The sequence below is a fragment of the Salinibacter grassmerensis genome, assembly GCF_947077765.1.
Taxonomy (GTDB): domain Bacteria; phylum Bacteroidota; class Rhodothermia; order Rhodothermales; family Salinibacteraceae; genus Salinibacter; species Salinibacter grassmerensis.
Map to the genome: position 1 here is coordinate 287,865 of NZ_CAMTTF010000003.1, position 57,671 is coordinate 345,535.

Sequence of the window (57,671 nt, forward strand, 5' to 3'; positions counted from 1 at the left end):
GAGCGAACGCCCCCTGGCCACCTACGCCCGTCATCTTGGCCTCGGCCCCCACCTTCTGATGAGCGAGAACGCGGCCGAAGGAAATGGGCGCGATAACCCCAGCATCCTTGCCGATGCGTTCGAGGCCTTTGTGGGGGCGATCTATCTGGACCTGGGATACGCGGCAGCGCGGGGGTTCGTGCAGGACCAGGTGCTCGCCCCCATTGACCTGCAGGACGTGGCGACCCGGGACGAAAACTACAAGAGCCAGTTGCTCGAGCACCTCCAGGCACGGGGGCGCCCTCAGCCTACCTATCACGTCGTCCAGGAGAAGGGCCCGAGCCACGACAAAACCTTTACGGTGGAGGTGCGAATCGGCGACACGGCCCACGAACAGGGAACCGCCGGCAGCAAGCAGGACGCCGAGCAACAGGCGGCCCGCCGGACGCTCAACGAAATCGCCGCGGATGCATCCGCATCGTAATTCCCTCGGGGTCGACCGCCCGAAGGGACTCACGACTCGCTTTCCGACAACACAACTTCGCCCTGATGCCCTCCCTCTCTTCTGAGCTCGACTTTGCCCTCGACCTGGCCCACATCGCCGAAGACGAAATCCTTCCCCGCTTCCGTACCGCCAGTGTCACCCACAAGCCGGACGGCACGGAGGTCACGGAGGCGGACCGTGAAGCCGAGCGGGTCATGCGTGAGCACTTGGCCGACGAGCGCCCCGACCACGCAGTCCTTGGGGAGGAGTTTGGCGAGAGCGGCCCCGATGATGCTCGGTACCAGTGGGTGCTCGACCCCGTGGACGGGACCGCCGGGTTTACGATTGGCGTACCCCTCTTCGGCACGCTGGTGGGGCTTCTGGAGAACGGCACGCCGGTCGCCGGAGTCATTCACTTTCCGGCGCTCGACGAAACCGTGTACGCCGCCCGGGGAGAAGGCTGCTGGTTTCGGACGGAGGAGGCCGAGCACGAAGTGACCACAGACTCGGTCGAGTCCCTCGATGCCGCCACCGTCACGACCACGGCCCTGCACAGCTCCGACGTCACGGCGGAGGCCGACCAGACGCCTTACCGCCTCACCGACCTGGTCCGGCAGGCCGGCAAGTTTCGGTTCGTCACGGACTGCATTCAGCACGCCCTTGTAGCCCGAGGGCGCACCCACGCGGCCGTGGACACGCTCATGAATCCATGGGACGTGGCCGCCCTCGTGCCCTGCGTGCGGGAGGCTGGCGGCGTTGCCCAACCGCTTGCCGCGGATGCAGACGACGTCGTATTTGGCGGTAGTCTGGTCACGGCCGGTAGTGAATCATTGCTCCACGAGGTGCGCCGTCTGCTGCGGCCGAGCGCCGACGGGGCAGGGTGTCCCAACTGATTGGGGCAACGTCTGATTAGGGCAACGTGAGTCCCGATTGGGTCATCGTCCTCAACGCCTCGTCCGCGGCGGCGAGAGATTGCCGGCCTTCATCCACTTCGTCCTCCCTGCCATGCTCGACCGGCTCGACACGCTCGACCTCCACTTTCAGGATCGACAGCACATCATCGCGGCGTACCTCTATCCTCACGCCGATGGGGTGGCCCTGATCGAGACGGGACCCGGCTCCACCTTTCCCACGCTGCAGGCCCGGTTGGCCGCCCGGGGCCTCACCCCGGCGGACATCTCGGAGGTGTTTCTGACCCACATCCACCTCGACCACGCCGGGGCGGCGGGCCACTTTGCCCGGCACGGCGCCACGATCTACGCCCATCACGTCGGGATCCCGCACCTGTCTGGCCCGGGACGCCTGCTGGCGAGCGCCCGGCGAATTTACGGAGACGACATGGACGCGCTCTGGGGGGAGATGCATCCGGTCCCCGACGACCAACTCGTCGCGCTGGACGACGGGGACACGGTGTCTCTGGGCGAGGAGGACCTGACTGCCCTCGACACCCCAGGACACGCCTCCCACCACATGAGCTACGTCGTCGGGGACGTCTGCTTCACCGGCGACGTGGGGGGCGTCCGCATTCCCGGGGAGCGCCACGTGGAGCTTCCTCTCGCGCCCCCCGAAATTGACCTCGATGCCTGGCGCGAGAGCCTAGCTGCACTTCGGGCCGCGGCCGACCGGCATGATCTTCGCCACCTCGCCCCCACTCACTTTGGGCTCTACGACGATCTCTCTGCCCACCTCGAACGATTGGACACAGCCATCGAGACCGCCGACGACTGGGCTGCGCGGACGCTGTCCGGGTGGGACGACAGCGAGGAGGCGCTCCAGGACGCCATGACAGAGTGGATGCGCGGCCAGGCCTCCGAACAGGGCGTCGGCCACGACGCCTGGGAACGCTACGAGCGGGCCAATCCGAGCTGGATGGCGGCGATGGGGCTGCAACGATACTGGACGACGCAGAAGGCGTAGGGAGGCCCCTACGATTCTTCGGCCCCTGACGCCGGCAGGTCGATCTCCGGGTCATCGGGGTGGGGGCGGTAAAACAGGGCTGTTCCCCCAATCGTGCGGACCACCTGCACGTCCTCCAGGGCGTCCGCCACCGCCTCCGAGACCTCTCGGACGGGGCGGGGGGCGTTGTCGAGCACGCGGATGGTGACGAGTTCGCGGGTGTTGAAGGCTTCCTCAACCGACTGCATGACGGCGTCGGTCACCCCCTCTTTGCCGATGTGCACGAGGGGATCCTGCCCGTGAGCTTCACTGCGAAGGTGAGCGCGCTGGCGAGACGTCAGGCGGTCCGACATGGAATCTGGAGACCGAATGAGATGGAAATTGATGGCTCGTCCCTCCACGATCTCGGCGCGGGGGCGTTCCTGTGTGAGCTCTCAGATCGTGAGGGACGGACGCCGGGCCTCCGGGGAGGGGTCGGCCGGGGCAAATTGAATGACGGCCCACTCCCCATTCACCGCCCAGTCCGGGTCCTTGTCGCTGATCCGATCGATCCGGGCCGACGGCAACCCGGCGGCCACCTCCGACTTATGCGTTCGGAGCGCCAACACCGACACTGGCAATGGCGCAATGGCCTCGGCAAACGGGGTCGTGACGTCCCACTGCCGATCTCCCAGGAGGCGTCGGTAGTTGGCGTCCCCCTTGCTGATCAGGAGGTCGGCCCGGGCAATCTCCGCACGAGTGTGAGCGGGGAGCTCCCGGGCCCGGAGCGGCGAGGTCCAGATCCATCCGTCCCGCAGGCGAAGGCGTCCGGTCGCGAGGGCTGTGTGCAGCCGCCCCACCAAGGCCCGAACAGACGCCTCGTCGGCGTTGGCCAGGGTGGCGAGTGTGTCGTGCACATCGTCGACGGTCGCGTCGGAGACGAAGGTTGGGTGCCCCTTCAGGTGCACAGTCACCTGCCCGACAGCCTCAGCGGCGAGCAAGCCATCGATCAGGGCGAGGTCGGACACGAGTTCGAACCCCGCATTGTCGGCCAGAATGTCGATTCGGGCCGGGCGATCACATCTCTTGAGCTGCGCAAGCGCTTCGGGGGTGTCGTCGACCAGAAGGTGCTCCTCGGCCTGCCCGGAATTCTTGTGGTCCGGGCCTTCCTCCTCGGCCGTCCACATGCTCAAGTCTGCCTGGTTGCCCCAGAGCGATGAACGAAGCAACCGTGTCAGTACGGAGCGTGTCTCTTCTTCCTCGTCGCGGGCCCGGCTCCGTCGCTGGGCCAGCGCCTCGATCCGGTCCTCAGTGTGGGTGAGGCCTTGCTCTTTCTGGTTGGTAAATGGGTCGGACTGACGCCCGGCCCCGGCCCGGAAGAACCCGGTCGCCTCCAGAAGGCGACGATAGAAATAGGTCTCGCCGAAGAACCATGGGACCTCCAACCAGGTCTTCCCGAGGTGGGGCGCCGTGTACTCCGCCCAGAGGGCGGCGTCGGGCGCCTCATCGTCGCGAAGCGGCCGGATCGACCCGTCGGGGAGGTCGTCGCGGAGGGCCTGAATGCGAGCATTGATCGCGTCGGGAAAGTCGTTTTCCGCGATGACGCGACCGGCGATCCGGGGCCACCGAGTGGTAATCGTGCGGCGCGTAAATGCCCCTGAGTCCATGCCTCGAAGGGGCGGGGGGAGCGATGCAGACGGATTCGTAGACTCCACAATAGAAAGCAAGTTTTCGGCAAAAAGCGGAGGGGGATTCGTCGTGGTCCGCACTGCGTTAGCGCACGGAATGGTCGAGCCCTGCTCCCTTTTCCCCGAACCCAGGGATGTGGGGGCAGGCCCCTGGTCTCTCGGGAACGACCAAGCGCGGCCCAGCGGCCGAACGAAAACGAACAGCGGCCCGAACCCATCAGGACGGCAGCAGTTTGCAGCAGTCGGTCTGCCAAAGCCCACTCCGCGTCTCATGGCCCCCGACTCTTCCTCGCCCGAATCTTCGGAGTCGTCCGATTCGGTCGTGTCCCTCGACCCGTCGGACTCGTCCTCCTCCGAATCGTCATCGTTCGCGGGGTCTCGCCTGGAGCGGCTCCGCAGGGTGGCGTTTGAAGCGGTTCTCGTCGCGGGTGGCGTCGTGCTCTTTCTCGTGATGCTGTACGAGATGCACACGCCCCCACCAGAGAACGGATTTCTGTCCCCGGCCCTCGTGGGCCTTGCGGGAATCGTTCTCCTCTGGCCCTTGCGCGGCCACAAGGCCGTCCGGGCCCTGCTGCTCTCCGGCGGACTGCTACTGCTGCTCTGGACACTGGACAAGGTAAGTCGTGTCCTCGTTCCGTTTGCGGCCGTCTACCTCCTGGCCTACCTCCTGAATCCGCTCGTCGAGCGGCTCAGAGAACGCTATCAGGTGCCCCGATGGCTGCCCTCACTCGTGATCACGAGCCTAGTGGTGGGCGTCTTCGTCTTGTTCATTCTCATTCTCGCCCCGAACATCGCCAATCAGGCACAGGCCCTCTCCGATCGGGTGCTCGGCACCGTCCAGACCCTGCGCACGTGGCTGGAGGCCTCGACGGTTCTGGACACCCTCGAAGGGGCCGGGCTCCTCCAGAAGCAGGAGGTGATTGCCCAGCTCCAGGCCCTGATCAAGGAACAGGCCGGCCGTCTGCCCAGCGCCGCCGAGGACCTGGTCGCCTCCCTGGGATCGTTTTTGGGCGTTGTCACGCTTTTGGCCCTGGTGCCCGTCATTCTCTTCTACACCCTCAAGGACTACCCAACGGTCCAGTCGGGCCTAGTCGACCTCTTTCCCACGGCGGGCGGGCGGCGCGACTACCTCGTAGAAGCCGGAAGCATTGTGGGCCGGTATTTTCGCGGACAGCTCCTCATCAGCACCATCGCCACGATCAATGTGTCGGCGCTCCTGTTTCTGTTCGACATCCCGTTCTGGCTTCTGATCGGTCTGCTCGCCGGCCTCCTCAACCTCATCCCGCAGATTGGTGCCCTCATCACGATGGTCGTAGGGGCTCTGGTGGCGCTCATCCTTGGGAGCTGGGTCAAGGCCGTGACCGTGATCGCCGTCCTCCTCGGCGAGAGCCTGCTTGAGCAGAGCGTGTTGACCCCAAACATCCTCAGCTATCAGGTCGGTCTGCACCCGCTTCTCGTGCTGTTCTCCCTGCTGGTCTTCGGAACGCTACTCGGTGTCTTTGGCCTCCTGATTGCCGTGCCCGTGACCGCAATCTTGATGACGGGCTACCGGGCCTTCCGGGAGGAGTTGACGCTCGACCTCAGCGAATATGGCGCCCCATGAAATATGTTTGCCCTGGGTCGGGGCCTGCGCAACCCACCCGCGTTCGCGCTGTTAGTGGATGGGTCTCAACGACTAACAGACTGACGTGACCCCGTCGGCCGTCGAGTGCCCTTCTACGAGGGCTTCTTTCCCATCGACTTCCAATGAGCATCGTGACACGGACGTTCGAGGCCCCCCGGACCTATTGCCCCAGCGCCTCCGCCCTCGGACGCATGGTTCGGGCCTGGACGGACGACCGTCTGCGGGGCGAAGCGCTCTACCTCGTGGCCATGGCGGGCCTCACCGTCGTTCTGCTGATGGCGCACTACTTGGGCTGGGCGCTCTTGACCTCAACCCTTTCCGCGTCTCAGACGTGGGAACCCCTGTTTTGGCAGACACAGGTGGGGTCGGTTCTGGTGTTGGCTGGGGCCGGCCTCGTGGGCTTCCGGCCAGCGGTTCGCGTGACGTGCCAGCCGAATGCGGTCACCCTTCAGCAAGGAGACAAGACCCGCGCGCTCTCGCCGCCCGACATTCAGGACGTACGTCTCATCTCGGCCCAGCGCTACCACCGTCACTACCGCCGTTACGCCGCCACGCAGGTGTTTGCCAGTGCGGTTCCGGAGCAGGTCCTTTGTGTCCGGACGAACGACGCCCCCGTGATCGTGGCACTTCCGGAGTCGGAGGCGCAGGCGGCCCTGTTGGACCACGTGGACGCCCTCGCGGCGCCGACGTCGGAGACGGTGGCCCGCCCGTGACGGACGGCTACACCAAACGAGATCGCTTGTTGAGGTACGCCAGGAGCGCCGTGTCGTAGGCCTCGTTCGTGTCGAGTTCTGCGAAGTCGATGTCGTGCTCCAGGCAGTTGCGGCGGAAGGTTTCGGTGAAGTGCTCCACGGCCTCGGTGTAGTGGTCGCGGAGTTGAGCGGGCCGGAGCGACACCTCTTCGCCGGTCTCCACGTCTCGAAACAGCATGGGCCGATCCGGAAACTGAAATTGCCGCTCGGTCTGGCCCTCCAGGACGTGGAAAACGATGAGTTCGTGCCCCCGGTGCCGGAGGTGCCGGAGGGCCCGCAGCAGATCGTCGTGGGCCGCGACGTTTTCGAAGAGATCCGTGATCACAATGATGAGGGATCGGCGCTTGACCCGCTCAGCCACTTCTTCGAGCGCGGCGGCCGCGTTCGTGCGCTGCTCCGCGGCCTCCTGCTGGTGAAACTGCTCGAGGGCAACGAGCAGCTGCCGAAGGTACCCCTGGGTCGCCTTCGGGGGCCGAAAGGTATGCACGGACTCGTCAAACCCAATGAGCCCCGTGGCGTCCCGCTGCCTGAGCATGAGGTTATGCAGCCCCGCGGCGAGGTACGACCCGTAGTCGAGCTTCGAGAGCTCGCCGTCGCCCGCGTAGCGCATGGAGGCGGAGGTATCGAGGACGACGTAGTTGCGGAGGTTGGTCTCCTCCTCGTACTGCTTGATGTAGTAGCGGTCGGTCTTCGCGTAGACCTTCCAGTCGACGTGCCGGAGCTCGTCGCCCGGGTTGTAGGGGCGGTGCTCGGCAAACTCGACTGAGAAGCCGTGGTAGGGGCTCTGGTGAAGGCCCGTGATGAACCCCTCCACGATCAGTCGCGCCCGCAGCTCCATGGTCTCGAGCTGCGACACGGCAACGGGGTCGAGGTAGCGGCGCGCGGTGTTCGATTCGGCCATAAAGAAAATGGCAAATTCCGAAATGCACCGGACCCGTTAGAAAGTTTGCCTGCTGTTCGGTTCCTTGGGGGTGACGAGTTGCCCAAATGGCGGCTCCGCCCTCTCCCCAGCACCTCCCCGCTCTCACCGTGCCCGACGCCTCCATGTCGTCCGACGATCGCATCAAAGCGCACCTCATGACGGCCCAGGACCTCGGGCGGACGCTGGACCGCATGGCCCAGCAAATCATCGAGCGCTTCGACCCCGAGACGGCGGCGTCCCCCACCGACACGTTTGCCCTCGTGGGCATGCAGACGCGAGGGGTGCACCTCGCGCGCCGCCTCCAACGACGCATTGAAACCCAGACGGGACTGGAGCTGCCCCTGGGGCTTCTCGACGTGACCATGTACCGGGACGACGTCCGCCTGCGGCTGGAGCAGCCCGACATTCAGACCACACGCATTCCGTTCGACGTGACGGACCGGGAGCTCGTGCTCGTCGACGACGTGGTGTTCACCGGCCGGACCGGGCGCGCCGCCCTCGATGCCCTGATGGATCGGGGCCGCCCCGCCACCATTCAGTTCCTCACCATCATCGACCGCCGGCATCGCGAGCTCCCCATCTCAGTGGACATCGTGGGGCGCGAGGTGCCCACCCTGCCCGGCGAGGAAGTGCGGGTTCGCGTCGAAGAGGTCGACGCGAAGGACGGGGTGTGGCTGGTCAACACCCCTGCATCCCGCCCGTCCGCCGACGATGAGCGTTGAGCGGACCTTTCCTCGCCACGATTTTTCGAATCCCTGTATTTCTTCTCCTCCGCCCCTCCTATGGCCGCCCCCGAATCGTCTGCCGCACTGGATCGTCCGGACGAGCTACGCCATCAGCACCTTCTGGATCTCTCCACCTACGAAGCCGACGAGATTCAATATCTGCTCGACACCGCCCAGGAGTTCCGGGAGGTGCTGGACCGCCCCATCCGACAGGTGCCCACGCTGCAGGGCACCTCGGTCGCCAGCCTCTTCTTTGAGCCCTCCACCCGGACAAAGCTCTCGTTCGGCCTGGCCGCCGGCCGCCTCTCCGCCGAGACCCTGAGCCTCTCGAAGTCCAGCTCGTCGGTCACGAAGGGGGAGACGCTGAAGGATACGGCCCGAAACGTGGAGGCGATGAAGGTGGACGTAGTGGTGCTCCGACATCCCTCGCCTGGGGCCCCTCACTTTCTCGCCCGCTGTACCGACAGCGTCATCCTAAACGCCGGCGACGGGGCCCACGCCCATCCAACTCAGGCACTGCTCGACGTGCTCACGATGCGGGCCCACGTCGACTCGTTCGAGGACCTGAATGTCTCCATCGTCGGCGACATCACCCACAGCCGCGTCGCCCGCTCCAACATACAGGCCCTTACCACGCTCGGGGCCACCGTCACGCTCTGCGGGCCGGAGACCATGTTGCCGGTAGAGATGGAGGCGGCGATGGACGTCCGCACCACGACCCGACTCGAGGAGGCGCTGGACGGGTGCGACATTGCCATGGCCCTTCGCATCCAGATGGAGCGGCAGGACGAGGGCCTCTTTCCCAGCACGCGGGAGTACCACCGCCAGTTCGGCATCACGGCCGATCACCTGCGCCGCCACCCCGACCTTTTGATCATGCATCCGGGGCCGGTCAATCGGGGCATTGAATTGACCGACGCCGTCGTGGACCATGAGCGGTCCATCATCCTGAGCCAGGTCACGAACGGGGTCGCCCTGCGGATGGCGGTGCTCTACGTGCTGGCCCCGCGTCGGGAAGACGCGTAGACCCATCGGCTCTTGTATTGGACCGCTGCGTCGGGGAATGCGGCGGGTATCGGCGTTCTGGTCGGCCATTACAATGGCTTCGAGTATGCCCAGCAGCCTGGGGGGACTCACATCGCCGCAGAGGCATACCCGCACATCGCCGAAAGACGTCCGGAACGGACGGGGCCGTCTCTGCCACGGCTGAAGACTCCGGGGCCCACTGGTGTTCTGATCCAGGGGCTTCTTGCGAGAAGGAAGGACGCAGGACCAGTCTGAAGGGCCCGCTTCCTCAACGGGTTTGCTGACGGGGTCATCGAAGACGGAAAACTACACCAAGTTCAACAGGGACTTCGGCACGGTCTGATCTGACTCAGTCGACCGCAACCCATCCCTGCGACGGTTTTCCCACCTGGCCTACGCAGTAGCGACGGGCGGTGGGGCCGTGCCGGACGGTCTATCAGTTCCGGTTGTCTCAGGCCCTGCCGGCGGCGAGTGCCAGGCGCTGTCTAGCGCGACCAACCAGGTTCTTTCTACATACGGTCCTTCGTTCTGCTTGGGGCAGGCTGGACGTCGGTTCAGCCTGTCTCTGGTGGACCCGACCGCTGGCAAGAACGAGCGGGAGGGTCGCTTCAATGCCGTCGGCAGCATCTGAATGAGCCCGCGGTGCATGTGGCCTTGTGTCTGAGCCGGCGTGTGTCTGAGCCAGTGTGAACCGAGTGATTGCACCCCGAGGAGTAAAGAAACTACAGGTCGGCCATGGATGTCAGCGACCTCAAGAATCCAGGCCTTAGAACATGGGCGGGAATCCAACATGGCGCGATTCTTGACCAAAGTACAATATCAGTCGTGCACCCGGGCAACCGCCGCAGGGTTTGCTACGCCCCAAGTTTGACTTTAGGGATGGGCACAAGCGAGCCGGATTGAGTGTGGAGGCGGAATGCCCACTGGTTAGGGAGCCGACAGTCCCTCTCTTCTCGATCGCTGGCTTTTCGAGGACAGCGTCCTCGTCTCTCCGGTGAGCGACGGCCGGTCTCTTGAACATCGCCATTTCTAGTCTCAACCGTGTTTCCTTTTCGAAACCCGTTTCGCGCCATGTCCGCTTCTCAACCCAACTGGTGGCCCGCCACACTGTCCGCGCTTGTTCTTGCGATGCTGGTGGGGTGCGACGTGCCCACGGGGGATCCTTCGCCGTCCATCAACACCGACACGGAAATTAGCACGCCCCTCGTGCAGGAAAAGACCTTCTCGTTTCTCGGCGGGCCGGCCAGTGAATTCGACCCTCTGATCGACACCACGTCGTCGGACTTCGATTCCCTCTTCACGGTTGATGGGGAGGGCGACATCTCAGTCGTACAGGACATTGACGACTTCGAAATCGGAGATCTGAACGGGGCCCTGGACAACGCCACCGGCGGCCTCACCTTCGACCAGGAGAGTTTCGAAAAGGAGCTCATTAATCTGCAAGAGGAAGAGGAAGTAAGTGCGTTCCCGGGTGAGCAACGGATCGGGGACCTCAACGTGAAACTGCAGAGATCTGCGACGGCCGATATTCCGGTGCGCGGAGATAACAGAGTCGCCTTCGACACGACGCAAAACGATTATGTAGAGCTCGGCAATACAAAGATTGGGGTGCAGAACGTCACGATTTCCCCGAACGCCACAGAGGCTGTTTTCGACAGCCTTCGGTTCACATACCCCGACATCCGCGTCGAGCCGTACGGCGAGGGCAACCAGCTCGTCGTCGAATTTGTCGAGGATCCCTGCGGAGAAGACCCCTGCGGCAGTAATGGAGAGTACGAGCGGGACATAAGCAAGTTAGGGGCAGGTTTTGACATCGACCTTGACGGCGCGCGAGTATACCCAAACAAGCCGAAAATTACTGAAAGTGGGACAGTAACCTTTCGTATAGGCGGCCAAGTAAACCCCGATCTTCAAATAGAAGACGACGATAAGATCTCCTTCGGGGCATCGACGTCACTCGACGATTTTAAGATCCGAGAGATCGATGTCGGTGCGGCGAAGCCGTTCACGGTGGCGGTCACACCGAATCCAAACGGCGGAGACATCAACATCGCCAACGACAGCGAAGTGCGCACGGCGGCCTTCGACGGGTTCGAGGGCATTACTGGTCGGGTAGACGGCCTCAATCTGGCGGACGTAGGCCTTAACTTTCAGGTCGAGACCAAAAATCTCGCGTCGACCGACGCTCAGTTGTACGCGGCGATTCAGGGGGCAAACGAGACGGATCAGATTTTTCTTGGCGGCACAGAGGACCGGGACGTCTCCTCCCTACCCTTTTCAGCTGACTTTACGGAAAACGGCTCCCTCATTCGAAATGAGTCGCTCATCAAACTGGGCATCGAGCGGGAGGATGACCCTTTGGACGAAACGGCGCAAACGTCACTCGTGGTGGACGGGGACAATTCGAATGTAGCGGACTTCGTCAATGCACTCCCGACGGAGGTCCGCCTGGCCGGACAGGCCGAGATCAACACGGATGAGGGCGACCTGCAGGTTCGAAAGCCCATCTCGCTCGATGCGACCTTTTCGCTCAACATCCCCCTCCGCATCAAGGACCGGTTCGTCGTGCGGGACACCATCGATGCGGACCTGTCCGACCTCGACGACCTGACCGACCCGGAGGAAGACGTGAACATTTCCACGGCGGAGCTGCAGTTCAGCTACACGAACGGCCTTCCCCTTGGGGCAGACGTGAAGATGGTTATTGTCGACGCCGCGGGCTCGGTGATTGAAACGTTCAACGACGGGTTCGAAAACGACGACTTTCGAATCGAGCCGGCCGCGAAGAACGAAGACGGAGCGGCGGCGAGTTCATCGTCGGGCACCTTTGTTTTCACCCTCGGCAACAGCCAGGAGGACCTGCAGGCACTGTCCGACGGCGACAAGATCCGGCTCGCCCTCAACATGGATCAGGAGGGATCGGGAGGGGGCACGGCGGCCGTGGCGCGCCTCCGGGCCGACGATCAGCTGATCCTCGATCGCGTCCGCCTCGAGGCCGACGCTTCCGTTCAAACCGGCAACTAAGCCTCAGAGGCCTCTACCCCCGCTGCACCGCCACCTCCCTTTCCCGACAAATCAGGCTGGACAGATGACGCCCCACACCTTTGTTCTCCGCCCGGCTTTTCTTGCTCTTTTTCTCTCGGGCCTTCTGGCCCTCACGCCCGGAGCTGTCCACGGCCAGTCCGGCATGCGCAGCGTGCAAGCCGTGAGCACGGGCGGGGGCACGTCCGTTTTTGACACGGGCCCGGCCGCCCTCTACTCCAATCCCGCCAACCTCACGGTTGGGCCGGAGGACCATTCCCTCGAAATTCAACTGTTTCGCGTCGGGGCCTACCACGGAGGGGACTTCTACCAGTTTGAGCACATTGACCCCCTCTTCTACAACAACGAGACCGCCCTCTCCAACGACGAGCAAAAGGCCGTCCTCGATGACTGGTTCGGAAGTGATCAGCGGACGGCAAGTACGTACCTGGAAGTGATCCCGCTGTCGATTACCCATCGCCCCAGCGACGCCCCCTGGGCGGTCGGCTTCGGCATTCGGGGACGCGCTTTTCAGACCTCCGCCGTCAACAAGGGAATTTTTGACGTGCTACTCCGGGGGACGGGTGAGGACCGAACCGTCCCTGTCGACGGGCGCAGCCGAGCATACGCTACCGTGGACGTTGCCGGGGCCTTTAGTTACCGGTTCTCGTCGGTTCCCTTGTCGGTGGGCGTCTCTCCCCGCGTTATTTTCGGAACGGCCTTCTCGGACGCTGCGCTCAACTCGCAGGCGACCGTGAGTGGCGACTCCCTGGTTCATCGGTTCGACTACACGGCCCGTGCGGCAGGCCCGCTGAGCACCGGCCTGTTCGACACGTTCAACGCCTTCAACGACGATCCGGTGGATGACGTCGTGGGCGGATCGTCCGGCATTGCGGGGATCGGGGGCGGCCTCGACCTTGGGGCGACCTACACGGTGCGGCCGGGCCTGCTCGTTTCGGCGAGCATCACGGACCTGGGCCGAATTACCTGGACCCAAGATGCCCAGACGGTCACGCCCTCCAAGGATGTCTTTCGGTTTGAGGGCGTGTCGCTGGACTTTGACCGGATCGATGAGGAGTACGACGGCGCAACGGGGGAGTACATCGAGGATCAGGTCGATAGTCTTGCTCAAGACGCCTACGAGGACGTGGACCGCGACCGCTCGTCATTCTCGACCGGCCTCCCCACCACGCTGCACCTGAACAGTACGTGGGACAAAGGCATCGTTACCCTGAATGGGGGAGCGTCGATCGGGCTCAATAAGGACGCTGGGGCCGTGCCGAGCCCGGCGGCCGTTCACGTAGGGGGGACGCTCAACCTGGGTCCCGTCCCCATCCGTGCTGGCGCCCGTTTCTTTGGCACACAGGCCGTCGCCCTGTCCGGGGGCTTCGGGCTAGACCTCGGGTTTTACCGGTTCGACCTGGGCATGAGCATCACGCCCTCCACCTCCACGCTCGGCAGCGGCGCGCGCTACGCAGTGAGTCTCTCGTTGGCGACGATCCGGTTTTAGAAGTTGGAGAGTGCCCCCCACAAGCGGAGCGCACACATTCCCCGTCCCCAGCACGGCCAAAACAGTCCTACGGGGCCGGTCGTAGACTCAACGCTGCTGCGTCGAAGATAGCCGGCAAGTTACCCCTACCCGCCGAGACGTCTGTTTGGCAAACGCAAACGGGAATCGTCCCTCCAGCCTGGACCGGCGGTCCAAAGCACCCACGGCCCGCTCGCGAACCGTCTTGACTCGTGGTGCGCTGTCCCCCGCCTGCGCCTGGCCGAGCTCGACTCAATGTCATCTCGTCAGGCCCGGACGCCCCCCACAAATGTCTTCGCATCGTCCCCGATGGCATCGGGAAGATGCCCCTCTCACGGGGAGACGTGGGGATCCCAAGTCCTTGGATTTCGTCTCTCTACCGGTGAGACGCAAAGATTTTGGAGAGAGGCCCTCACCTTGGAACGGCCCCCTCCATCCTCGGCGTTGAGGTTTTTGGTCCTGGGCCTCGTTGCCCCCGCCGAGTCTCGTCTCCGCTGCTGCTCAGCCGTCTGCCAACATGCCCGACGCCTCGTCGCCCCTCGTTCAGCTCGACGCCCTCACGAAGACCTACCGCGAGGGGGAGCAAGACCGTACGGTACTCCGAGAGGTCTCGTTGGGGCTGGAACGGGGGGACTTCTCGGTACTCATGGGACGGAGCGGGGCTGGGAAGAGCACGCTTCTCAACCTAATTAGCGGCATCGACCAGCCCACGTCCGGCCGCGTTCAGATTGGCGACACCGACCTCACGGGCAAGTCCGAGACGGAACGCACGCGCTTTCGTCGGTCCCACGTGGGGTTCGTGTTTCAGTCGTTCAACCTGATCTCGACCCTGACGGTCGGGGAGAACGTGCGCTTGCCCCTGGAGCTGGCCGGCAAAGCGCCCCGGACCACTAAGGACCGGGCCGGTGCGATGCTGGATCGGGTCGGGCTGGTGGACCGGGCCGATCAGTTTCCAGACCGCCTCTCCGGTGGGGAGCAACAGCGGGTGGCCGTCGCCCGGGCCCTGGCCCACGAGCCCCTCCTCGTCCTCGCCGACGAACCGACGGGCAACCTGGACTACGACACCGGGCAGGCGGTGCTCACCCTACTCAGCGATCTCGTGACCGATACCGATACCACCCTCCTCGTGGCCACGCACGACCCGGAGGTGCTCCCCCGTGCCGACCGGGTGTTGCACCTCCACGGAGGCACCCTGCACGAAGAGGTGCCCGAATACATCACATCGGGGCCGTAATTCGAACGCAGTCGGATCGTGGACGGAGGACATCGGCTCCGTTCAGAACCCCGCGGTTGTCCCTGTCTCTCTCACTTTTCTCTTTTGCCCGCCTCGATGACACTTCTTCGCCGCTCAAGCCGGCGCTACCTCACCCGCCACCCGTGGCTCATGGGCCTGTCGGTGCTGGGGGTCGCGATTGGGGTGGCGGTGGTGGTGGCGATCGACCTCGCCAATACGAGCGCGAGTCGGGCGTTCGAGCTGTCCGCCGAGACCGTCACCGGCGCCGCGACGCACCAGGTCGTGGGGGCCGGCGGGGCGCTCGACGACGATGTGTACCGGCGCCTCCGGGAGGCCGGCATTCGTCCGGCCGCCCCCGTCGTGGAGGGCTACGGCTCCCTCGAGCAAGGGGACCGCACGTTTCAGATCGTCGGGATCGATCCGCTCGCCGACGCGCCCTTCCGGCCCTATCTCGGAACCGGGGCCGGTAGCGACCTGGACCTGGGGACCTTCATGACGGAGGACGTGGCCCTTATGAGTGCCCCCACGGCCGAGGCGATTGGGCTCTCGTCCGGCGACACCCTACGCGTGGGGATCGAGGGCACGACCCAGCCGGTGGTCCTCAGCGGTCTTATCTCACCACAGAACGAACGGACCCGTCGGGCGGTGGCCAATTTGCTGGTCGTGGACGTATCGACCGCCCAACGGCTCTTCGACCAGTCCGGCCAGTTGAGTCGGATCGACCTGCTCACCCCCTCAGGCACGGCGGCCCAGCAGGCCTACCTCAGTCGGGTGCGCACCTCCCTCCCGGACGGGGTCCAACTGCGGCGCTCGGACACCCGGACGGAGACCGTAGCCCAGATGACGAAGGCGTTCGACCTCAACCTGACGGCGCTGAGCCTGCTGGCCCTCATCGTGGGCGCGTTCCTCATCTACAACACAATGACCTTTTCGGTCGTCCAGCGCCGCGCCCTGATTGGGCAGCTGCGGGCCTTGGGGGTGACGCGTGGAGAAGTCTTTCGGCTCGTACTGGGGGAGGCTGCCGTGCTGGGCGTGGTGGGCAGTGGGCTCGGCCTTCTGCTCGGCATCGTGCTGGCGTCCGGCCTGGTGCAGCTTCTGGCGCAAACGATCAATGACCTCTACTTCGTGGTGGAGGTGAGCGAGCTGTCGGTCTCAACGTGGACGCTGGCGAAGGGGGCGCTCTTGGGGATCGGCACCACGCTGGTCGCCGCCTTGGCCCCGGCCCAGGAGGCCACCGCCGCCTCGGTGAGTACTGTCCTGCGCCGCTCGACCCGGGAGAGCACCCTGCGTCGACGGGCGCCCTGGTGGGCCGGACTCGGTCTCCTTGTCGCCGCGGCCGGCAGCCTGCTGCTCTTGGTCACCGAACAGAGCATCTGGGCCGGGTACGGGGCACTGTTCTGCGTCCTCGTCGGCGCGGCATTCATGATTCCGTGGGCCGTGGTGGGGCTGTCGAATGGGGTGCGTCCCCTCCTCGGGCGAGCGGCCGGCGTCATCGGGCGCATGGCGTCCCGCGGCGTGGTGACGAACCTGAGCCGCACCGGCGTCGCGATTGCCGCCCTCACCATCGCCATCGCCTCCACCGTGGGCGTCGGCGTGATGATCGACAGCTTCCGCGGCACGGTCACCAGCTGGCTGGAGCAGTCGCTGCAGGCAGACGTCTACGTGCAGCCGCCAAGCCTCGTCTTTCGCCGCTCCACCGCCACGATCGACTCCACCGTCGCGCGCCGCCTGCGGAACGTGGAGGGCGTCAAGGGGGCCTACTCGGTCCGCCGCGTGACCGTGCGGGCCGACGTGGGGCGCACGGACCTCGTGGCCGTGGAGCCCGGCCCCCAGACCGCCGATGTTTACCAGCTCAAGGCCGGAAACGCCGACTCGGCGTGGGAGGCGGTCCGGTCGGGGCCCTCCGTGCTCGTCTCTGAGCCCTACAGCTACCGCCACGACGTGGGCGTGGGCGATACCTTGCGCCTCCAGACAGATCGGGGGCGACAGGCGTTCGCCATCGAAGGGGTGTATTACGACTACGGCTCCGACCTCGGGGTTACCCTCATGAGCCGATCGACCTACGAGCAGTTCTACGACGACCGCGGCGTGTCCGGCCTGGCGTTCGCGGCCGCCGACGATGTCTCCGTCGACGCACTCATCGCGGACATGCGTTCTTCCGTGTCGGGGCTTCAGGACGTGCTCATCCGGTCGAACCGGGCCCTGCGCGAGACGTCGATGCGCGTCTTTGACCGCACGTTTACCATTACGACGGTGCTGCGGCTGCTCGCCATTGCCGTGGCGTTCATTGGGGTGCTCACGGCCCTCATGGCCCTGGCCCTGGAACGGCGACGGGAGATGGGCGTGCTGCGGGCCACCGGGATGACGCCGCCCCAGGTGGGCGGCTACTTGACCCTTCAGTCGAGCCTGATGGGCGCGATCGCCGGCCTCCTGTCGCTCCCGCTGGGCTACGTCCTGGCCTACGTGCTGGTCTTCGTCATCAACAAGCGCTCCTTCGGGTGGACGCTCCAGCTCACGGTGCCGACCGACGTCCTGATCCAATCGCTCGTGCTGGCGGTCGTGGCCGCCTTCCTGGCGGGCCTCTACCCGACGTGGCGGATGGCGCGGTCGAGCCCCGCACTCGCGCTACAGGACGAGTAGCGGATTGGGCGGAGCAGAGAAGTTGCCAAACTGTCCGCCACGAAGAACTCCCGTTTGCCTTGGTCCCGCGCCGTTGCCACGGCGCCTCCCTCTCTCACCGTGCACGCTTGCCATGTCACGTTCCTTGTCGCTGATTTCGGGTCTGGTTGCACTGATCGCCCTCCTCGGCCTTGGGGCCTACTGGCTTACGGCTTCGCCCGGCGAGGCCGACCTCCAGACATCGGTCTCCGTGTCGGAGGCGATGGCCGGCGACACCACCGGCTACCGGCGGGCCACAGCGCCCCGGGCGTTCTCGTTTCCGGACGACTACGGCCCGCATCCGGGCTACAAGACGGAGTGGTGGTACGTGACCGGCACGCTGAACGGCCCGGACGCGCAGCCCTACGGCTACGAACTTACGATCTTCCGGACCGGGCTCACGCCCCCGGACGAGGCGCCTACTGCGCCCGCGGCCGGCTGGCGCACAAACCAGCTCTACCTGGCGCACTTCGCCGTCACCGACGGGGCGAACGAGACATTTCACGCCTTCGAACGGTTTCAGCGGGGCGGTGCCGGGCTCGCGGGGGCGCAATCGACTCCGTTTCGGGTCTGGCTCGACGACTGGTCGATGACCGGCCCCGACTCGTCAGCATTCCCGCTCCGACTGCGGGCTCAGCAGGCGGGCATCGGGGTCGATCTTGCCCTCCGCCCCACCAAGCCGCGCGTGCTCCAGGGCGACCGGGGCCTGAGCCAGAAGGGGCCGGGGAGCGGCAATGCGTCGTACTACTACTCGTACACGCGCCTGGCCACCGAGGGCACGCTCGTCCTGTCGGGCGACACGCTGTCCGTGACCGGCGACAGCTGGATGGACCGGGAGTGGAGCACCTCGGCCCTCGGCCCCGACCAGGAGGGCTGGGATTGGTTCTCGCTCCAGCTCGACGACGGGCGGGACCTTATGTATTACCAACTCCGTCGGACGGACGGCGCCCCGAGCCGCTTCAGCGAAGGGGTGATCGTGGGGCCGGACGGCGCAACCCAGAGGCTGGACCACTCGGAGGTCTCTGTGGAGGTCCTCGACACCTGGACGAGCCCGGACGGCACGCACACCTATCCTGTGGACTGGACCCTGCGCGTACCCGACGAGGACATCGACCTGCGGATTACGCCCCTGTTTCCGGACCAGGAGCTTGACGTGTCCGTCCGCTACTGGGAAGGATTTGTTCAGGTAAAGGGCTCCGCGACCGGCCGTGGGTACGTAGAGATGACGGGATACGGAGACAGCCCCGGGTCCCCCGTCTCGTAGCCCAGACAGGTCCAATCAACTCTCTTCCTTCGCACTGGCCAACACGGGTGGTGGACGCGCTGAATTTGCCCACGTACGAGTTTCGGACGCAGACCCGTGGAGACGCTCGGGTCATCTACGACCCGCTCCGGGGCCAATATGTACGCCTGACGCCCGAAGAGTGGGTTCGTCAGCACTTCGTGCAGTACCTGATCCAGGCGCTCGACGTGCCGGCGGGCCTGATCGCCATTGAGGCCGCGTTTCAGGTGCAGGGCCAGTCGCGCCGCGCCGACGTGATTGTGCACGACCGGCAGGGCGACCCGCTCCTGCTCGTTGAGTGCAAGGCCCCGCGCGTGTCGATCACCCAGGACGCCTTCGACCAGGGCGCCCGGTACAACATCGTCCTGCAGGCCCCGTATCTCGTGGTGACAAACGGCCAGACGCACTACGCCTGCGCCATTGACTTTGGCGATCAGAGCTATACCTTTCTCGACGACCTTCCGCCCTACGACGTCCTCCTGGACACGGTGGACCATTCGTAGGGACCGCTTCTCGCTCTCCCACACCTCTTGTTTCTCTTTGTATATGTCCGACTACGACCGCGAACGCACCGTCGCCTTCCGCGCCGTTCAGACCGCCGCCGAATTGTGCCAGTCCGTCCGCGCCGATCTCGACGGGGACGTGCTGGAAAAGGATGACCGCACGCCCGTGACCGTGGCCGACTTCGGCAGCCAGGCCGTCATTTGCCAGGCCCTTCGGGAGGCCTTTCCCGAGGATCCCGTGATCGGCGAGGAAGACAGCTCGGCCCTGCAGGCCGACGAAAACGCCGATGTACGGGCCCACCTCCTAGAGGAGGTGCGCGTCCACCACCCGGACGTCAACCCGGACCTGGTGTTCGACTGGATTGACCACGGCACCGACGAGGGCTACAGCGAGCGCTTTTGGACGCTCGATCCCATTGACGGAACCAAGGGCTTCGTGCGGGGCGACCAGTACGCCATCGCGCTCGCCCTGATCGTGGACGGACGCCCCCAGGTGGCGGCCCTCTGCTGCCCATACCTCCACAGTGCCATCGACGCCGACCCGGCCAAGTCGAGGGGGCAGGCGTTCTTGGCCGTTCGGGGCGAGGGGACCGTACAGCAGCCGCTCACGCCGGACACTGACGCGGTGCCCACCCCGATCCATACCAGCGGCACGACCGATCCGTCGGAAAGCCGATTCTGCGAGTCGTTCGTTTCGTCGCACAGCTCCCACGATCTCGCCGCGCAGGCCGGGGAGCGCCTCGGCATCACGGCCGACTCCATCCGGATCGACAGTCAGGCGAAGTACGCCATCGTGGCGCGGGGCGAGGCGGAGATTTACCTGCGCCTCCCGCGCCCGGACAGCCCCGACTACACCGAGCGCATCTGGGACCACGCGGCCGGGGCGCTAACGGTGGAGGCCGCCGGGGGCACCGTGACGGACATGCACGGCGCCCCTCTTGACTTTACCCACGGCCGCCTGTTGGAGGCCAACACGGGCGTCGTCGCCACCAACGGGCCCTTCCACGACGAGGTCATCGAGGCCCTGGACGCCGCCCAGGCGTAAGCTGATCCTCTCTTCCGATGCACCGCCCTCTCCGCCAATGAACGCCTTTCTCCTGTGCGCGGGCTTCGGCACCCGAATGCGCCCCCTGACCACCGAGACCCCAAAGTCGCTGATCGAGGTGGACGGCCGCCCGCTTTTGGACTACCTGCTGGACGAGCTCGCCGCCTGGTCGGCCCTCACCGACATCCACGTCGCCGTCAACCACCTGGATGCCCCTGCCTTTCACGAGTGGGCGACCGAACACCGGGCGGACCTGGATGCCGACGGGATTCAATTGCACCTCCACGACGATGGCGTGGAGGCCCCCGACGACCAGCTTGGGAGCGTCGGGGACTTGCGGTTTTTGCTCGAAGAGGTGGGCCTTCCGTCTGATGGGGCGCTGGTGAGCGGCGGCGACAGCCTGTACCGGTTCCCGCTCGCACCGCTTCTGAATAGCTACGACGGGGCCACGAATCGCGCTCTCGCCCTCCACGAGCCCGACCCCAAGCGCCGGGCCCAGAGCAGCGTCCTCCAGCTCGACGGCTCCACCGTCACCGCGGTGCACGACGACCCGACTGGCGCCGCCTCCACCCGCATATGTCCGTCCTGGCTGCTACTGAGTAGCGAGGGCCTGGACGCCGTCTCCACCTACCTCGACGACGGGGGGCCGCCGGACACGTTGGGCGCGTTCCTAGACAGGCTGGCCCGGACGCAGTCCGTGCAGGCCCATCGCTTGCCGAAGACCGCCAACCTCCGCCTCCACTGCAACACGCCCGACGATCTGGAGCATGCCCGCCAACGTCTTCGCAGAGAACCGCGGCACGTGCTCGCGCCGAACACGGTGCGGGAGTCTCTCGTCGGAAACGCGTCGTGACCCGTCCCCCAGGACCCGTGACGGGCCGCCTTCCTCAACGCGTCACTCCCCAAACGCTGCACGAAGCTGCTCGCAGGCCTGGCGGAGGACGGGCATCTCTTTCGCGAAGCAGAGACGAAGCTGATACTGCCCGTCCGACGGATCCCGGTAGAACGAGCGCCCAGTGACACTCCCCACGTGCGCCTCCTCGATGAGGGTGTCGCAGGCGGCCGCATCGTCGGCGAAGCCTTCCCGCGTGGCGGCGAGATCCCCAAAGTGGGCGAGGACGTAGTAGGCCCCGTCCGGCCACGGCACGTCGAACCCGATGGCCTCCAGCGTCTCACACAGGAGTTCGCGTCGCTTCGCGTAGTCCGCCTGAAGCTGCGCGACGTAGTCTTCGTCCAGGTCCTCGAAGGCGGCGAGGGCCGCGTGCTGGAGGGGACGCGGCGCGCAGATGTAAAGCAGGTCATTCATCAGGCCCATCTTCTCGGCGATGGGTGCGGGAGCCACGCCGTAGCCCAGGCGCCACCCCGTTACGTTGTACGCCTTGGAGAAGCCCGAGAGGGTGATCGTGCGGTCGTAGGCGTCCGGCAAACTCGCAAGCGAGACGTGCTCCGCCCCATCGTAGAGCATGTACTCGTAGATTTCGTCCGTAATCGCCACGAGGTCATGGGCGTGGAGCAGATCCACGAGCGTGGACAGCTCCTCACGGGTCCACACCTTGCCGCTGGGATTGGCAGGCGTGTTCACCACCACAGCCTTCGTATCGTCGGTAAGGACCGCCTCCATTGCCGACCGCTCGAACGTCGCGTCGGGGCCGCCGAGCGGCACGTACCGAATCGTCGCCCCGGTGAGCTCCAAGATGTTGCGGTGGTACCCGTAAAACGGCTCGAAGAGCACCACCTCGTCGCCCTCTTCCAAGAGCGTGAACGCCGCCGACACAAACACACCGGTCGACCCCACGCCCACCACCACGTCCTCCGGCGAGGTGGCAGGGACCTCGTTGTGGGCCTGCTCCTTTTTGAGGATGGCGCGCCGGAGCGGCTCGATGCCGGCGTAGTGGGAATAGATCGACGCGTCGTCCTGGATGGCCTGGTGCGCCCGGGCCTTGATCGGCTCCGGCGTCGGCAGATCGCAGACGCCCTGCCCCAGGTTGATGCCGTCCACCGCGTTTACACGATGGGTCACAGAGCGAATGTCACTCTGCTGCAGGTCATTGGCGCGGGTGGCAAGAGACGGAGATGCGGCGAGATCCATGGCAGAAACGCCGAATTGAGTGCGCTGATGGACCCGCCAAGAAAGTGCTCCCTGGCGCGGTATGCAAGCGCCGGCGCGAAGCCACTGAACCAACGCTTTCCCACGCCCAGGCCCCGTGCCTGCTCCGGAACCAAGCAACGTCACAGCCGAATGATGGGGGTGCTTTGGACGACCGACCCGGTTCCACACCTCTGTTTGACGTCTTCGATTCCTCCTCATCTAGTCCGATTCCCCTATGTCCTCCCCCACTTCATTCTTGCGTGAGGCGATCGAGATGGCGGTTCAGAATGTGACTACCGGACAGGGCGGTCCGTTCGCGGCCCTCGTCGTCCGGGACGGGGAGATCATCGGGCGGGGCACAAACGTGGTCACGACCCTCAACGACCCGACGGCCCACGCCGAGGTCACGGCCATTCGGCGGGCCTGCGACGGGTTGGACGACTTTGAACTGACGGGCTGCACGCTGTACGCCACCTGCGAGCCCTGTCCGATGTGCCTGGGCGCCGCGTACTGGGCACGGCTCGATCGCGTCTACTACGCCGCCACGCAGGACGATGCCGCCGAGGCCGGCTTTGACGACCACCACATCTACGAGGAGATGGCAAAACAGCCCGCCAACCGACAGATTCCGATGGATCAGGCTCTTCCCGAGGAGGCCGAACGCCCCTTCGAGGCTTGGCTCAACTACGAGGACCGGGTCGCGTACTGACCCTCATTCGTCCAGACTCGACGTGCGCCCGGGGTTTCCATTTCCTTTTCGGGGCGCCCGCTGAACAAGCCCTACCGGAAGACATCGTCGTGAAACAACATGACGTGGTGGCAGCGCACGCAGTCGACCGCGATGGGGCCCTGCCGATCCTGGGGCGTGCTGCCCGTCTCAAACTCTGTCCCCCCACACATCGGACACTCCACCTCGCCGGCATGCCCCCGAAGGTGCTTCAGAAGCCGGCTCAGATCCGGATCGATCATGTTTGGGGTTTCGTGGAGATTGCCCGCAATGCGCCACGGCCCGCCCTGAATCTTGTCCTCGAAGAGCCCGACTGTGGTGCCGTTTTCCCGCAGGAGGAAGTAGCCTCCCGTTTCCGACTCCCAGCGCACCATCGCGACCGCCCCCTCCCCGTTCTGCAAGATGTCGCCGTCGAAGATCTGTTTCCCGTCGGGATCGGTCAGTCCAATGTGCTGCATGAGGCTCGTGTCCGGGGACTCCCGGCAGTGGAGCCGAGTCTTGCGGTGGAGGGCCCAGTCCGAGGAATCCTCGATCTTGAGCGACCAGACGGCGCTGTCATTAACATAAACCATTTCGTCTCCGTCCCACACACGAAATTCTGGAGCTGGCATATACCCTCGGGCGATTCCTGAAGCGATTGATTGTTCGAACGATAGCGCCCTGACTCTCTGGGGCGGACGCCGGTCCGTCCCCCCTTGGACGAATACCCCCATCATGATTTGGATGAGTCGCGGACTTTTCAACTTGATCCGTGTGGGGATTGGACGTGTCGGCAGTATCGACGTTGGACTCTGCGATCCATGGATTTGGAGACCGCGCGTTCTTGCACACCTTCCTTCTGCCACGTGCCCCGCTTCCTGTTTTTCCTCGTTGCCCCCTTCTTCTCCTGAGCCCGCTGGCCGTACGGGCCCAGCCCCGCCGAGCGGACCTCGTCGCTGACAGTCGAGCAGATCATGCAGAGGAGACGATCTAGAATCCCTTCTGGTCTGCCTCTCCACAGAACCACTCTTGGGCATTCGACGACCATCATTCCGAGTTCGGTTCGTTCTGCGAGTCGGACGTGCAGACGGTGGTCCCCGCCCACCAACGGAAGGGTCCCAAGCGACACCAACATGGTTCGAAGGACAGGCCCTGCGTGACCCAGCTGGCTACTTTCCGGCCTCCATGGACGACAAAGGGGTCTTCTTCCCGTCCCGCCCCCCAATGAGCAGGTCGTCCCCAAGCCACAACAGCCCAGGCTGCTCTTTGAGATCCACAAAGAAGACGGCGTCCTCAGGCCGCCTGAAATCCGTTGGACACAGCGAGTGTGGGGTGTGCCTTCGACCAGTCGACTTCTATGACTGGCTGGGCCAGTCTCCTTGCCTGACGGGCTTGAGTTGTGGGATCGGCACAGGATTGCGACACACCGATACGTACTGTATCATGCCGACGACACAATGCCGAAAGCGGCGCCTGCTTTTTCACACGCCCAGCGGACCAAAACCCGAGTTTACCCTCCCCGCACAGCACGCGCTCCTGTGCGCTTCGCTGCTGACCTTTGTCCATAGGCAAACCACCTGCCCAGCCTGCACAGTTTGCCGGTCCGTCTGCCCTCTCGGGTCCTCTCTTCCGAACGCGACCGAATTTCAGGAGCGCTCAAACCGGGCGGCCCTCATCAAGTCCTCGTCGCCCGGCGTGGCCCTTTGGCCACAGCCCCCCTCCCTTTCGTAAAACCGTTACCGGTCCAGGATGCGATCATCTCACTTTGCGAAGATCTTCTTCGTCATCTCCGTATCCTTCATCACATTCCTTCTCGGGTTCGCCACTCGTTGGCATGGGTGGTTCCCCAACGAGGTGCTGGAGGAGGCCTCGGACCAGGCCACGACCCTAGGCAAGTACTGGTCGGAAACGCCTACTCCCCTCGCCGATCGCGTGTACGATCGCTCTGGAGCCCGAACTGTAGATTCGAGTCGAGTTCAGCCCGGACTCACGGTCATCACGTCTACGTGGCAGACGAAAGACACGTGGTCGGCTGGCGTGAGGCTCATCGACCGCACGGGACAGGTAGTCCACCATTGGTCCATCGATAAGGGAGCACTCTTTCCCGACTCGCTCGACCTGCGCTGGACGTATCCTGAAGTTCGGGCTTTGCACGGCTCCCATGTCGCCCCAAACGGAGATCTCTTCGTCAATCTCTCTCGTGTCGGCACCGTGCGATTGGACGCTTGCGGGCGCGTGCAATGGCGCCTGGCAGAAGGAAACCACCACTCGATTACACGGGCGCACGACGGTACGTTCTGGATTCCAGGAACGAGCCGGCAGCCCCGTCAGACAAGCGCGGCCTACCCCGGCGGATACCCGGGACTTGAGGAATCGGTGTGGATCGAAGAGCTGCTACATGTGGGGGAAAACGGAGACTTGCTGCAAACCATCAATGTGCTCGACGTTCTTTATGCGAACGACCTGGAGCGGTACGCGGTCAAGACCAACCAGCCGGAGGCCGGTACGGACGGACCTGGCACCGAAGATCTCGCGCATCTCAACGACGTGGAGCCGCTCTCTCCCAGGATGGCCGATGAGTATCCACTCTTCGATGCCGGCGACCTCTTGGTTTCGCTTCGGGAACCGCATCTCGTCTTTGTTCTCGACCCCGACACGGAGGAGGTAAAGTGGCATGCCTCGGCCCCCTTTATTCAACAGCACGATCCCGACTTCATCGGAGACGGCTGGATTGGCGTCTTCGACAACAACGAAGACTTTACGGAACGGGGGACGATGCTTGGGGGAAGCCGAATCGTGGCTTTACAGCCGCACACAGGCTCGACGGAGATCCGATTCCCAACGTCCTCCTCGGATCCTTTCTACACGGATGTCCGAGGCAAATTTCAAAGCCTGCAGAACGGCAACATGCTACTAACTGAGGCGCAGGCGGGACGGGTCGTGGAGGTGGACTCGGAGGGACAAACGGTCTGGGAGTGGGTTCATCCGCCGTACGACGCGGACCGGGTACCCGTGGTCACAAAGGCCACCCGACTCAATTTCACGCGGCAGCAGGTTAACGAATGGTCTTGTGCCTCGGTGGATGCACCCACCACTACGCCTTAATGGGAACGTATCTCTGCGGAGGCTCTCCATGCATTCGTGTCGGCGAAAACAATGTCCGCGCTTTTTCTGGAACGGTGCGTACCATGGAGGTTCGTACTCTCCAAAACAAATACAGCGTCGGGGATGCAGCACCGCGACGCATACATGTGTAGAGAGAGCCGATATGCCCCTCAGCAATCGCGAGGCGATGGATGGACCGTTTTTCGATCTGCTCCCTCACTGTGTCAGCGTTGGAGTCCACGGTACCGCAGAGAGAAGACGGCAGTGCGCTGACTGTGAGTGGTCTGGATTGGAGCGCGCATCCCCCTGTGTAAGGCCCCTTCGGGCATAGCTAAGCACACACAAAACGGAATTTGCAATAACAGCACTAAACGGAACACCCTCATCGACATTGTTTCCGCCATTCGTTATGCTGCGGGATGGCATCATCGATTCAAAACGTATCTCCATCGTGATCCGCTTTTCTTCTCTTCTCTTCGTTCTCTCGATCCTCCTTCTCCCCCTGCGCTCAGCGCTGGCACAGCCCGCCGAGCGGACCTCGTCGTTGACGGTCAAGCAGATCATGCAGGAGCCCGAGACGTGGATCGGCGACTGGCCAACCAATGCCCGCTGGCACGAACACGGCCAGGCCCTCTACTTCGATTGGAACCCGGGCGGCGATTTCCCCAGTGACTCGCTCTACAAAGTGTCGCGCGGCGGCGGCGCTCCTCAAAAGGTGTCTCCGGCGGAGCGACGGTCGAATCCCCCGACGTTTGACGGCTGGCACCACGGCGAGCACGTCTACACCGACGACTTTTCCCGAAAGGTGTACACCGCCGACGGCGACCTGTATCTCTACGACCGAACCAGCGACGAGCAGACCCGCCTGACCGACACCCCGGCCCGCGAAGGCGATCCGCGGTTCGGCCGAGACGGGGAGCGGGTTCTGTTCGAACGGGACGACAATCTGTTTGCCGTCCACCTCAGCACCGGTCAGGTTCGGCAGTTGACCGACGTGCAATCCGGACGCGAGCCTCGAGAGAGCGAGCCCACGCCCCGCGCAGAGTTCCTTGAGGAGCAACAGCTGGAGCTCTTCGAGACACTCCGGCAGCGGAATGAAGAGAACGAACGGGCCGAGCAGATGCGGGAGCGGGATCGCAGGGCCGACGACCCGCCCCCTACCTTCCACACCGGGGAGGCCGAGGTGAGTGACATTCGCATTGACCCAACCGAGCGGTTCGTGACCATCGCGCAGCAGTCTCAGCCGGATGCCGCCGACCCCACGCAGGTCATCGATTACGTCACCGAATCGGGCCGCGCCGACGTCCAGCGCGCCCGGCCCAAGGTTGGCATTCCGCCCGGCGATTTCGCGCTACATGTACAGGACCTGGACCGGGACACCACGATTGAGGTCAATCTGCACCAGCTTCCCGGCGCCTACGACGTGCCGGAGTACCGGCAGGGGCAGGGCGTGGAGCTTGATTCCAGCGAGGCCAAGCGGGCCCTCTACAGCTACGGCCCCTACTGGAGCGGGGACGGGGAGCACGGCGTCCTCGTGGTGCGGGCGGACAACAACAAGGACCGGTGGATCGCCCGCCTCGACCCCGAAACAGGCGGCCTCACGGTGCTCGATCGCCAGCACGACGCGGCCTGGATTGGAGGACCCGGCATCAGTGCATACGGCGGGCCCGGCAATGTCGGATGGATGCCCGACGGGGAGGACTTCTACTTCCAGAGCGAGGCCACCGGCTACAGCCACCTCTACACCGTCGACGTGGAAACCGGGGAGACGACCCAACTCACGAGCGGCGACTTCGAGGTGCTCGACGCTCAGCTGTCGCAGGACGGCTCGACGTGGACCCTCACCACCAATCGGCACTCGCCGCACCAGCAGCACGTGGAGCGGATGCCTGCCGATGGCGGCGAGATCACGCGCCTCACCCGGATGGCGGGGACCCACGACGCCGCCCTGAGTCCGGACGGGGAGCGCCTCGCCACGCTCTATTCCACCACGAACCAGCCCGCCGACCTCTACCTCAAGGACGCCACACCGGACGCGGAACAGGGCCGCATCACCGAGTCCCCCACCGACGAGTGGGCGGCGTACGATTGGCGCATGCCGGAACTCACGCGCTTCGAGGCATCGGACGGCGTGGAGGTGCCCGCCCATGTCTTCCGGCCCGACAATCCGAACGGCGCGGCCGTCTTCTTCGTCCACGGCGCCGGCTACCTGCAAAATGTGATCAAGGACTTCCCGCCGTACTTCCGCGAGTACATGTTCCACAACATGCTCACGGACCTCGGCTACACGGTAGTCGACGTGGACTACCGCGGCTCGGCGGGCTACGGGCGCGACTGGCGCACGGCCGTCTACCGCCACATGGGCGGACGCGACCTGCAGGACTATGTGGACGCCGCCGAGTGGGTGGGCGAGACCTACGACATTCCCGCCGACCGTCGGTTCATCTACGGCGGCTCATACGGGGGCTTCATGACCTTGATGGCCCTCTTCACCGAACCGGACCACTTCGGCGGCGGGGCGGCGCTCCGCTCGGTCACCGACTGGGCCCACTACAACGACGTCTACACGTCCAACATCCTCAACACCCCGCAGACCGACTCTCTTGCCTACGCCCGCTCCTCTCCCATCTACCACGCGGAGGGGCTGGAGGACCCGCTTCTCATGCCCCATGGCCTGGTCGATACAAACGTGCAGCCGCAGGACATCTTTCGGCTTACCCAGCGCCTCATCGAGCTCGGCAAGGAGAACTGGGAGTTGGCGATGTATCCGGTGGAGGGACACGGATTCGAAGAACCGTCGAGTTGGACGGACGAATACCGGCGCATCTTCGAGCTCATCCAGACGAGCGTGGGGCCGGCGCGGACTCAAAACTAAGAGGCATTACGAATTACCTTCCTAAGGCATTAAAGAACGGTGGTACCAATCCTGCCAAAAGAAGCGGCGAAACAACTTTATCTTCAGGAAAGATAAATACTGATATATCCGCTTAATTTCAGAGTCATCTTTTATAGCATGAAGTTTCAATCGCGATGCGCTTTCCGTTTCCCTTCAGCATCAGCCTGTCCCATTCGAATCGTCGTATTGACTATCCTTCTAGCTTTCTTCTTCGGCGGGTGTGACAGTACCGGGACCAACGACGTGAGCGACGGGAACGATTCTGGAAATGAGATCCCCGACCCCGTTAAGGGCTTTGCAAGCCAGGCAGCCCCTATCGTCGTGGACGGGAAGGGCAGAGACTGGTCCGACCTTACTGCCCGTTACGATGACACCGATGACGGAAATGGAGCTATCGGGATTCAAAAGTTATGGGTGGCCCACACCGATCAGCATTTGTTTTTGCGATTGATGTTCAATCGGCAGATTGACTTGCTGGAAAAGAACAACCTTACACTACACCTAGATACGGATAACAATCCAAACACGGGAGCTTCTTCTTTGGGGTTAGGAGCGGAGCTTGAATGGACCTTTGGCCAGCGAATCGGTCGCCTCCGTGGACAAGAAATCAGCCACGACGATATTGGCATTTCGTCTCTCCCTACCGTTCGGTCCAACACGTTCGAAATCGCATTGGACCGCTCTGCCGAATCAGTATTTTCTGGAGACAGCCTCCGGGTTGGGCTATCGACCGATGGAGACCGTCTGCCCGACGAAGATGGCGGCCTCGGGTATGTGCTGTCCGACACGGACGCTGCCGCCAACGCGCCGTCCCTCGATGGTCCTCCCGCATCCGGTGTCCGGGTTCTTTCTTACAACGTGCTCGGTGGCTCAATCTTCAAATCAGACGTACAGCCTAATTACCGCCGCATTTTGGACGCGATTGACCCGGATATTCTTGGGCTCCAAGAGGTGCCCCAGTCAGCGAGTCAGACCGAACAAGTCGCCGAGAATGAACTTGGCATTCCGGCCGCGTGGGACTGGGCGAAGACTGATACTAATACAGATCTCGTGCTAGGAAGCAGCCATCCTATTCAAGACACGCACGTCATTCCTGGAACGGAGAGCACCACCAGCGGGGCCTTTCTCCTCGACATGGGAGATGCTTTCGGCGGTGAGCTCATTGTGGTGCTCATGCATCCGCCGTGCTGCAATGAGGAGGGAGGCCCAGACGAGCTCTCCCGCGACGAGAAACGTCAACTGGTGGTTGACGGTGTGGCTGCTTTCCTACGCGATGTGAAGCAAGGCGATGGTCCATTCGGAGTCCAGTCAGAAACGCCCATCGCAGTCATCGGCGACATGAACTTCGTGGGTGATCCCCAACAGCCTCGCACCCTGCGCTCGGGTGAGATCGTGAACACTGATCGCTTTGGCCCTTCGGTGTCACCGGACTGGGACAGTTCGCCCCTCCTCGACACCAATCCGCAGCAGGTGGCCGCACCGTTCCACACGACGTGGACCCGCTCGGAGAGTTCTTTTTCGCCTGGGCGCCTGGACTACATTTACGTGACCGACAGCGTGCTGGATGCGGTTCATGAGTTCGTGCTCAACACTCGACGGCTCTCCGACGCTAGGCTTAGCGAAAACGGCCTCCAGCACGACGACACGGTCATGGCTTCCGATCACCTTCCTCTCGTGGTTGATCTCACCCTCCGATAGCGCTGATCCAGCATCAAAACTGCAGCGCGACGGCGGCACCTGTGGGGCCCGCCTGAACGGAGAGCTGCACGCCCGCATCAAGGAGCGACGAGAGACGCCCCCGCGACGCCCAGAACGCGATGCCGTCGAGCACGAGCAGCCCAACGCCTTGCAGGATGAGGGATGCGCCAAAGCCGCGCCACCGGCCCACATTGTCGATCCCGTAATGGCTTGCCCCGAGCATCGTGGCTCCCACGGCGGAATAGCTCACGTTCAGACCGAGGTTGAGGAGGAGCACGTCGTGAAACTGCCGCTCCGCCGCGAGTAGGGGACCGGCCTCCGCCGGCGGTCCCCCGGACCCCAGAAGCCCGCCAGCAGCAATGCCGGCGTTCACGAGCCCCCACCCTGCCGACATCGCCCCAAAGTGCCACCGCGTCGACTGGGCCGAGCGGGACGACGCCCAGACAAGCGCCAGTCCCCCCAGTGCGTTGACGCCCCCCCACGCCCCAACCCGCCACAGATGTGCGTCCTTCGCGTCCCCAAACTGCGCCGATTGAATCTGGGCCAGCGAGTCGCGGGTTGGGCCCCCGGACTGGCCCACTGCCTCTCTGGCAAGGGGCCCCAGGAGAAGCAGGGCAGCCAGCCCGGCAGCACGCACGAAGGGCGAGACGGACGAATTTGTGTCGACGGAAGCCACGGCGGTGCAGGGAATTTATTGGAAGCAGGATCATGTCAACGGACTGTCTACACGGACCAAGGGTTCGTCGCCCCCGGACACGTTTCCCGAATCCAGCAATTCAAGGCCGATCTGCTCTTCCAAGAGGAGTCCTACGTCGTTAGGTGCTCGGTTGCGGAGCGACGGGATACCGGAACAGGGGAATTCTACCGTCGTTAGGCAGGGATCCGAAACGAGATGTCCGCAGAATGGCTCACGTACCCCTTTTCTTATGCCCAAGACTGCTTCTCCGACATCGGACGCCTCTGCTCAGGACGCCCCAATCCAAATCAGCCCGAATGCGGCGCGCGAGATCCGGAAGATCATCAACAAGAAAAACATTCCGGACGGGTACGGGCTCCGCGTAGGCGTGAAGGGCGGAGGCTGTTCGGGCATGAGCTACGTGCTTGGATTCGACAAGGAGCGTGAGAAGGACAAGGTGTTCAACCTCGACGGGATCACCGTCTACATGGACAAGCGGCATGGGCTTTACCTGATGGGAACGACCATCAACTACCACGACGGGCTCGACGCGCGAGGCTTTACCTTTGAGAATCCCAACGCGACCGAGACATGTGGTTGCGGCGCTAGCTTTGCGGCCTAGCATTTTTGCCTTCCGCGCACTGAATCCTGTCAGTCGCCGTTTCTGGCGCCTCAGGCCTCTTCCTGCGACTCACTGGCGCGCCGACCGCTTCGTCAATCTTGTAACGCTCCTGCACTAGTTCGTCTCCCCATATGCAGGAGATGCGGGAAGGGGAACAGAGTGCGCAAATGCATGGTTACTACTTGCACAACGTGCTTCACGCGTGGGGTCGTCTCTGAGGAAAGGACGAAACTTGTTTTCCTCATCGCGTCCCCGCCGTGTAGGGCGCCGACGCGGCGCTTTTGATCGTTCAACCCATCTGGTATGGAAGGCAACTTCTCGAATCGTGTCCGGGACGTCATTTCGTACAGCCGCGAGGAGGCGGTGCGGCTCGGGCATGATTACATCGGTACGGAGCACCTCTTGCTTGGTCTCATCCGAGAGGGCGACGGGATTGCGGTCAAGATTCTCCGCAATCTCGGGTGTGACCTGTTGGAGCTCAAAGAGGCCGTGGAAGATACGGTCCGGAGCACCAGCAGCTCTACCTCGGTGGGGAACATCCCCCTCACCAAGCAGGCCGAGAAGGTGCTCAAGATCACATACCTGGAGGCGAAGCTCTACAAGAGCGACGTCATTGGGACGGAGCACCTCCTCCTGAGCCTGCTCCGGGACGATGAAAACATTGCCGCGCAAATTCTCCAACAAGGTTTTTCAGTAACGTACGACGCCGTGAGAAACGAGCTAGACTCCATTATTAGTGGCAAGGCTTCTTCCTCTTCCAGCGGCAGCGGTGGATCCGGCGGTCGCCTCTCTTCCGGCTACGGGCAGGAGAGCAGCGAGTCGGAGAACAGCAACACACCGGTTCTGGATAACTTTGGCCGGGACCTGACGGAGCTGGCGGAGGAGGACGAACTCGACCCGATCATCGGGCGCGAAGAAGAGATCAAACGCGTCGCCCAGATCCTGAGTCGGCGCAAAAAGAACAATCCGGTTCTCATCGGAGAGCCGGGCGTCGGAAAGACCGCCATCGCGGAGGGACTCGCCGCACGGATTGTGGACCGTAAGGTCAGCCGCGTGCTTTACGACAAGCGCATCGTCACGCTCGACCTTGCGTCCCTCGTGGCCGGTACCAAGTACCGTGGCCAGTTCGAGGAGCGGATGAAGGCCGTGATGAAGGAGTTGGAGGACAATGACGACATCATCCTCTTCATCGATGAGATCCACACCATCGTCGGGGCCGGCGGCGCCTCTGGCAGCCTGGACGCGTCGAATATGTTCAAGCCTGCCCTTGCCCGCGGCGACCTTCAGTGCATCGGTGCGACGACGCTTGACGAGTACCGTCAGAACATTGAGGGCGATGGCGCACTCGACCGCCGCTTCCAGAAAATCATTGTCGATCCGTCGACGCCTGAGGAGACGGTCAACATCCTTTCGAACATCAAGTCCTACTACGAGGACCACCACAACGTCCGCTTCTCTGAGGAGGCGATCGACCTGGCGGTGCAGTTGAGCGACCGCTACATCACCGACCGGTTCCTGCCGGACAAGGCGATCGACGTGATGGACGAGGCTGGCGCGCGGGTTCACCTCTCCAATATTGAGGTCCCCCCCCAGATTCTGGAGCTTGAGGAACAGATTGAGGACGTACAGGAGGAGAAGAACCAGGTCGTCAAGAGCCAGCGGTTTGAGGAGGCAGCCCGTCTCCGCGACAAGGAGAAGACCCTCCAGGAGGAACTGGAGGAGGCCAAGCAGCAGTGGCACGAGCAGGCCGAAACCGAAATCCACGATGTCACCTCGGAGGAGATCGCTGAGGTAGTGGCCATGATGACGGGCATTCCGGTCGACAAGATTAGCGAGCCGGAGCAGCAGAAGCTCCTCAAGATGGAGGAGTCCCTCAAGGAGCACGTCGTGGGACAGGACGAGGCCATCGAGAAGCTGTCGAAGGCCATCCGCCGCACCCGTGCTGGCCTGAAGGACCCCGAGAAGCCGATTGGTTCCTTCATCTTCCTAGGCCCCACCGGCGTTGGCAAGACCGAGCTGGCCAAGGTTCTCACCGAATACCTTTTCGACTCCCAGGAGTCGCTTATCCGAATTGACATGAGCGAGTACATGGAGAAGTTCTCCGTGAGCCGACTCGTGGGGGCCCCTCCAGGATACGTGGGCCACGAAGAGGGCGGCCAGCTTACCGAGAAGGTACGCCGGAAGCCGTACTCTGTGGTTCTGCTCGACGAGATTGAGAAGGCCCATCCGGATGTTTCCAACATCCTCCTCCAGGTGCTGGACGACGGCATCCTAACCGACGGCATGGGCCGGGAGGTCGACTTCCGCAATACGATCCTCATCATGACCTCCAACATTGGCACGCAGGACATCAAGTCCTTCGGCCAGGGGATCGGGTTTGACCAAACGGACGGAGAGGACATGGATTACACGTCCATGAAGTCCACCGTCCAGGATGCCCTCAAGAATGTCTTCAACCCGGAGTTCCTGAACCGGCTGGACGACGTGATCGTCTTCAACCCGCTCAACAAGGAGAACATCTTCGACATCATCGACATCATGTCGGAGGATCTCTTCGACCGGGCCGAGGAGCTTGGTCTTGACCTTGAGTTCGACGAGGCCGCCAAGGAATTCCTAACGGACCGCGGGTTCGACCAGAAGTACGGTGCGCGGCCGCTTCGCAGGGCTCTTCAGAAGTACGTGCAGGACCCGATGGCCGAAGACATCCTCCACGACGAGATCACGGAGGGCGACACTGTCCTCATCACGCACGATGGCGATTCGGAAGAGCTCTCCTTCGAGGTCGAGGAGGGCGAGGCCCCGACCGAGGAGACATCGGCAGACGCGGAAGAGGCCAGCGTCTCCACTGAAGAAGTTGCTGAGGGAGCACCCACCGACGAAAATGGATCCGGTGAGGAGTCTGCGACGGATTCCGATGAGGAGTGACCGCTCCACTACGAACCTACTTCTTCCCCTCCGTTCGGCAGCGCCGAGCGGAGGGGTTTTTGTATTGTAGGGGTTGTGGTCGGTCCTTGCGCCGCGCGGCGCCTCACAGGTTTGGTCCGGGCTGGGGAGAACACGCTGCGCTTATGCCCCCTCCCTCGTAGACCTCAGGCGGGCCGTGTGAAAGCGTCCCGTGGTATCTCGGCCGTTTTCTGCTACAGACACGGGGCGTGCGAACGGCGGGCCGTCAGTCACAAACGTATGGAAGGCCCCTTGCTCGCCGCAGGGATCTACCCCGTCGGGTAGGTCCTCAAGAAATGCGTCGTCGTAGGCCCGTCCCACGAAGGATGAGTCGAGCTGGGTGGTATCGACGGTGGTAACGACGGCCTGGTAGCCCCGCGCCGAAAAGTGCTGGGCCAACCACGTCGTGTCGCGCCCCCACAGCGGGAATAGAGCTGTGGCCCCGAACGACTCGATCAGTTCTTCGCGGTAGGCGCGCACGTCATCGAGAAACAGATCCCCCGCGACGACGGTGGAGAATCCGGTTTCCAGAAGGGGCGTCAGGGCCGCTTCCAGACGCGCCTCGTACACCTCATTCGGGGGCTGTGGCGGCACTCGCATGACGTGGAGCGGAAGATCGAGCGCATCGGCCTGCCGCTCCAGGAGAGACAGAGAGGTGCCGTGCATCGTGACGCGCTCCCTGTCCTCCGTCACCGTCGTGAGCAGGGCCCCCACGCGCCGGGGCGATTGACTGTGAAGCACGTCGAGCGCCAGCATCGCATCCTTGCCTCCACTCCACATCAGCACGAGGCCATCCTGCGAACGGGGGAGCGCCATGGAGTTGAGAGCGTTTGGGGGGAGAACTACGCTGAGGATCTGCTACGCGCCGGCACTGTCGTGGCCGTCGACCAGCGACCGACCGAAAGACTTCACGGCGCAGACCGGGCACGGCGCTCGGCGAAGCACCTTTTCCGCCACACTGCCCATCAGCATGCGCTCCAGCCCCGTTCGGCCGTGGGTTGCAATGGCGATGAAGGCCGCACCGCGTTCCTCCGCCACGTCCAGGACTTCAGCGGCCGGGTGTCCCCCGCGCACGTCGAGCGTTACTTCGATTCCCTTCGTTCGGAGGGACTCGGCCTCCACGTCGAGCACCTCTTCGGCCCGGTCCGATAGGACGCCGGGATCGGGCGGGGAGCCGTGCGCTCCGTAGGCATTGGGCAGGCCCGTCGCATCCACGACGTGGAGAAGTGTAAGGTCCATGCCGTACACTGGGGCAATCTCTCGGGCGTGGGCCATCAGCCGAAACCGGTGCTCCGAAAAGTCGACCGGGACCAGCAGGGTGCCGCCCTCCATGTCTTGGGGGGCGACCGCCCCCCGTCCGACCGTCAGCACGGGACACGGCGCCTTTCGAACCGCCTCCTCCGCCACGCTGCCCAGGACGAGGCGCCGTAGGCCTCGACGGCCGTGCGTGCCCATGACGACCAGGTCCACGTCGTACTGAACAACGTAGTTGAGAATGCCCCCGGCCGCGGTCGGATGGGTGACGGCCCGCTCTCGAAGGCGTGCGGCCGGCAGCGCCCCCCCTCCCGGCTCCACTCCATGCACACGTGCCTGGAGACTCGCCTCTTCGACCTCGATCACCTCATCAGGATCAACGTCGTGCTCCTCGACGGAGATGACATGAAGGGCGGCATCGAAATGAGCAGCAAGGTGCTGGGCGTGACGATGGGCCTGCCCCGCACACTCAGACCCGTCGGTGGGAAATAAAATGCGGTCGACGCGCAACATGGCCACACAACAGAGTCCGTGAACAAGTCAGCGCGGGGCCGCGTCACGCGCTAGACTCAGACTTCTCTTCCGGCGTGGTGAAGGTCGTCCCAAAGGGCTTCATTGTCAGGACCGGGCAGTGCACGTATCGGACAACTTTCTCGGCCACGCTTCCAAGCAGAAAGCGATCGAGCCCGGTACGGCCGTGGGTCGACATGGCCACAAGATCAACCGACTCGGTGTCCACAAATTCAGCGATGTCCGGCGCCGCATTTCCCACAACCACGTGCGGTCGGATCGTCCGCTCCGGCCCGCCGGTGTCGGCGACGAAGGTCTCCAGGCGGTCCATCATCTTCTGCTCGATGTCCGGCTCCATGTCGTAAATGGACTGCACCCCACCCGTGTAGAAGGCAGGCTGAATGCGCTTGGCCACGACGTGCAGAACGTCGATCGAAGCGTCGTACAGGGCGGCCCACTCTTTTGCGGTGCGGAGGGTCTCGCGGGACGGATCAGAAAAGTCGACGGGGACGAGAATCCGGTCAACAATTCGGGGGGAGGATTCTGACTGGCCGTCGGCATCGCCCCGAACGGACAGCACCGGCTGGTCGGACCGGCGCACCACCTCCTCGGCCACACTGCCCAGCAGGATGCGGCTTGGCCCGCGTCGTCCATGTGTGCCCAGGGCGATAAGATCCACGTCCGCCTCCGTCGCGTAGTTGACGATCGCGGGCCCAGCGGACACGTCACGACGCACCACTTCTTTGATGGTCACCGCGTCGAGGGCGTCGGCCGAGACGGTACCCTCCTGCTTCACCGCGTCGCGAAATCGCGAAAAGCCGTCGCCCGGCGAACGGCCCTCGTCGGCGTCCGGATCGGGAGCCTCGTGCAGGACGTCGGCGTGCAGAACGTGGAGCGTGGCGCCCGTCCGTGCGGCTACGTCAAGGGCATACCGGACGGCCCGATCGGATACCGACGAAAAGTCGCGGGCGACCAGTAGGTCGTCAATTGCGAGCATGGGAAAGAGATGGGTTTGGGAAGTGAGACAAGGTGTCGGGGACATGCGCCCCGCGGTGTTGTGAGAAGAAATGTATCTTCTGCCACCGCCAATGTCTACACGAGTGGCCTTTCCCACCAGGCACGGCAATTTGGGAGACTACCGTGGGGCTGTTCCCCACGGCCCCATTACACTCAGGAAGCCCCGGCCCGTACAGTGGCCCGCACGACAGCGGCCTCCCCGTTGAGATGCGGGCCCTCGCGGAGCTTCGCGTCCACGGCCTTTACAGAAGCACGACGTTCGTCCGCAAAGGCCCGACGTACTTCTTCCACCGGCACCATCCGGTCTGCCCGGCTCGGTCCCATGCGGTCGTAGGTGCCCGTCAGGTGGGTGGGCCGGAACCATTCGGCAAAGATCCATCCGCCGGGACGTACGATGTTTTTTAGCGAGTCGTACAGCCGTTGACGCTCATCGGGAAGCAACTGCAGAAACGTGACGACGGCCGCATCCCACTGCCGATCGGGCTGCCAAGTGCGCACGTCGGCCTGGACGATCTCGAACGACAGGGCGGGGGCGTCTGCCCACTCTCGGGCCGTGGCCAGTGCCGTCTCCGAAAAGTCGACGGCGGTCACGTGATGCCCGTGCTTCTGGGCGAGCCAGGCCATCGTGCGCCCCTCCCCTGCCCCCAGCTCCACAACCTCGCTTCCGGTGGGCAGGCGGTGGACTTCTTCTTGCACGAAGGCATTCGGCTCCGCCCCGAAGAGGTGTCGTTCTCGTTCGTAGCGGACGTCCCAGAAGTCAGGCTGACTACTCGGGCGTGGCGAATCGGACATGGGAGGAAGCGCTCCAGTGCCAGGCAGATGACTCAGGGGGACGTTCACGCCTGTCCGTTCCCGCGGGCCGAGCCGAGCGCCGTCTGGTCCGCAAGCTCTTCCGCCTCCTCAATGAGGGCCTCGACGTGTGAGAGGCCGCTGGCCCAGAAGTCTTCGTCTTCCAGGTCCACGCCCATCTGTCCCACCAGCTCGTGCGGCCAGTCGGACCCGCCCGCCCGGAGGAGATCCAGGTAGCGGTCGGCGAAGCCCCCATCGGCCGACTCGTAGCGGGCGTACAGGGCCAGCACCAGTAGCTCGCCGAACGCGTAGGCGTACACGTAGCCCGGCGTGTGCAGGAAGTGAGGGACGTAGCTCCACCAATATTGGTAGTGTTCACCGAGGGTCACACTTCCCTCGAACATAGCCCGCTGCGTCTCCATCCAGTGCTCCCCGAACTGATCCGCCTGAAGCTCTCCGTGATCGCGTCGGGCAGTGTGGATGCGGTGCTCGAACCGATTCATGGCCACCTGCCGAAAGACCGTCGCGAGCGTGTCGTCAATCTTGGCAACGAGCAGGGCAAGTCGATTCGCTGGATCCTCCTCGCTGCGCATCAGGCGCTGAAAGACGAGCATCTCGCCGAAGACGGACGCCATCTCGGCGGTCGTGAGGGGGGTGCCATGATGAAAAATGGACTGTTCGCGTGCCAGGGACTGGTGCACCCCGTGGCCCAGCTCGTGGGCGAGGGTCTGCACGTCGCGGGGCTTGCCTGTGTAGTTGAGCAGCACGTAGGGGTGCGCACTCGGCACCGTCCCGTGACTGAAGGCGCCGCTGCGCTTGCCCGGGACGAGCGCGGCATCGATCCAGTCCCCCTCGAAGAACTGGCGGGCCGCCTGTGCCATTTCGGGGTGGAAGTCGCCATAGGCGTCCAGAACGAGGGCCCGCGCGTCGCTCCACTCATAGGTCGAGTCCGCTTCGCGGATGGGCGCGTAGCGGTCGTAGTCGTAAAGCTCTTCGACGCCCAAGAGTTGCTTTTTGAGGCGGTAGAACCGTGCCACGAGGTCGTATCGTCCAGTGACGGCCTCGATGAGCGTGTCGACCGTCTCGTCATCCACCTCGTTCGCACGGTTTCGCTGTTCGAGCCAGTGGTCGTAGTCGCGGAGTCGATCGGTGGAGGCCTTGTCCGCCAGGAGCGTGTTGAAGACGTACGTGAGGGTACGGAGGTGTTCTTTCAGTCCGTCCGTGAAGGCATGGGCCGCCTCCCGCCGGACCGCCCGGTTGGGCTCGTAGAGTTTCGATAGGGTCTGTTCCTGGGTAAGCGACTCGCCGTCGAGCTCGAACCGCGCCGCGCCGAGGGTTTCGTCGAAGAAGCGGGTCCAGGCGTTCTTGCCAGTAATGCTCTTTTCCGAGAGCACCTTTTCCTCGGCCTCACTCAGCACATGCTCCTTGCGCTGATATTCGGTCTCGAGGTAGTGGCGATAATCGTCGAGGGCCTCGTGGGCGAGGAGCTCCTCCACGCGCTCTGCGTCAAGGGCCACCCATTCGGTGTCGAAGAAGACGAGACGCTGCTGGATGCGGTCCACGGTCTCCTGCACCGACTGCCGGAGCGCCCCCCGGTCGGCGTCGTTGGTGTCGGCGGTCCAGTACAGGTGTGCGTAGGCATGTGCCCGGCCGAGCCGATCTTGGAGGGAGCCGAGTGTGTCCAGGGCGTCGGCCAGTGCTTCGGGTTCCAGCTCCCCAATCCGTCCTCGGTACTCCTCGGCGAAATTCGTCGCGTCGGTCTCTAGCGACGCAAGATCCTTTTCTAAGGCATCAGGATCATCGTACAGGTCATCAAGGGCCCACCGAACATCGTCGGCCGCAGTCTCCGGCGTTTTCATAGGAGTACGTAGGTTGATTGAGCAAGAAAATGGGGCCCGCCCTGGTCGAATCGCCCGCCTCGGGTCCACTCGGATGGTATTGACCGATTGTTCACCCCCTTCCGTGTATCACGGTCCTTACGTCGTGGTACAGATAGGACGAGCTATTTGTACCATTGACGAATAACGCGCAGTGTCTGATTCTCCCTTCCGTTCCCTCTCCAGCGACGCCAACTGGGCCGAGGCCCAATCCGCGTCCGAAGACCAGCCGGTGCTCGTGTTCAAGCACAGTTCGGCCTGTCCGGTGAGCGCCAAGGCGGAGAAGCAACTACAGTCCCTGGCCGAAGAGGGCTCTCTGCACGTTTACAAGCTCGTCGTGCAGGAGAGCCGCGCCCTGTCCGACGAGATTGAGGAAGCCCTGGACATCCGACACGAAACGCCGCAGGCTATTGTCCTCGACGACGGGACCCCGGTGTTTGACGCTTCCCACTTCGACGTCACGGCCGATGCCGTCCGGGAGGCCGTCCAGTCTGCGCCTTCTTCGACCAATTGACCCTCCTCATGCATCGCTTTCTGACGCTCGCCTGCACCGCCGGGCTGCTCGCCCTGCTCATCGCATGTGGGGGAGACGACACAGCCCAGACCAGCGATCAGGCCGCACCATCCGCGTCCGAGTCGAGCCGCCCCATTCCCGGCAAGGTGCGGGACGTGGGGCCTGAGCCGGTCCCCACTCTCACGATGGAAACGCTCGACGGGGCCTCAATCGACCTCGCTGCCCGGAACGGTGAGCTCCTCCTCGTCAACTTTTGGGCCACCTGGTGCGCCCCGTGCCGTGAGGAAATTCCAGACCTTAAGGGCCTGCACACGGACCTTGAGAACCTTACGGTCATCGGGGTGGCGTTGGACCGCAAGGGCCGTGAGGTCGTGGAGCCATTTGCCCAGAAGCTCGACATCAACTACCCGATCGTCGTAGACGAAGCAGGCACCGTCGAGGCGGAGTTCGGGCCTATTCCCGGTCTTCCCACAACGATTCTCGTGACCCCGGATGGACAGATCACGAAGCGGGTCGTCGGCATTTTCCCCACCGAGGAGATGCGCCCGACGCTCAAGAAGATGCTGTCCGACGAGGCGTGAGGGGCGACGTTATTCGTCCTCCTCCTCCTCTTCCACGCGCTCTCGCCTCATCAGGAAGTCTTCGAGGCTGCCCACGACGACTCGCGTCTCTTCATCGACCTCCACGTCTTCGACGTCCCCAGCCCGGATCAGCTTCTTGATCTTCTTCCGGTCGATCTGCTTGAGGATCCGTCGCGCCTCTGTTCGGCTCACGACGTCCTCCCGATAATCGGCGGCAAAGTCCTCGAGGAAGTCGAGGGTTTCGTCCGTGAGGTCAATCATCCGAATCTCCTCGTTGGAGTCGGAGAGGGACCAGTACAGGTCCGCGTCAATCAGGTGACGATCAGTCCAGCGGACCAGGGTCTGCTTCGAGAGCTGAAGGTGCTCAGAGAGCTCGTCGAGCGGCATCGTCTTCGGCTGCCGCGACGTCGCGGGTCGGTCAGGCACAATATGCATCCGGTGGCATTAGGGAAAAAGGGTGACGTACATTAGACAGAGAATGTCCCTTTTTGTTTCTACGTGTTCATCCCACCCATCTTCTACCTCGCCCGGAATTGACGCTCTCGACGATGCCCTCCTCCCGCTCCAAAGAGGACTGGACCGCCCTCCTTGACCCTCTCCTCTCAGACTCGGTGCAGTCCGCCAACGAACGGCTCATGCAGACCGAAGAAATCCGGCAGTGGCTCCGCCAGGCTTCGACGGAGGCGGCCGAGGGAATGAGTCAGCGCCCCGACATGCGCGGTGAGATGCGCGGGTACGGGCAGCTGAAGGCGGCCTTTGAGGAGCGCTTTCCGAGCCTCCTCAATGCCGTCGAGGAGCTGACGGGGGGATGCGGGACGATCGACCTCGACTGGACGCCCATGAATCCCACCATGAGTCGCGTTGAGGTGGACTTCCACCGCGAGCTTGCCGTCGACGTATTCACGCGACTGGCGGCGCCGTCCCCTGAAGCCGCACAGGCGGCCCTGCACACCGTGGAGGAGGCCCTTCCAGACGGAACACCGTTTCCGAACCGGCCCAACACGGTCACCGGTCTGGTCGGCCACGACGGCTCGTGCCTGGGGGTCCGGGTGCGGGAGCACCTGGGCAACGAGCAGGGCAGCCGGTACCGCACCGTCACGCTCCTACCGGAGGCCCAGAACGATGTCGAGAACCTATCCACGGAGGAGGCTGCGTCCCGCCTTCTTCAACTGCTAGCCCCCGATGATTCGCCCTCGGCTGTCTGACGGGACGGAGCACCGGTGACGCAGTCCACCTCCCCGACGCCCCGAACCTGCCATTTCTGTTCGTTCTCCCCATCCGCAAACCAAAAGCGTGCCCCGGGCTGCACAAACTCGCTCAGGAAGCGCACGAACGTTTCGGGAGAGACGTTGGCGGGCACCTCATCGCTGACCAGCGTGAGCTCGTCACCGCGGATCTGAAAATAACCGAGGGCAAACGGAAGGGGGCCGTCGGTCTTGGTGCTCAACTCCTCCTGATACACCTGGCTCTCCGCCCGCAGCGACTGGACGAGCTCGACGGTCAGCCAGTCTTTTTCCCGCCCGCCGATGAGGCCGTGGTGCCGCCGCTCAAACAGCTTCCGCACGAGGCCCTCCAGCGCCTCGTGCTTTTCGGGACGAACGACAGCATCTTCGACGCGACAGCGATAGCGGTCGGGCATGGCAGCCTCGTAACGGGTGTACAGACATTACGGCAAAGCCTGGCTCAACGGGGGAAGGGCGCCGTACAGGAGGCCCCTTGTCACGTTCCTCTTCAACACCGAATACTTCCCACCCTATGGATTCCGTGACACAGATTACACTGGGCGCCGCGGTGGGCGAGGCGACGGCGGGCCGCGAGGCCGACCTCAAAGCGCCGCTGTGGGGCGCGGCCTTCGGCCTCCTGCCCGATCTCGACGTGCTAGCCAACCCGTTTCTGACAGAAATTCAGGCGCTCACCATGCACCGGAGTGTCACGCACTCCCTGGTGTTTATTGCCCTGGTAAGTGTGTGTGCGGCATACGGGCTTCGGCGCTTTCATCGGGACGTTCCGGTCTCCACGGGGCAGTGGGGGGCCCTGGTCGCGCTCACGCTCGGTACACACGTGGGACTCGACTGCCTCACAACGTATGGCACGCAGGTCTTCTGGCCCTTCAGCAACTACCCTGTCATCTACGGGGCTGTCTTTGTCATCGACCCACTGTATACCCTGCCGCTGGCGGCAGGGCTGCTCGTGTCTCTCCGGTGGAACGCCACAGTGCCGGCGCGGCGCTGGGCGAACTACGTGGGCCTTGCGCTGAGCTCCGCGTACCTTCTCTTCACCGTCGTCAACAAGGAACACGTCAAGCAGGTCTTTGAGGAGGCCCTCTCGGACACGGCTCCCCACTACGAACGCATCTTCACGTCCCCCACCCCTTTCAACAACCTCCTTTGGCAGGGCGTCGCGGAAACTAAGGATGGATATTACGTCGGGGACTACTCGCTTCTCGACCCAGATCGCTCCGTCAATTTCCAGTACGTGCCTAAGCAACACGACCTCTTGGAAGATCAGTGGGACACCCCCGTCGTGAGGGAGCTGCGCCGGTTCTCTCAGGGCTACTTCGTCGTCCGTCGGGACGGCGGGGGCGCTCTGCGGATTCATGATCTTCGGTTCGGGCGCAACGACGTCGGCCTCACCGACGATGGCGAGTATCTGTTCACGTACAGGCTGCGGGCAGGACCGGACGGAACCATCATCGGCATCACGCGCCCCGAGCCGCCGTTCGAACTCAACGCCGCACTCCTTCGCCAATTCCTTGCCCGCATTCAGGGCCAGCCTGAGTCGCTCCCCTAAGAGTCGGGGGCAATTTTCGGCAATTAATGCCCATTCGGCGGGCACGGCCGTCTAAAAATTGATACTTCCCCTCTTGGCTCAGTACCTTCAGGGTGCTTTCCACTCCTATAAGCCGCGACTCTTCTCCGTCATGAACGACCTTCTTTCCCGTTCTCAGGACTACCTAAACGCCGAGACGATACAGGTGCTCGGCTCCTACGTACTGAGCATTGTTGCCTTTGTCCTCATTCTCATCGTGGGGCGGTACGTGGCGACCTGGGTCCGCGATACGATCCGGGGAGGGCTCGACAAGCCGCAGGTCGACACGACCCTGACGAAGTTTGCCGGCAACTTTGCGTACTACGCCATCTTCCTGCTGGCCCTCTTCGCCGGCCTGGAGACCGTGGGGATCGAAACGGCGAGCTTCGTCGCCGTCCTGGCCGCCGCCAGTTTTGCGGTTGGCCTCGCCCTGCAGGGCACCCTCGCCAACTTCGCCGCGGGCATCATGCTGCTGATCTTTCGGCCCTTCAAGGTCGACGACTACGTCGAAATTGCCGACGAGACCGGCTTCGTGCGCGACATCTCCCTCTTCTTTACGCGGCTCACCACCCGAGACAACCGTCTTATCATCGTTCCGAACGGCGACATTTTCGGCTCCACCATCCGCAATATTTTTGCGCACGATATTGTCCGGGTGGACTGCAACGTCGGAACCGACTACCCGGCGGACATCGACGCCACCCGCGAGGTGCTGCTCGAGGCGGCCCGCAGCGTTGACGGTCGCGTGGCGGAAAAGGGCGAGCAGGCCGCACTCACGGGCCTTGGAGACTCGTCCATTGCCTGGCAGGTGCGCGTCTGGGCCGAGACCGACGACTATTTTCGCCTCCGGCAGGAGTTGACCCGCCAGGTGAAGTACAAGCTGGACGAGGCGGACATCGGCATTCCGTATCCGCAGATGGACGTGCACCTCGACGAACTCAACGGCAACGGCGAGGCGGCGTAGCCCTCAGCGGGCGGGGCGGTGGTGGTGGTGTGTTCTTTCCGAAAAGCGACGTTGGAGAGGAACGTACGGGGGGACGCGCGCTTGCAGTGAGTGTCACTTGAGATCCCCAACCACCAACCCACACATCTCGTTATGCCTACTCGTTCTGCGGACGCAACGTGGACCGGCAACCTGCCCGACGGCAGCGGCACCATGCGGCTCGAAAGTGGAGCCTATGAAGGTGCATACTCGTTCCGCTCCCGCTTCGAGGACGGAGACGGTTCCAATCCTGAAGAGCTGATTGCCGCCGCCCATTCGGGCTGCTACTCGATGGCCCTCTCCAACGTGTTGGCCGAGGCCGGGCATGAGCCCGAGTCGGTTAACACCACCGCGGACGTGACGCTTCAGATGGTCGAGGGGGACCCCACCATCACCGGGATCCACCTGACGACGGAAGCGTCCGTGCCGGGCCTCGACGCGGACACGTTTGAAGAACACGCTGCGGCGGCCAAGGACGGCTGCCCAGTCTCGAAGGCCCTCGCCGGTACGGAGATCACGCTCGACGCGAGCCTAGCGTAGGCCTTGACGTATTCGGACGGTCTCGTCCCCGTTCCGCCCCGGGTCCTCAAAAGGACTCGGGGCGTTTGTGTGTCGGTCTACGAGACCACTTGAAGGACGATCTTTCCGGCGTTCTCGTTGTTTTCCATGCGCCGGTGGGCGTCGGCCACCTCGGTCCAGTCGTAGGTCGAATCGATCACTGGGCGGAGCGGGCCGTCCGCGAACTTGGGCACGACATCCCCCGCAAACGCACGGGTAAGCTGTACCTTGTAGTCGAGGCTTCGGTCGCGGAGCGTCGAGGTTAGGAGCTGAATGCGTTTGGCCATCAGGGCGCGCAGGCTTACCTCCGCCACGGTGCTGCCCCCCAGAGTCGCAAGTTGGACGATGCGGCCGTCCACCGACAGGGCCTCCACATTCTGGTGAAAGTACGGCGCGCCGATGAAGTCGAGCACGATGTCTACCCCCTCTCCCTCCGTGAGGTCGTCGACCCGGGCGGCGAAGTCCTCCGACTCGTAGTCGATGGTGGCTGCCGCTCCGAGATCGCGGCAGAGATCGTGCTTCGGGGCCGAGGCCGTGATGTAGGGGCGCGCACTGGCCTCCCGCGTGAGTTGAATGGCAGCGGTTCCCACGCCACTGGCGCCGGCATGGATAAGCGTGTCGTGCCCGCTTTGTAGCCCCCCAAGCCAATGGAGCGCCTGGTACGCCGTCAGAAACACCTCCGGGATTGCCGCCGCCTCCTGCATGGAGAGGCCCGGCGGGACGGCCATCAGCAGGTCTTTGTGCACAACCACCTGTTCGGCGTACCCGCCCCCGGCCAGCAGGCTGAATACGCGATCTCCCTCGTGCCAGTCGGTCACACCAGACCCGGCCTCCTGAACGATCCCGGCCATCTCGAGCCCCATGATGGAGGATGCCCCGTCGGGTGGGGAATAGTGGCCGCGGCGCTGGAACGTGTCGGCGCGGTTGAGAGCAGTGGCGTGCACCTGGACACGGACCTCGTCGGCCTTAGGGGTCGGGGTCGGCACCTCGCCGATGGTCATTGCGGACGGGTCGCCAGGCTCGGGGACGCGAACGGCTCGCATAGGATGCACAGACAGATTGGTTGGCAAATAACTCGTCGGTGGCCTCTCTGTACTCTCGCACGTTCTCGAGCGTGGAGAGGTGCCCCACAGGATCGCATCGACCAGCGGGGCTGGCGGCCCAGTCGCTGAGCCCCTACGCCGACAACGTCCGACGCGCCTGTTCGAGGGCCGCGGACGCGAAGAGCTCTTTGTTGAGCGTGCGGTCCTCCACGAACTGGTGGCGTCGGGCGTGCCCTCCGGATGCGTCGGCGTACCCGACCCACACGGTGCCTACCGGCTTCTCGGGCGTGCCGCCCGTCGGCCCCGCGATGCCGGTCGTCGACACGCCCACCGTGGTGCCTAGCGCCTCCCGAACCCCCTCGGCCATCTGGAGGGCCACTGCCTCGCTCACGGCACCGTGCTCGCGGATCGCTGCCTCCTCCACTCCAAGGACCGTTTTCTTTGCGGAATTGGCGTAGGCGACCACGCTCCCCAGATAATAGTCGGACGACCCGGAGACGCCCGTCAGCCGGTGCCCGATGAGACCGCCCGTGGCACTCTCCGCACTGGCAATCGTGGCGTCACGCGTTCGCAGCGCATTCCCCAGGACCTCTTCCAGGGTAACGTCGCCGGTGCCAATGATGTCGTTGCCGGCCCGCTCCCGCATTGCCGCTTCCACCGTGTCGAGACGCGCATCCGCCGTCGTTTGCTGAGCATCGGCCGACAGGCGCAGGCGCACACCGCTCGTGGAGGGCAGGTACGCCAGGGACACATCGTCCCCCAGCACGTCGGACAGATCGCCCAGCTTCTCCTGCAGGGCCGTCTCCCCGATCCCCGCCGTCACGAGGGTCCGGTGACGCACCTCGCCCACGCCCGACTGCTGTTCGAGCCGCGGCTGGACCGAGGCCTCAAAGATAGCAGTCATCTCCTCCGGAATGCCAGGCAGCAGCACAATTAGTCGCCCGTCCGGGGCCTCATGCCACAGCCCCACGGCGGCCCCGACCGGATTGGCGAGCGTCTCAAAACTCTCCGGCCGCTGGGCGAGGGCCGGGGCCGACGGCGGCACGTCTCGATTCCGGCGGTCGTAATACTGGCGAACACGCTCCAGCACATCCGGGTCGGTCTGGAGCGGAGCGCCGAAATAATCGGCGATGACCGTGCGCGTCAAGTCGTCATGGGTAGGGCCAAGCCCACCGGTGCAGATGACGAGACGGGCCTCCTCGTACGCCCGGTCCAGCTCTCGGAAGATGTCTTCCCGGGCGTCCCCGACGGTCACCGTCCGGGTCATGCGGACGCCGAGCCGACTAAGCTCCCCCCCCAGCCACGCGGCATTCGTATTGGTGGTCTGGCCAATCAACAGTTCATCGCCAATGGTCAGGAGCTGTGCCTTCATCGATACAGGGAAGAAGAACCCAGAGGAAATCGGAACGAGACGACTCCCGCGTCTTGACGGGGGCGGCTTCCAATGCGTGGAGTCGGCATGGGATTGTCTAGCGAGTAGGGTGGTTCAGCCCCCGTGTTCCTGGGACCAGGCGTCGGGATCGGCCCGCCAGTCGTTGAGCAACGCCTGTGCGTCTTCCGAGAGCGCATGCTGGCGATGCGCCACGTCCAGAAGCACGGGAAACGTCGTCAGCACGTGGCAGGGCACACCGGCCTCCCGGAACGCCGTGGCGGCGGCGTCCAGCCCATACGAAAAAATGGCCAGTACCGCCGGAACGGTGGCACCGGTCTCCCGAACGGCCGCCACCGCGTCCAACACGGATCGGCCCGTCGAGATGAGATCCTCCACCACGATAACCGTGTCGCCCGCTCCCGGCTGTGCTCCCTCAATGCGCCGTCCCTGCCCATGCCCCTTGGCCGAAGAGCGGATGTATGCCATTGGGGCATCGATCCGGTCGGCCAGCCACGCCGCGTGGGGGATGCCGGCCGTGGCCGTTCCGGCAACGGTAGGCGACGTCCAGTCGTGATCCCGGACGATCTCGGTAAACCCGTTTGCGATGCGTTCGCGGACGGACGGATGCGCGAGGGTCTGCCGGTTGTCACAGTAAATGGGCGCCGCGAGGCCCGAGGACCACGTGAACGGGTCGCGCGGGCGCAAGAAAACGGCCTCAATGTTCAAAAGGGTGTCCGCGAGGGCGCGGGCCCGATCGGCCGACGACGGGGCAAAAATCTCTTGGGGGGTGGGCATGACGGACGACAGCAATCAGTCAAGTTCACGAGTGGGGAGTGCGGGCCTACTCTAGGGTCCCCTTTTCCTCTACCGGCGCCACCACGTACAGCGCACCCGTGGCCAACGTAAAGCCGACGACGACCGCTAGGGCCAGCCCGGGCAGGCCGCTGTCGTAAAGCAACCACCGGGCCGCGTCGCGAAGCGGCGGGGAAAAGTGCGTTGCGGCCCGGAGGGTGAGCACCCCGAAGAGGAATGCGGCCTGCAGCATCGTCTTTCCTTTTGCCACACGATAGGTGTGCAGCGTCTGTCCGGACGCTTCGGCCCACGACCGAAGGACCGTCACGACGACGTCGCGGAGGGCAATGGCCACGACGGCCCACCACGGGACGAGGTCGGGGGCCTCGAGTGCAAGGGCGATGAAGGTCCCGAGGATCAGAATTTTGTCCGCCAGGGGATCAAGGTACTGTCCGAGCCGCGACCGCACCCCGTACCGACGGGCCAGCACCCCATCGTAGTAGTCCGTCAGGGAGGCCAGGACGAAGAGCACGACCGCACTCATCTGTCCGGCCTTGCTCGGAATCGACAGGAGCAGGAGCAGCAACGGGGTCACCAGAATCCGACCGACCGTCAGCAGGTTGGGAATGTACCGGAGGGCTGCGGAGGTGTACATGGCAACTAGACAATAAGCACGAGCCGCTGGAATATCTCCGGCTTTCGGCGATATTGGTGAAAATTTGCACGGAAGCGAAGGGCCCGCGGTTGCAGGATCAAGGATCATGCCTTCGGGCCTGCAAACTTTTCAGTGTGTAGGGGCCCCAGTGCCACACTTGACGCCCCACCAGTAAGGATCGACCGGCCCTGCTCTGCCACCCTGTCATTCTGACGGACTATTTCGGGGACTTTGCGGGCCGGCATCGTTCTTGAGAACAAGCTACCGTGGCGATGTAGAGGCAGGGACGCCGGAAAGCAGTCGTCCCTCGATCCCGACACGCCTTCGACTTTCGAACTGATCCGAACCAACGCACACACACTCATGGGTAAAGTCATTGGAATCGACCTTGGCACGACGAACTCGGTCGTGGCGGTGATGGAGGGGGACGACCCCGAAGTCATCGAAAACGCGGAAGGATCGCGCACCACGCCGTCCGTCGTGGCCTACAAAGATGATGGCGAGCGCCTCGTGGGTGCCCCCGCGAAGCGCCAGGCCATCACGAATCCGGAAAACACCGTGTCCTCGATCAAGCGGTTCATGGGCCGCTTCTACGACGAGGTTGAGGACGAGATCGAAGAGGTCCCGTACGAGGTCGTCCGCGGCGAGAACGACACGGCGCGCGTCCAGATTGGCGACCGGAAGTACACCCCTCAGGAGATTTCGGCCGTGGTGCTGCAGAAGCTGAAGCAGACGGCCGAGGAGTACCTGGGCCAGGAGGTCACCGACGCGGTGATCACCGTGCCGGCGTACTTCAACGACGCACAGCGGAAGGCCACACAGGAGGCCGGCGAGATTGCAGGCCTGAACGTGCAGCGCATCATCAACGAGCCCACGGCGGCCTCCCTCGCCTACGGCCTCGACGACGAGAGCGATCAAGTGGTCGCCGTGTACGACCTCGGCGGCGGTACCTTTGACGTCTCCATCCTGGAGCTCGGGGACGGGGTCTTTGAGGTAAACGCCACGTATGGGGACACGCACCTCGGGGGCGACAACTTCGACAAGCGCCTCATCGACCACATTGCCGACGAGTTCGAGCAGGACACCGGCATCGACCTTCGGGACGACCCGATGGCCCTGCAGCGGCTGAAGGAGGCCGCCGAGGAGGCCAAGATTGAGCTGTCGAGCGCCAAGACGACGACGATCAACCTGCCGTTCATTACGGCCACGGACGAGGGTCCGCAGCACCTCAACATGGACCTCAACCGGGCCACCTTCGAGAACCTGATAGGGGACCTGGTCGAGAAGACGGTGCCGCAGATGGAAAAGGCCCTCAACGACGCGGGGCACTCCAAAAGCGACGTCGATGAGGTCATCCTGGTTGGCGGCTCCACCCGCGTGCCGCTCGTTCAGGAGACCGTCGAGGAGTTCTTCGACAAGAAGGCCAACAAGTCCGTGAACCCGGACGAAGTGGTGTCCCTCGGCGCCGCCGTTCAGGGCGGCGTGCTCAGTGGCGACGTCGACGACGTGCTGCTGCTGGACGTGACGCCGCTCAACCTCGGCATCGAGACGCTTGGCGGTGTGATGACGACGCTGATCGAGGCCAACACCACGATCCCGACGAAGGAGAGCGAGGTGTTCTCCACGGCCGCCGACAACCAGACCTCCGTAGAGGTGCATGTCCTGCAGGGCGATCGCGAGATGGCCAAGGACAACCGCACGCTCGGCCGCTTCCACCTGGACGGCATTCCGCCGGCCCCGCGTGGCACGCCGCAGATTGAGGTCACGTTGGACATCAACGCGGACGGCATCCTGAACGTGTCCGCCGAGGACAAGGACACCGGCAAGGAGCAGTCCATCCGTGTGGAGGCGAACAGCGGCCTCTCGGACGAGGAGATCGAGAAGATGAAGGAAGAGGCCGAGCAGCACGCCGAGGAGGACGAGCGCCGGAAGGAGCGCGCCGACACGATCAACGAGGCGAACTCTATGGCTTACTCCGTGGAGCAGGGCCTCGAGGAGTACGGCGACAAGATTCCGGAGGACAAGCGGGCGAACCTCCAGGATGCCCTCGACACACTGAACGAGGAGCTTGAGACGGCCAGCGCCGACGAAGACATCACCGCGCTGGAGGACGCCCTCGAAGACCTCAACGCGGCGTGGTCCGCCGCCGGCGAAGAGATTCGCGAGGCCCAGCAGCAACAGGCCCAGCAGGGCGCGGCGGCCGGTGCTGGCGCCGGCGCGGCGGGCGCTGGTGCAGCGGCTGGTGCCGAAGGTCCCGCTGGCGGCCCCGCTGGCGGAGCGGCCCCCGGCAACGGCGCCACGGACACCGACGACGAGGATGTCCAAGACGCCGACTACGAGGTCGTCGACGAAGGCGACGACGAGTAAACGCTGACTGTTCGGACGCGGAGTGGGGATCGATCCCCCACCCGCGACCCTCTACATCGCCTCACGGGCGTCCCGAACCGACGCCCCACGGCTTCCCAACGCCCCGATCGGGATGACCCGGTCGGGGCGTTTTTTATGCCCCGAGTAGTCTCTCCGGGCCACTGCCCTTATCCTGCGGCGTCCAACTCGTAAATCGCCCGGGCATTCTGGGTCGTGACCTCGGCGACCGTCTCCAGCGGGAGGTCCTTGATCTCGGCGAGCCGCTCCGCGACGTGGCGCACGTAGGCCGGCTCATTTCGATCGCCCCGATTTGGCTCCGGGGCCAGGTAGGGGCTGTCGGTCTCCACAACGATGTGCTCGAGCGGGACCTCCTTCACATACTGGTCCACGTCGCTGTTCGAGAAGGTCATGATGCCCCCTACTCCGACGTAGAAGCCCAGATTCCACGCCCGCTCGGCGATCCGGGGCGGGTCGACGTAGCAGTGAAGGATCCCACGCATTTTCTCCGGGACGTCGGCCTGTACGGACTCCTCTTCAAGAATGGCAAGAATGTCCTCCGCGGCGTCGCGGTTGTGGATGACGAGGGGCAGGTCGGCCTCGATGGCGAGGCGAATGTGCTTTCGGAAAAAGCGCTTCTGCCGGTCGTCAAACGACCGGTCCCAGTAATAGTCCAGGCCACTCTCCCCCACCGCCACCACGCTCGGGTGCGAGCACCATTCCACGACTGCCTCAAAGTCCTCCTCGGTGGCCTCCTGCGTTTCCGAGGGGTGCAGGGCCGCCATGGCATAGAGCCCGTCGTGCTCCTCACAAAGATCTACGGCCTGTTGAATGGAGGGGACGTCGATGGCCGGCATTACGATGACGTCGACCTCGGCCCCCCAGGCCCGACGCAAAACCATGTCCCGGTCGTCGTCGAACTGGTCGAGGTACAGGTGCGCGTGCGTGTCAACGATCATAGACTGAGGGGACGACTGATGGCGAGGGAAGCGGACAAAACGGAGCGATAACGACCGGGAACGAAGTCCCCTTTTTGCATCGTAGGAGGACCGGCAACTGTCGAGTTTGTGCCCTGCGTTAGAACATGAACTGAAGGCCTCACACTGTAAATGCGTTGGTGTAAATTTCACCCGATCCTCTGCTCGGGCGCTCGGGGCCTTCTCGGGGGGATCTCCTTCCTGATCTTGGCGCTGCTCGTGACCGGGGTGCCCTCCCTGGCCTCGGCCCAGTCTTCATCCGACAGCACAGACTGGGTACAGGTGCGCCTTCACCACGGGACGGATGTTGAATCTGTTCGCCTGACGCCGAAGCGCACCTCACTCTCGGTACTGCTTCCCAGCGGTGATCCCCCAATTCTCCGGCTGAAACGCGACGAGACCGTGACGCTCGGCCGCCGTCAGGGAGATGTGTATGCCCGCCGCGGGAACGCCAACCTGTACGCCCGGTCGCTCCGCCTCGCGCCGTCCAGCGGGGGCAGCTGGATGCTCAGCCTGCCCTCCGAGTCGACGCGCACGTACACGGGACGCCTCACGCTTCGCCCCGCGGACTCCAGCACCGGCCTTCAGCTCGTCAACCGCGTGCCCCTACAGGACTACGTAGCAAGCGTTGTCGCCGCAGAGTACGGCCTCGACGACCGGTCGGGCACCCGGGCCATGGCAGTCGTGGCCCGGACCTACGCCCTCTTCTCCACCAAGCACTTCGACGGAGACTACGACCACGTCGACGGCACGGCCTCTCAGGTATACCGGGGAAAAGACGTGATCACCGAAGACGCCCGGCGGGCAGCCCGGGAGACGCAGGGCCAAATTTTGACCTACGACGGGGCCCCGATCCAGGCGGTCTACTTCTCGTCAAGCGGCGGCCACACGGCCAGCAACGAGGAGGTCTGGACGGACAGTCCCTCCCTTCCCTACCTTCGGGGCAAGGAGGACCCGTACGACGAGGCCTCGCCCAAGCACCGCTGGACGACGCGCATCAACCGCCGGGCCCTCCTGCAGGCGCTCTCGCTGCACCACGGCACCTCCGTCGAGGGATTTCTGCTGGGCGACCGCACCCCGAACGGCCGGCTGGCAACCATCGAGGTGCTCTTCTCGGACGATGGCAGGACGGAAATGGAGGCGAGCACCTTCCGGTCGATCGTGAACGAGCGGGTCGACGGGGGCACGTTGAAAAGCACCTGGTTCGACGCCCGTCGGGACGGCCCGGACTACGTGTTGACCGGACGGGGCCACGGCCACGGCGTGGGCCTCAATCAGTGGGGCGCTCACGCAATGGCCGAGCAGGGCAGGAGCTACCGCGAGATTCTTTCATTTTACTACTCGGGCGTCCAGATTCAGCAACTGGACGAGACGTCTCCCCTGCCCGCGGTGGCCCAGGACCCGCCCAGCCCGCCCGCCGACTCCACCGCCCCTCGGATCGGTTGGTGACCTACATCCTCCGGAGTCTCCGACACGTTCTTCCTACCCACCGTAGGCCGGTACGTCTCTCTTCGTGCCAGCCCTGTGTCTCTCCACAGCTATCTGCCACACTCTGTTGAGGCCTTTTCTGCTTCGTTTGCTGCCTTGAATTGTACGTTTCCCCTGACATGCTGCACTCCTTGGTGCGGACCGTGATACCCCGTATTTTTGCGCTTGTGCTTCTCGTTGGGTGCCATCTCGGCTTACCCTCAGTCCACGCACAATCCCCGACGGACACGACCGTTGCCATGCAGGTGGAAATGGCGCCGGTGGAAATCACGGCCACTCCTTTCCGCATCGCAGGCGAAGCCCCTTCCTTTGCCGCCGCAACCCGGACCCGGACCGATCAAGACCTCAATGCCACGCCGTCGCTGTCCTTGGAAGAGATCTCCACGGGACTGCCGGGTCTGTCAGTCCAGAGCCGGACGCACTTTGCGCTTGGGGATCGCATTACGATCCGCGGGCTTGGATGGCGAGCCCAATTCGGAGTGCGCGGGGTCCAGATGCTTCTGGATGGAATTCCCCTGACAACGGCGGACGGGCAATCAGTGGTGCATATTATCGATCCGTCATTCATTCGGTCACTGGAGCTGATTCGGGGCCCTGCCTCCACATTTTGGGGCAACGCAAGCGGGGGCGTCCTCTCCCTCTCCACGCGCCCGTCTCGGGATGCCAGGCACACGGTGCGTCTCAAAGAGACCGTCGGGTCCTATGGTTTGTCGAAGACCGACCTGCAGGTAACTCCCGACCTTGGGGCACACCAGCTCAGCGTCTACTCGTCTTATCTAACTCAGTCGGGATACCGCCAACACAGCGACACCCGACTACTCCGCTCTGGCTTCACCAGCAACTTTTCGCTGGGGAACGATCAAGGGGTTCGCGTGATCGGAGCTCTCCAGCACATGCCCCGCGCGGATTCGCCCGGCTCGCTCGCAAAAGAAGCGGCTCGGACATCGCCCGACCGAGCACGATCCACAATCGTGAATTTTGACGTCGGTAAGGATGTCCAGCAAGGACAACTCGGGGCGACCTATTACGACGATACCCGGGTCGGCACGGCAAACGCAACCGCGTACGGGCTCTTCCGCGACCTCCGCAACCCCATTCCCTTCAACGTCATCGACCTGAATCGCCGGGCCGGGGGTGCGCGACTTACGCTCGAAGGCGAAACCCCTGCGGTGGAATGGGGAGTCGGTGTCTCGGGCAAACTGCAGCACGACGATCGAAAAGAATATACCAGTGACGGCGGGGCTCCAGACAGTCTCCTCATCGACCAGCTCGAGACCGTCAATAACGGAGCCCTCTTCGGTCGCCTCTCCATCCCCTTTGGCCGTTTCCAGATCGACGCCGGCCTCCGCTACGACCGTCTTCAGTTCGAGGCTGATGATCGGCTTGGGGGCGACGACGGGACCCAAACTTTTCGCACCCTGAGCCCTTCGCTCGGGCTCTCGTACGACCTCGGGCGATCACGCCTGTTTGCAAACCTGAGCACGGGCCTGGAGGCTCCCACCACGACCGAACTGAGCAATCGTCCGGACGGCGAGGGAGGCTTCAGTGACCTGGACGCCGAGTCCGTAGTGGGCGTAGAGAGCGGCGTCACGGGCACGTGGCTGGCGCAGTCTCTCTCGTACGATCTGGCCCTCTTTTACCAGGACGTGGACGACGTGCTCGTCCCCTTCGAGCTGCCGGACGAGACGACGGCCTACCGCAATCAGGGTGCCGCCCGCCACCGCGGGGCCGAAATCGCGGTCCGCTGGCAACCCACTGGACCACTCTCTGTTCGGGCGAGTCACTCGTTCGTAGACGCCGAATTTACGGAGGGCACCGTGGAGGAGGGCACATCCACCACTGATCTCGATGGCAATGACCTCCCCGGTGTACCTTCTCACCGGTTCTCTGCAACCCTTCAGGCACGCACCTCGCTCACTCACGCCTCCCTGTCCATTCTAAGCGTAAGTAAGCAGTACGGCGATACCCAGAATACCGCGACGAGCGACGGGTATACGACCGTGGACTTACGGCTGAGCCATCCTGGTTTCGACGTGGCGGGCGGGGCTTCCTTTACGCCCTTCCTCGTCCTGAATAACGCTTTCGATGTCCGCTACAACGACATCGTGGTGAACGCCTTCGGGGGACGGTTCTACGAGCCCGCCGCCGGCCGACATTGGCGCGCTGGCGCCTCCTTGCAATTCTGAGTGGGCCCGCTACCGCTGGACGGTGTGGTGAGGGTCTTCTGCCCTGCCCCGCCATCCCCGCGCCATGCGGGGTGTCGTGAACGCCACCGCGGCCTCCTCGGGCGTCACCACGATGCATCCGCCCGTGGCCCCCTCTCCGCCTGGAGAGGAGACCTGCTCGTGCATGCGGGACAAGGAGGTGCGCGCAGCCGCTTCGGCGGAGGCGCCTTCTCGGACGCGCTCCCGCACACTGCGGGCCAGCCCCACGGCCGCGATGGCCTCGCCCCAGCCCGTCGTGCTGACTGCCATGTGGGCGTCCGCGTAGAAGCCGGCGCCCGGCAGTGGCGAGTCGCCCACCCGTCCCGGCGGCTTGAAGGGCGTCCCCCCGGTGGAGGTCGCCGCCGCGAGCGTGCCCGCGCCGTCCCGCATCACTGCCCCCACGGTATCGCCTCCGCTCGGGTCAACGCCCCCCGGACGGAACGACCGGCTCGGGTGACTGGCCTCGGCCCGTGCCCGGATCCGTTCGTGACGTCGTTGCTCGCGGGGGTGGACCAGCGTCTTGTTCGGGACAAGGTCCGTCCCCGTGGTTTCCGCAAACCGCTCCGCCCCCTCGCCCGCCAGCATCCGTACTCGCCCCTCCCCTCTTTCTAGCAGCCGCCGGGCTACCACGACCGGATGCTCCAGGTGCCGCGTGCCCATGACGGACCCATAGTCCAGGGTCGCCCCGCTCATGATTCCGGCGTCCAGCTCCGCCTCCCCGTCCTGATTCAGCATCGCCCCGTAGCCGGCGTTGAACGCGCCGTGAGCCTCTAACGCTCGCGTCGCCGTCGTAACGCCCGCCAGG

49 protein-coding genes (2 of these 49 cut by a window edge) are annotated in these 57,671 nt (G+C 64.0%); 30 read left to right on the forward strand and 19 right to left on the reverse strand.

Annotation, left to right across the window (positions count from 1 at the left end; genetic code table 11):
- From rnc to OJB03_RS08520, 3 genes are all read left to right on the forward strand, one after another.
- Nucleotides 1-463, forward strand: the 3' portion of a protein-coding gene (rnc, locus tag OJB03_RS08510) for a ribonuclease III (protein WP_263786496.1). Its footprint begins 269 nt before the window's first position; only the last 463 of its 732 coding nucleotides appear in the window; its start codon lies off the left edge, out of view; it ends in the stop codon at nucleotides 461-463.
- Nucleotides 464-528: 65 nt separating this feature from the next.
- Complete coding sequence (locus tag OJB03_RS08515) at nucleotides 529-1,356, forward strand: inositol monophosphatase family protein (protein WP_263786497.1); 828 nt, start codon at nucleotides 529-531, stop codon at nucleotides 1,354-1,356.
- Between the two features lie 112 nt (nucleotides 1,357-1,468).
- Nucleotides 1,469-2,380, forward strand: coding sequence for an MBL fold metallo-hydrolase (locus OJB03_RS08520; RefSeq protein ID WP_263786498.1), 912 nt, complete (start codon nucleotides 1,469-1,471; stop codon nucleotides 2,378-2,380).
- An 8-nt stretch (nucleotides 2,381-2,388) separates the two neighbouring features.
- Here OJB03_RS08520 and OJB03_RS08525 read toward each other — a convergent pair whose 3' ends face one another.
- Nucleotides 2,389-2,712: a YhbY family RNA-binding protein gene (locus OJB03_RS08525; RefSeq protein WP_263786499.1), complete on the reverse strand. Its 324-nt coding sequence runs from the start codon at nucleotides 2,710-2,712 to the stop codon at nucleotides 2,389-2,391.
- Between the two features lie 81 nt (nucleotides 2,713-2,793).
- Nucleotides 2,794-4,053 carry a damage-control phosphatase ARMT1 family protein gene (locus tag OJB03_RS08530; RefSeq protein ID WP_263786500.1) on the reverse strand — a complete coding sequence of 420 codons (1,260 nt, stop codon included), beginning with the start codon at nucleotides 4,051-4,053 and terminating at the stop codon, nucleotides 2,794-2,796.
- Between the two features lie 244 nt (nucleotides 4,054-4,297).
- Here OJB03_RS08530 and OJB03_RS08535 point away from each other — a divergent pair, with 244 nt between their 5' ends.
- Nucleotides 4,298-5,629, forward strand: a complete 1,332-nt coding sequence (locus tag OJB03_RS08535) for an AI-2E family transporter (protein ID WP_263786501.1) — start codon at nucleotides 4,298-4,300, stop codon at nucleotides 5,627-5,629.
- Between the two features lie 143 nt (nucleotides 5,630-5,772).
- Nucleotides 5,773-6,363, forward strand: a complete 591-nt coding sequence (locus OJB03_RS08540; RefSeq protein WP_263786502.1) for a hypothetical protein — start codon at nucleotides 5,773-5,775, stop codon at nucleotides 6,361-6,363.
- Nucleotides 6,364-6,370: 7 nt separating this feature from the next.
- Here the strand turns inward: OJB03_RS08540 and OJB03_RS08545 are convergent, their stop codons facing one another.
- The gene (locus OJB03_RS08545) at nucleotides 6,371-7,303 is read right to left on the reverse strand and encodes a DUF58 domain-containing protein (RefSeq protein ID WP_263786503.1); all 933 of its coding nucleotides are present in this window, start codon (nucleotides 7,301-7,303) and stop codon (nucleotides 6,371-6,373) included.
- Between the two features lie 143 nt (nucleotides 7,304-7,446).
- Between OJB03_RS08545 and pyrR the strand changes: the two genes are divergently transcribed.
- From pyrR to OJB03_RS08595, 10 genes are all read left to right on the forward strand, one after another.
- A complete protein-coding gene (pyrR, locus tag OJB03_RS08550) occupies nucleotides 7,447-8,046 on the forward strand; it encodes a bifunctional pyr operon transcriptional regulator/uracil phosphoribosyltransferase PyrR (protein WP_272507282.1) in 600 nt (199 codons plus the stop codon).
- Between the two features lie 60 nt (nucleotides 8,047-8,106).
- Nucleotides 8,107-9,075, forward strand: a complete 969-nt coding sequence (locus tag OJB03_RS08555; protein ID WP_263786505.1) for an aspartate carbamoyltransferase catalytic subunit — start codon at nucleotides 8,107-8,109, stop codon at nucleotides 9,073-9,075.
- Nucleotides 9,076-10,146: 1,071 nt separating this feature from the next.
- Complete coding sequence (locus OJB03_RS08560) at nucleotides 10,147-12,099, forward strand: hypothetical protein (RefSeq protein ID WP_263786506.1); 1,953 nt, start codon at nucleotides 10,147-10,149, stop codon at nucleotides 12,097-12,099.
- 64 nt (nucleotides 12,100-12,163) lie between these two features.
- On the forward strand, nucleotides 12,164-13,606 hold the full coding sequence (locus tag OJB03_RS08565) for a DUF5723 family protein (RefSeq protein ID WP_263786507.1): 1,443 nt from the start codon (nucleotides 12,164-12,166) through the stop codon (nucleotides 13,604-13,606).
- Between the two features lie 535 nt (nucleotides 13,607-14,141).
- Complete coding sequence (locus OJB03_RS08570) at nucleotides 14,142-14,858, forward strand: ABC transporter ATP-binding protein (RefSeq protein ID WP_263786508.1); 717 nt, start codon at nucleotides 14,142-14,144, stop codon at nucleotides 14,856-14,858.
- Nucleotides 14,859-14,954: 96 nt separating this feature from the next.
- Nucleotides 14,955-17,498 (forward strand): FtsX-like permease family protein, encoded by a 2,544-nt coding sequence (locus tag OJB03_RS08575; protein ID WP_263786509.1) that lies wholly within the window; start codon nucleotides 14,955-14,957, stop codon nucleotides 17,496-17,498.
- A gap of 112 nt (nucleotides 17,499-17,610) precedes the next feature.
- A complete protein-coding gene (locus tag OJB03_RS08580) occupies nucleotides 17,611-18,780 on the forward strand; it encodes a lipocalin-like domain-containing protein (RefSeq protein ID WP_263786510.1) in 1,170 nt (389 codons plus the stop codon).
- A 65-nt stretch (nucleotides 18,781-18,845) separates the two neighbouring features.
- A complete protein-coding gene (locus tag OJB03_RS08585) occupies nucleotides 18,846-19,301 on the forward strand; it encodes a type I restriction enzyme HsdR N-terminal domain-containing protein (RefSeq protein ID WP_263786511.1) in 456 nt (151 codons plus the stop codon).
- Nucleotides 19,302-19,344: 43 nt separating this feature from the next.
- Nucleotides 19,345-20,346, forward strand: coding sequence for a 3'(2'),5'-bisphosphate nucleotidase (locus tag OJB03_RS08590; RefSeq protein WP_263786512.1), 1,002 nt, complete (start codon nucleotides 19,345-19,347; stop codon nucleotides 20,344-20,346).
- A gap of 37 nt (nucleotides 20,347-20,383) precedes the next feature.
- On the forward strand, nucleotides 20,384-21,199 hold the full coding sequence (locus OJB03_RS08595) for a nucleotidyltransferase family protein (protein ID WP_263786514.1): 816 nt from the start codon (nucleotides 20,384-20,386) through the stop codon (nucleotides 21,197-21,199).
- A gap of 42 nt (nucleotides 21,200-21,241) precedes the next feature.
- Here the strand turns inward: OJB03_RS08595 and OJB03_RS08600 are convergent, their stop codons facing one another.
- Nucleotides 21,242-22,435 (reverse strand): pyridoxal phosphate-dependent aminotransferase, encoded by a 1,194-nt coding sequence (locus OJB03_RS08600; protein WP_263786516.1) that lies wholly within the window; start codon nucleotides 22,433-22,435, stop codon nucleotides 21,242-21,244.
- 235 nt (nucleotides 22,436-22,670) lie between these two features.
- Here OJB03_RS08600 and OJB03_RS08605 point away from each other — a divergent pair, with 235 nt between their 5' ends.
- A complete protein-coding gene (locus OJB03_RS08605) occupies nucleotides 22,671-23,144 on the forward strand; it encodes a nucleoside deaminase (RefSeq protein ID WP_272507236.1) in 474 nt (157 codons plus the stop codon).
- 71 nt (nucleotides 23,145-23,215) lie between these two features.
- On the opposite strand, the gene OJB03_RS15645 is transcribed toward OJB03_RS08605, so the two are convergent.
- Nucleotides 23,216-24,178 (reverse strand): YopX family protein, encoded by a 963-nt coding sequence (locus tag OJB03_RS15645; RefSeq protein ID WP_341482951.1) that lies wholly within the window; start codon nucleotides 24,176-24,178, stop codon nucleotides 23,216-23,218.
- A gap of 712 nt (nucleotides 24,179-24,890) precedes the next feature.
- Between OJB03_RS15645 and OJB03_RS08615 the strand changes: the two genes are divergently transcribed.
- From OJB03_RS08615 to OJB03_RS08625, 3 genes are all read left to right on the forward strand, one after another.
- Nucleotides 24,891-26,246 (forward strand): arylsulfotransferase family protein, encoded by a 1,356-nt coding sequence (locus tag OJB03_RS08615; RefSeq protein WP_263786520.1) that lies wholly within the window; start codon nucleotides 24,891-24,893, stop codon nucleotides 26,244-26,246.
- 451 nt (nucleotides 26,247-26,697) lie between these two features.
- Complete coding sequence (locus OJB03_RS08620) at nucleotides 26,698-29,121, forward strand: prolyl oligopeptidase family serine peptidase (RefSeq protein WP_263786522.1); 2,424 nt, start codon at nucleotides 26,698-26,700, stop codon at nucleotides 29,119-29,121.
- A 138-nt stretch (nucleotides 29,122-29,259) separates the two neighbouring features.
- Entirely contained in the window at nucleotides 29,260-30,840 is a 1,581-nt protein-coding gene (locus tag OJB03_RS08625; protein ID WP_263786525.1) for an endonuclease/exonuclease/phosphatase family protein, read from the forward strand.
- Between the two features lie 13 nt (nucleotides 30,841-30,853).
- Here OJB03_RS08625 and OJB03_RS08630 read toward each other — a convergent pair whose 3' ends face one another.
- Nucleotides 30,854-31,516 (reverse strand): DUF6992 family protein, encoded by a 663-nt coding sequence (locus OJB03_RS08630; RefSeq protein ID WP_263786527.1) that lies wholly within the window; start codon nucleotides 31,514-31,516, stop codon nucleotides 30,854-30,856.
- 250 nt (nucleotides 31,517-31,766) lie between these two features.
- Here OJB03_RS08630 and OJB03_RS08635 point away from each other — a divergent pair, with 250 nt between their 5' ends.
- Together OJB03_RS08635 and OJB03_RS08640 are read left to right on the forward strand one after the other, a co-directional pair.
- Entirely contained in the window at nucleotides 31,767-32,138 is a 372-nt protein-coding gene (locus OJB03_RS08635) for a HesB/IscA family protein (RefSeq protein ID WP_263786529.1), read from the forward strand.
- Between the two features lie 303 nt (nucleotides 32,139-32,441).
- Nucleotides 32,442-35,063, forward strand: coding sequence for an ATP-dependent Clp protease ATP-binding subunit (locus OJB03_RS08640; RefSeq protein ID WP_263786531.1), 2,622 nt, complete (start codon nucleotides 32,442-32,444; stop codon nucleotides 35,061-35,063).
- 141 nt (nucleotides 35,064-35,204) lie between these two features.
- On the opposite strand, the gene OJB03_RS08645 is transcribed toward OJB03_RS08640, so the two are convergent.
- The 5 genes from OJB03_RS08645 to OJB03_RS08665 all read right to left on the reverse strand — a co-directional run bounded on the left by OJB03_RS08645 (nucleotide 35,205) and on the right by OJB03_RS08665 (nucleotide 40,510).
- Entirely contained in the window at nucleotides 35,205-35,897 is a 693-nt protein-coding gene (locus tag OJB03_RS08645) for an adenine nucleotide alpha hydrolase (RefSeq protein ID WP_263786532.1), read from the reverse strand.
- 42 nt (nucleotides 35,898-35,939) lie between these two features.
- Nucleotides 35,940-36,848, reverse strand: coding sequence for a universal stress protein (locus OJB03_RS08650; RefSeq protein WP_263786533.1), 909 nt, complete (start codon nucleotides 36,846-36,848; stop codon nucleotides 35,940-35,942).
- A gap of 43 nt (nucleotides 36,849-36,891) precedes the next feature.
- Nucleotides 36,892-37,842: a universal stress protein gene (locus OJB03_RS08655; protein WP_263786534.1), complete on the reverse strand. Its 951-nt coding sequence runs from the start codon at nucleotides 37,840-37,842 to the stop codon at nucleotides 36,892-36,894.
- Nucleotides 37,843-38,015: 173 nt separating this feature from the next.
- Nucleotides 38,016-38,654 carry a class I SAM-dependent methyltransferase gene (locus OJB03_RS08660; RefSeq protein ID WP_263786537.1) on the reverse strand — a complete coding sequence of 213 codons (639 nt, stop codon included), beginning with the start codon at nucleotides 38,652-38,654 and terminating at the stop codon, nucleotides 38,016-38,018.
- A gap of 44 nt (nucleotides 38,655-38,698) precedes the next feature.
- Nucleotides 38,699-40,510, reverse strand: coding sequence for a M3 family oligoendopeptidase (locus tag OJB03_RS08665; RefSeq protein ID WP_263786539.1), 1,812 nt, complete (start codon nucleotides 40,508-40,510; stop codon nucleotides 38,699-38,701).
- A gap of 172 nt (nucleotides 40,511-40,682) precedes the next feature.
- On the opposite strand from OJB03_RS08665, the gene ytxJ reads away from it, so the two are divergent.
- Together ytxJ and OJB03_RS08675 are read left to right on the forward strand one after the other, a co-directional pair.
- On the forward strand, nucleotides 40,683-41,042 hold the full coding sequence (gene ytxJ, locus OJB03_RS08670) for a bacillithiol system redox-active protein YtxJ (protein WP_263786542.1): 360 nt from the start codon (nucleotides 40,683-40,685) through the stop codon (nucleotides 41,040-41,042).
- Nucleotides 41,043-41,050: 8 nt separating this feature from the next.
- Nucleotides 41,051-41,623, forward strand: a complete 573-nt coding sequence (locus OJB03_RS08675; RefSeq protein WP_263786544.1) for a TlpA family protein disulfide reductase — start codon at nucleotides 41,051-41,053, stop codon at nucleotides 41,621-41,623.
- A 9-nt stretch (nucleotides 41,624-41,632) separates the two neighbouring features.
- Here the strand turns inward: OJB03_RS08675 and OJB03_RS08680 are convergent, their stop codons facing one another.
- Nucleotides 41,633-42,049 (reverse strand): hypothetical protein, encoded by a 417-nt coding sequence (locus tag OJB03_RS08680; protein WP_263786546.1) that lies wholly within the window; start codon nucleotides 42,047-42,049, stop codon nucleotides 41,633-41,635.
- Nucleotides 42,050-42,171: 122 nt separating this feature from the next.
- Here OJB03_RS08680 and OJB03_RS08685 point away from each other — a divergent pair, with 122 nt between their 5' ends.
- Nucleotides 42,172-42,828, forward strand: coding sequence for a hypothetical protein (locus OJB03_RS08685; RefSeq protein ID WP_263786548.1), 657 nt, complete (start codon nucleotides 42,172-42,174; stop codon nucleotides 42,826-42,828).
- Here OJB03_RS08685 and OJB03_RS08690 read toward each other — a convergent pair.
- Nucleotides 42,789-43,262 (reverse strand): hypothetical protein, encoded by a 474-nt coding sequence (locus OJB03_RS08690; RefSeq protein WP_263786550.1) that lies wholly within the window; start codon nucleotides 43,260-43,262, stop codon nucleotides 42,789-42,791. The genes OJB03_RS08685 and OJB03_RS08690 overlap by 40 nt on opposite strands.
- Before the next feature lie 116 nt (nucleotides 43,263-43,378).
- Between OJB03_RS08690 and OJB03_RS08695 the strand changes: the two genes are divergently transcribed.
- From OJB03_RS08695 to OJB03_RS08705, 3 genes are all read left to right on the forward strand, one after another.
- Complete coding sequence (locus tag OJB03_RS08695) at nucleotides 43,379-44,413, forward strand: metal-dependent hydrolase (protein WP_263786552.1); 1,035 nt, start codon at nucleotides 43,379-43,381, stop codon at nucleotides 44,411-44,413.
- 130 nt (nucleotides 44,414-44,543) lie between these two features.
- A complete protein-coding gene (locus tag OJB03_RS08700; RefSeq protein ID WP_263786554.1) occupies nucleotides 44,544-45,395 on the forward strand; it encodes a mechanosensitive ion channel family protein in 852 nt (283 codons plus the stop codon).
- Nucleotides 45,396-45,527: 132 nt separating this feature from the next.
- A complete protein-coding gene (locus OJB03_RS08705; RefSeq protein WP_263786556.1) occupies nucleotides 45,528-45,953 on the forward strand; it encodes an OsmC family protein in 426 nt (141 codons plus the stop codon).
- 77 nt (nucleotides 45,954-46,030) lie between these two features.
- On the opposite strand, the gene OJB03_RS08710 is transcribed toward OJB03_RS08705, so the two are convergent.
- From OJB03_RS08710 to pgsA, 4 genes are all read right to left on the reverse strand, one after another.
- A complete protein-coding gene (locus OJB03_RS08710; RefSeq protein WP_263786558.1) occupies nucleotides 46,031-47,014 on the reverse strand; it encodes an NAD(P)H-quinone oxidoreductase in 984 nt (327 codons plus the stop codon).
- A gap of 133 nt (nucleotides 47,015-47,147) precedes the next feature.
- On the reverse strand, nucleotides 47,148-48,386 hold the full coding sequence (locus tag OJB03_RS08715; protein ID WP_263786560.1) for a competence/damage-inducible protein A: 1,239 nt from the start codon (nucleotides 48,384-48,386) through the stop codon (nucleotides 47,148-47,150).
- A 114-nt stretch (nucleotides 48,387-48,500) separates the two neighbouring features.
- The gene (pyrE, locus tag OJB03_RS08720) at nucleotides 48,501-49,181 is read right to left on the reverse strand and encodes an orotate phosphoribosyltransferase (RefSeq protein ID WP_263786562.1); all 681 of its coding nucleotides are present in this window, start codon (nucleotides 49,179-49,181) and stop codon (nucleotides 48,501-48,503) included.
- A gap of 46 nt (nucleotides 49,182-49,227) precedes the next feature.
- Complete coding sequence (gene pgsA / locus OJB03_RS08725) at nucleotides 49,228-49,833, reverse strand: CDP-diacylglycerol--glycerol-3-phosphate 3-phosphatidyltransferase (protein WP_263786563.1); 606 nt, start codon at nucleotides 49,831-49,833, stop codon at nucleotides 49,228-49,230.
- Nucleotides 49,834-50,196: 363 nt separating this feature from the next.
- Here pgsA and dnaK point away from each other — a divergent pair, with 363 nt between their 5' ends.
- Nucleotides 50,197-52,200 carry a molecular chaperone DnaK gene (gene dnaK / locus OJB03_RS08730; RefSeq protein WP_263786565.1) on the forward strand — a complete coding sequence of 668 codons (2,004 nt, stop codon included), beginning with the start codon at nucleotides 50,197-50,199 and terminating at the stop codon, nucleotides 52,198-52,200.
- A gap of 167 nt (nucleotides 52,201-52,367) precedes the next feature.
- Here the strand turns inward: dnaK and OJB03_RS08735 are convergent, their stop codons facing one another.
- Nucleotides 52,368-53,156: a TatD family hydrolase gene (locus OJB03_RS08735; protein ID WP_263786567.1), complete on the reverse strand. Its 789-nt coding sequence runs from the start codon at nucleotides 53,154-53,156 to the stop codon at nucleotides 52,368-52,370.
- Nucleotides 53,157-53,306: 150 nt separating this feature from the next.
- On the opposite strand from OJB03_RS08735, the gene OJB03_RS08740 reads away from it, so the two are divergent.
- Both OJB03_RS08740 and OJB03_RS08745 read left to right on the forward strand, forming a co-directional pair.
- On the forward strand, nucleotides 53,307-54,623 hold the full coding sequence (locus OJB03_RS08740) for a SpoIID/LytB domain-containing protein (protein ID WP_263786569.1): 1,317 nt from the start codon (nucleotides 53,307-53,309) through the stop codon (nucleotides 54,621-54,623).
- Between the two features lie 278 nt (nucleotides 54,624-54,901).
- Entirely contained in the window at nucleotides 54,902-56,848 is a 1,947-nt protein-coding gene (locus OJB03_RS08745) for a TonB-dependent receptor family protein (protein WP_263786571.1), read from the forward strand.
- 9 nt (nucleotides 56,849-56,857) lie between these two features.
- Here OJB03_RS08745 and OJB03_RS08750 read toward each other — a convergent pair whose 3' ends face one another.
- Nucleotides 56,858-57,671: the 3' portion of an isoaspartyl peptidase/L-asparaginase family protein gene (locus OJB03_RS08750; protein ID WP_263786573.1), read on the reverse strand. Its footprint extends 164 nt past the window's final position; the window shows 814 of its 978 coding nt (coding positions 165-978); its start codon lies off the right edge, out of view; the stop codon is at nucleotides 56,858-56,860.

Coding starts and splice junctions, on each gene's coding strand:
- OJB03_RS08515 (WP_263786497.1), top strand. CDS start 529: ATGCCCTCCCTCTCTTCTGAGCTCGACTTTGCCCTCGACCTGGCCCAC.
- OJB03_RS08520 (WP_263786498.1), top strand. CDS start 1,469: ATGCTCGACCGGCTCGACACGCTCGACCTCCACTTTCAGGATCGACAG.
- OJB03_RS08525 (WP_263786499.1), bottom strand. CDS start 2,712: ATGTCGGACCGCCTGACGTCTCGCCAGCGCGCTCACCTTCGCAGTGAA.
- OJB03_RS08535 (WP_263786501.1), top strand. CDS start 4,298: ATGGCCCCCGACTCTTCCTCGCCCGAATCTTCGGAGTCGTCCGATTCG.
- OJB03_RS08540 (WP_263786502.1), top strand. CDS start 5,773: ATGAGCATCGTGACACGGACGTTCGAGGCCCCCCGGACCTATTGCCCC.
- OJB03_RS08545 (WP_263786503.1), bottom strand. CDS start 7,303: ATGGCCGAATCGAACACCGCGCGCCGCTACCTCGACCCCGTTGCCGTG.
- pyrR (WP_272507282.1), top strand. CDS start 7,447: ATGTCGTCCGACGATCGCATCAAAGCGCACCTCATGACGGCCCAGGAC.
- OJB03_RS08555 (WP_263786505.1), top strand. CDS start 8,107: ATGGCCGCCCCCGAATCGTCTGCCGCACTGGATCGTCCGGACGAGCTA.
- OJB03_RS08560 (WP_263786506.1), top strand. CDS start 10,147: ATGTCCGCTTCTCAACCCAACTGGTGGCCCGCCACACTGTCCGCGCTT.
- OJB03_RS08565 (WP_263786507.1), top strand. CDS start 12,164: ATGACGCCCCACACCTTTGTTCTCCGCCCGGCTTTTCTTGCTCTTTTT.
- OJB03_RS08570 (WP_263786508.1), top strand. CDS start 14,142: ATGCCCGACGCCTCGTCGCCCCTCGTTCAGCTCGACGCCCTCACGAAG.
- OJB03_RS08575 (WP_263786509.1), top strand. CDS start 14,955: ATGACACTTCTTCGCCGCTCAAGCCGGCGCTACCTCACCCGCCACCCG.
- OJB03_RS08580 (WP_263786510.1), top strand. CDS start 17,611: ATGTCACGTTCCTTGTCGCTGATTTCGGGTCTGGTTGCACTGATCGCC.
- OJB03_RS08590 (WP_263786512.1), top strand. CDS start 19,345: ATGTCCGACTACGACCGCGAACGCACCGTCGCCTTCCGCGCCGTTCAG.
- OJB03_RS08595 (WP_263786514.1), top strand. CDS start 20,384: ATGAACGCCTTTCTCCTGTGCGCGGGCTTCGGCACCCGAATGCGCCCC.
- OJB03_RS08600 (WP_263786516.1), bottom strand. CDS start 22,435: ATGGATCTCGCCGCATCTCCGTCTCTTGCCACCCGCGCCAATGACCTG.
- OJB03_RS08605 (WP_272507236.1), top strand. CDS start 22,671: ATGTCCTCCCCCACTTCATTCTTGCGTGAGGCGATCGAGATGGCGGTT.
- OJB03_RS15645 (WP_341482951.1), bottom strand. CDS start 24,178: ATGCCCAAGAGTGGTTCTGTGGAGAGGCAGACCAGAAGGGATTCTAGA.
- OJB03_RS08615 (WP_263786520.1), top strand. CDS start 24,891: ATGCGATCATCTCACTTTGCGAAGATCTTCTTCGTCATCTCCGTATCC.
- OJB03_RS08625 (WP_263786525.1), top strand. CDS start 29,260: ATGAAGTTTCAATCGCGATGCGCTTTCCGTTTCCCTTCAGCATCAGCC.
- OJB03_RS08635 (WP_263786529.1), top strand. CDS start 31,767: ATGCCCAAGACTGCTTCTCCGACATCGGACGCCTCTGCTCAGGACGCC.
- OJB03_RS08640 (WP_263786531.1), top strand. CDS start 32,442: ATGGAAGGCAACTTCTCGAATCGTGTCCGGGACGTCATTTCGTACAGC.
- OJB03_RS08645 (WP_263786532.1), bottom strand. CDS start 35,897: ATGGCGCTCCCCCGTTCGCAGGATGGCCTCGTGCTGATGTGGAGTGGA.
- OJB03_RS08650 (WP_263786533.1), bottom strand. CDS start 36,848: ATGTTGCGCGTCGACCGCATTTTATTTCCCACCGACGGGTCTGAGTGT.
- OJB03_RS08655 (WP_263786534.1), bottom strand. CDS start 37,842: ATGCTCGCAATTGACGACCTACTGGTCGCCCGCGACTTTTCGTCGGTA.
- OJB03_RS08660 (WP_263786537.1), bottom strand. CDS start 38,654: ATGTCCGATTCGCCACGCCCGAGTAGTCAGCCTGACTTCTGGGACGTC.
- OJB03_RS08665 (WP_263786539.1), bottom strand. CDS start 40,510: ATGAAAACGCCGGAGACTGCGGCCGACGATGTTCGGTGGGCCCTTGAT.
- OJB03_RS08675 (WP_263786544.1), top strand. CDS start 41,051: ATGCATCGCTTTCTGACGCTCGCCTGCACCGCCGGGCTGCTCGCCCTG.
- OJB03_RS08685 (WP_263786548.1), top strand. CDS start 42,172: ATGCCCTCCTCCCGCTCCAAAGAGGACTGGACCGCCCTCCTTGACCCT.
- OJB03_RS08690 (WP_263786550.1), bottom strand. CDS start 43,262: ATGCCCGACCGCTATCGCTGTCGCGTCGAAGATGCTGTCGTTCGTCCC.
- OJB03_RS08695 (WP_263786552.1), top strand. CDS start 43,379: ATGGATTCCGTGACACAGATTACACTGGGCGCCGCGGTGGGCGAGGCG.
- OJB03_RS08700 (WP_263786554.1), top strand. CDS start 44,544: ATGAACGACCTTCTTTCCCGTTCTCAGGACTACCTAAACGCCGAGACG.
- OJB03_RS08705 (WP_263786556.1), top strand. CDS start 45,528: ATGCCTACTCGTTCTGCGGACGCAACGTGGACCGGCAACCTGCCCGAC.
- OJB03_RS08710 (WP_263786558.1), bottom strand. CDS start 47,014: ATGCGAGCCGTTCGCGTCCCCGAGCCTGGCGACCCGTCCGCAATGACC.
- OJB03_RS08715 (WP_263786560.1), bottom strand. CDS start 48,386: ATGAAGGCACAGCTCCTGACCATTGGCGATGAACTGTTGATTGGCCAG.
- pyrE (WP_263786562.1), bottom strand. CDS start 49,181: ATGCCCACCCCCCAAGAGATTTTTGCCCCGTCGTCGGCCGATCGGGCC.
- pgsA (WP_263786563.1), bottom strand. CDS start 49,833: ATGTACACCTCCGCAGCCCTCCGGTACATTCCCAACCTGCTGACGGTC.
- dnaK (WP_263786565.1), top strand. CDS start 50,197: ATGGGTAAAGTCATTGGAATCGACCTTGGCACGACGAACTCGGTCGTG.
- OJB03_RS08735 (WP_263786567.1), bottom strand. CDS start 53,156: ATGATCGTTGACACGCACGCGCACCTGTACCTCGACCAGTTCGACGAC.
- OJB03_RS08740 (WP_263786569.1), top strand. CDS start 53,307: ATGCGTTGGTGTAAATTTCACCCGATCCTCTGCTCGGGCGCTCGGGGC.
- OJB03_RS08745 (WP_263786571.1), top strand. CDS start 54,902: ATGCAGGTGGAAATGGCGCCGGTGGAAATCACGGCCACTCCTTTCCGC.